The organism is Ruegeria sp. AP12 (assembly GCF_056540025.1).
The window spans coordinates 1,346,885-1,404,555 of record NZ_JBQFVZ010000001.1; the positions used below are offsets into that span (position 1 = coordinate 1,346,885).

General features: G+C 59.3%; 50 protein-coding genes (1 of these 50 cut by a window edge). 15 read left to right on the forward strand and 35 right to left on the reverse strand.

Annotated elements, in window-relative coordinates; genetic code table 11:
• The 6 genes from ACR0E6_RS06755 to ACR0E6_RS06780 all read right to left on the reverse strand — a co-directional run.
• Window positions 1-391, reverse strand: partial view of an ABC transporter permease gene (locus ACR0E6_RS06755; RefSeq protein ID WP_480581766.1) — the 5' end (the start) only. Its footprint begins 1,199 nt before the window's first position; the window shows 391 of its 1,590 coding nt (coding positions 1-391); the start codon lies at window positions 389-391; its stop codon lies beyond the left edge, outside the window.
• Window positions 384-1,421: a quaternary amine ABC transporter ATP-binding protein gene (locus ACR0E6_RS06760; protein ID WP_480581768.1), complete on the reverse strand. Its 1,038-nt coding sequence runs from the start codon at window positions 1,419-1,421 to the stop codon at window positions 384-386. Before ACR0E6_RS06760 ends, ACR0E6_RS06755 begins: the two co-directional genes overlap by 8 nt.
• Before the next feature lie 83 nt (window positions 1,422-1,504).
• Window positions 1,505-2,455: an ABC transporter substrate-binding protein gene (locus ACR0E6_RS06765; protein ID WP_170517634.1), complete on the reverse strand. Its 951-nt coding sequence runs from the start codon at window positions 2,453-2,455 to the stop codon at window positions 1,505-1,507.
• Window positions 2,456-2,827: 372 nt separating this feature from the next.
• Window positions 2,828-3,541: a hypothetical protein gene (locus tag ACR0E6_RS06770; protein WP_170451671.1), complete on the reverse strand. Its 714-nt coding sequence runs from the start codon at window positions 3,539-3,541 to the stop codon at window positions 2,828-2,830.
• A 30-nt stretch (window positions 3,542-3,571) separates the two neighbouring features.
• The gene (locus tag ACR0E6_RS06775) at window positions 3,572-4,354 is read right to left on the reverse strand and encodes a COG1470 family protein (protein WP_480581771.1); all 783 of its coding nucleotides are present in this window, start codon (window positions 4,352-4,354) and stop codon (window positions 3,572-3,574) included.
• A gap of 9 nt (window positions 4,355-4,363) precedes the next feature.
• Entirely contained in the window at window positions 4,364-4,924 is a 561-nt protein-coding gene (locus tag ACR0E6_RS06780; RefSeq protein ID WP_480581774.1) for a hypothetical protein, read from the reverse strand.
• 230 nt (window positions 4,925-5,154) lie between these two features.
• On the opposite strand from ACR0E6_RS06780, the gene ACR0E6_RS06785 reads away from it, so the two are divergent.
• The gene (locus ACR0E6_RS06785) at window positions 5,155-5,937 is read left to right on the forward strand and encodes an alpha/beta fold hydrolase (RefSeq protein WP_170451676.1); all 783 of its coding nucleotides are present in this window, start codon (window positions 5,155-5,157) and stop codon (window positions 5,935-5,937) included.
• Entirely contained in the window at window positions 5,903-11,188 is a 5,286-nt protein-coding gene (locus ACR0E6_RS06790; RefSeq protein WP_480581776.1) for a beta-ketoacyl synthase N-terminal-like domain-containing protein, read from the forward strand. Before ACR0E6_RS06785 ends, ACR0E6_RS06790 begins: the two co-directional genes overlap by 35 nt.
• On the opposite strand, the gene ACR0E6_RS06795 is transcribed toward ACR0E6_RS06790, so the two are convergent.
• On the reverse strand, window positions 11,181-11,987 hold the full coding sequence (locus ACR0E6_RS06795) for a hypothetical protein (RefSeq protein ID WP_480581780.1): 807 nt from the start codon (window positions 11,985-11,987) through the stop codon (window positions 11,181-11,183). The genes ACR0E6_RS06790 and ACR0E6_RS06795 overlap by 8 nt on opposite strands.
• 39 nt (window positions 11,988-12,026) lie before the next feature.
• Window positions 12,027-13,151 (reverse strand): radical SAM protein, encoded by a 1,125-nt coding sequence (locus tag ACR0E6_RS06800; protein WP_480581783.1) that lies wholly within the window; start codon window positions 13,149-13,151, stop codon window positions 12,027-12,029.
• Between the two features lie 167 nt (window positions 13,152-13,318).
• Here ACR0E6_RS06800 and ACR0E6_RS06805 point away from each other — a divergent pair, with 167 nt between their 5' ends.
• Window positions 13,319-14,338: a hypothetical protein gene (locus ACR0E6_RS06805; protein ID WP_480581786.1), complete on the forward strand. Its 1,020-nt coding sequence runs from the start codon at window positions 13,319-13,321 to the stop codon at window positions 14,336-14,338.
• An 81-nt stretch (window positions 14,339-14,419) separates the two neighbouring features.
• Window positions 14,420-15,496: a pyridoxal-phosphate dependent enzyme gene (locus ACR0E6_RS06810; protein ID WP_170621542.1), complete on the forward strand. Its 1,077-nt coding sequence runs from the start codon at window positions 14,420-14,422 to the stop codon at window positions 15,494-15,496.
• A 101-nt stretch (window positions 15,497-15,597) separates the two neighbouring features.
• On the opposite strand, the gene ACR0E6_RS06815 is transcribed toward ACR0E6_RS06810, so the two are convergent.
• Both ACR0E6_RS06815 and ACR0E6_RS06820 read right to left on the reverse strand, forming a co-directional pair.
• Complete coding sequence (locus ACR0E6_RS06815) at window positions 15,598-18,741, reverse strand: efflux RND transporter permease subunit (protein ID WP_480581789.1); 3,144 nt, start codon at window positions 18,739-18,741, stop codon at window positions 15,598-15,600.
• Between the two features lie 12 nt (window positions 18,742-18,753).
• Complete coding sequence (locus ACR0E6_RS06820) at window positions 18,754-19,914, reverse strand: efflux RND transporter periplasmic adaptor subunit (protein WP_480581792.1); 1,161 nt, start codon at window positions 19,912-19,914, stop codon at window positions 18,754-18,756.
• Window positions 19,915-20,001: 87 nt separating this feature from the next.
• Here ACR0E6_RS06820 and ACR0E6_RS06825 point away from each other — a divergent pair, with 87 nt between their 5' ends.
• Window positions 20,002-20,643 (forward strand): TetR/AcrR family transcriptional regulator, encoded by a 642-nt coding sequence (locus ACR0E6_RS06825; RefSeq protein ID WP_480581795.1) that lies wholly within the window; start codon window positions 20,002-20,004, stop codon window positions 20,641-20,643.
• A 23-nt stretch (window positions 20,644-20,666) separates the two neighbouring features.
• On the opposite strand, the gene ACR0E6_RS06830 is transcribed toward ACR0E6_RS06825, so the two are convergent.
• From ACR0E6_RS06830 to ACR0E6_RS06845, 4 genes are read right to left on the reverse strand one after another with little or no spacing between them, the layout of a single operon-like run.
• The gene (locus ACR0E6_RS06830; protein WP_170451695.1) at window positions 20,667-21,437 is read right to left on the reverse strand and encodes an SDR family NAD(P)-dependent oxidoreductase; all 771 of its coding nucleotides are present in this window, start codon (window positions 21,435-21,437) and stop codon (window positions 20,667-20,669) included.
• Entirely contained in the window at window positions 21,434-22,372 is a 939-nt protein-coding gene (locus ACR0E6_RS06835) for an SDR family oxidoreductase (RefSeq protein ID WP_480581797.1), read from the reverse strand. Before ACR0E6_RS06835 ends, ACR0E6_RS06830 begins: the two co-directional genes overlap by 4 nt.
• Window positions 22,369-23,271 (reverse strand): bile acid:sodium symporter family protein, encoded by a 903-nt coding sequence (locus ACR0E6_RS06840; RefSeq protein ID WP_480581798.1) that lies wholly within the window; start codon window positions 23,269-23,271, stop codon window positions 22,369-22,371. Before ACR0E6_RS06840 ends, ACR0E6_RS06835 begins: the two co-directional genes overlap by 4 nt.
• The gene (locus ACR0E6_RS06845; RefSeq protein WP_480581801.1) at window positions 23,268-24,644 is read right to left on the reverse strand and encodes a flavin-containing monooxygenase; all 1,377 of its coding nucleotides are present in this window, start codon (window positions 24,642-24,644) and stop codon (window positions 23,268-23,270) included. Before ACR0E6_RS06845 ends, ACR0E6_RS06840 begins: the two co-directional genes overlap by 4 nt.
• A gap of 47 nt (window positions 24,645-24,691) precedes the next feature.
• Here ACR0E6_RS06845 and ACR0E6_RS06850 point away from each other — a divergent pair, with 47 nt between their 5' ends.
• Window positions 24,692-25,366 (forward strand): TetR/AcrR family transcriptional regulator, encoded by a 675-nt coding sequence (locus ACR0E6_RS06850; protein WP_480581803.1) that lies wholly within the window; start codon window positions 24,692-24,694, stop codon window positions 25,364-25,366.
• 2 nt (window positions 25,367-25,368) lie between these two features.
• On the opposite strand, the gene ACR0E6_RS06855 is transcribed toward ACR0E6_RS06850, so the two are convergent.
• Both ACR0E6_RS06855 and ACR0E6_RS06860 read right to left on the reverse strand, forming a co-directional pair.
• Window positions 25,369-26,709, reverse strand: coding sequence for a serine hydrolase domain-containing protein (locus ACR0E6_RS06855; RefSeq protein WP_480581806.1), 1,341 nt, complete (start codon window positions 26,707-26,709; stop codon window positions 25,369-25,371).
• A 155-nt stretch (window positions 26,710-26,864) separates the two neighbouring features.
• Window positions 26,865-27,299: a MarR family winged helix-turn-helix transcriptional regulator gene (locus tag ACR0E6_RS06860; RefSeq protein WP_480581809.1), complete on the reverse strand. Its 435-nt coding sequence runs from the start codon at window positions 27,297-27,299 to the stop codon at window positions 26,865-26,867.
• Window positions 27,300-27,465: 166 nt separating this feature from the next.
• Here ACR0E6_RS06860 and ACR0E6_RS06865 point away from each other — a divergent pair, with 166 nt between their 5' ends.
• From ACR0E6_RS06865 to ACR0E6_RS06875, 3 genes are read left to right on the forward strand one after another with little or no spacing between them, the layout of a single operon-like run.
• On the forward strand, window positions 27,466-28,416 hold the full coding sequence (locus ACR0E6_RS06865) for an MBL fold metallo-hydrolase (protein WP_480581811.1): 951 nt from the start codon (window positions 27,466-27,468) through the stop codon (window positions 28,414-28,416).
• A 37-nt stretch (window positions 28,417-28,453) separates the two neighbouring features.
• Window positions 28,454-30,067: an FAD-dependent oxidoreductase gene (locus ACR0E6_RS06870; RefSeq protein WP_480581813.1), complete on the forward strand. Its 1,614-nt coding sequence runs from the start codon at window positions 28,454-28,456 to the stop codon at window positions 30,065-30,067.
• A 3-nt stretch (window positions 30,068-30,070) separates the two neighbouring features.
• The gene (locus tag ACR0E6_RS06875; RefSeq protein WP_170451711.1) at window positions 30,071-30,253 is read left to right on the forward strand and encodes a DUF2783 domain-containing protein; all 183 of its coding nucleotides are present in this window, start codon (window positions 30,071-30,073) and stop codon (window positions 30,251-30,253) included.
• 36 nt (window positions 30,254-30,289) lie between these two features.
• Here ACR0E6_RS06875 and ACR0E6_RS06880 read toward each other — a convergent pair whose 3' ends face one another.
• The 7 genes from ACR0E6_RS06880 to ACR0E6_RS06910 are packed head-to-tail and all read right to left on the reverse strand — an operon-like array spanning window position 30,290 to window position 37,008.
• Window positions 30,290-31,018 (reverse strand): metallophosphoesterase family protein, encoded by a 729-nt coding sequence (locus ACR0E6_RS06880; RefSeq protein WP_480581816.1) that lies wholly within the window; start codon window positions 31,016-31,018, stop codon window positions 30,290-30,292.
• 14 nt (window positions 31,019-31,032) lie between these two features.
• Window positions 31,033-31,833: a 2-oxo-hept-4-ene-1,7-dioate hydratase gene (gene hpaH, locus ACR0E6_RS06885; RefSeq protein WP_170621516.1), complete on the reverse strand. Its 801-nt coding sequence runs from the start codon at window positions 31,831-31,833 to the stop codon at window positions 31,033-31,035.
• Window positions 31,830-32,684 (reverse strand): fumarylacetoacetate hydrolase family protein, encoded by an 855-nt coding sequence (locus tag ACR0E6_RS06890; RefSeq protein ID WP_480581819.1) that lies wholly within the window; start codon window positions 32,682-32,684, stop codon window positions 31,830-31,832. Before ACR0E6_RS06890 ends, hpaH begins: the two co-directional genes overlap by 4 nt.
• Entirely contained in the window at window positions 32,681-34,078 is a 1,398-nt protein-coding gene (locus tag ACR0E6_RS06895) for a pyridoxal phosphate-dependent decarboxylase family protein (protein WP_480581820.1), read from the reverse strand. The genes ACR0E6_RS06890 and ACR0E6_RS06895 overlap by 4 nt, the downstream gene beginning before the upstream one ends.
• 10 nt (window positions 34,079-34,088) lie before the next feature.
• Window positions 34,089-35,072, reverse strand: coding sequence for a 3,4-dihydroxyphenylacetate 2,3-dioxygenase (gene hpaD, locus ACR0E6_RS06900; RefSeq protein WP_480581821.1), 984 nt, complete (start codon window positions 35,070-35,072; stop codon window positions 34,089-34,091).
• Between the two features lie 41 nt (window positions 35,073-35,113).
• The gene (gene hpaE / locus ACR0E6_RS06905) at window positions 35,114-36,622 is read right to left on the reverse strand and encodes a 5-carboxymethyl-2-hydroxymuconate semialdehyde dehydrogenase (protein WP_480581824.1); all 1,509 of its coding nucleotides are present in this window, start codon (window positions 36,620-36,622) and stop codon (window positions 35,114-35,116) included.
• Window positions 36,619-37,008 (reverse strand): 5-carboxymethyl-2-hydroxymuconate isomerase, encoded by a 390-nt coding sequence (locus tag ACR0E6_RS06910; RefSeq protein WP_170451724.1) that lies wholly within the window; start codon window positions 37,006-37,008, stop codon window positions 36,619-36,621. Before ACR0E6_RS06910 ends, hpaE begins: the two co-directional genes overlap by 4 nt.
• A gap of 109 nt (window positions 37,009-37,117) precedes the next feature.
• On the opposite strand from ACR0E6_RS06910, the gene hpaR reads away from it, so the two are divergent.
• A complete protein-coding gene (gene hpaR, locus ACR0E6_RS06915; protein WP_480581826.1) occupies window positions 37,118-37,594 on the forward strand; it encodes a homoprotocatechuate degradation operon regulator HpaR in 477 nt (158 codons plus the stop codon).
• Between the two features lie 12 nt (window positions 37,595-37,606).
• Here the strand turns inward: hpaR and ACR0E6_RS06920 are convergent, their stop codons facing one another.
• Together ACR0E6_RS06920 and ACR0E6_RS06925 are read right to left on the reverse strand one after the other, a co-directional pair.
• On the reverse strand, window positions 37,607-38,959 hold the full coding sequence (locus ACR0E6_RS06920) for an aminotransferase class III-fold pyridoxal phosphate-dependent enzyme (RefSeq protein ID WP_480581828.1): 1,353 nt from the start codon (window positions 38,957-38,959) through the stop codon (window positions 37,607-37,609).
• The gene (locus ACR0E6_RS06925; protein ID WP_480581830.1) at window positions 38,959-39,771 is read right to left on the reverse strand and encodes an IclR family transcriptional regulator; all 813 of its coding nucleotides are present in this window, start codon (window positions 39,769-39,771) and stop codon (window positions 38,959-38,961) included. The genes ACR0E6_RS06920 and ACR0E6_RS06925 overlap by 1 nt, the downstream gene beginning before the upstream one ends.
• Before the next feature lie 160 nt (window positions 39,772-39,931).
• Here ACR0E6_RS06925 and ACR0E6_RS06930 point away from each other — a divergent pair, with 160 nt between their 5' ends.
• On the forward strand, window positions 39,932-41,416 hold the full coding sequence (locus tag ACR0E6_RS06930) for an aldehyde dehydrogenase (protein ID WP_480581832.1): 1,485 nt from the start codon (window positions 39,932-39,934) through the stop codon (window positions 41,414-41,416).
• An 18-nt stretch (window positions 41,417-41,434) separates the two neighbouring features.
• A complete protein-coding gene (locus ACR0E6_RS06935; protein ID WP_480581834.1) occupies window positions 41,435-42,670 on the forward strand; it encodes a Tm-1-like ATP-binding domain-containing protein in 1,236 nt (411 codons plus the stop codon).
• A 63-nt stretch (window positions 42,671-42,733) separates the two neighbouring features.
• On the opposite strand, the gene ACR0E6_RS06940 is transcribed toward ACR0E6_RS06935, so the two are convergent.
• From ACR0E6_RS06940 to ACR0E6_RS06965, 6 genes are all read right to left on the reverse strand, one after another.
• Window positions 42,734-43,876 (reverse strand): aromatic ring-hydroxylating oxygenase subunit alpha, encoded by a 1,143-nt coding sequence (locus ACR0E6_RS06940; RefSeq protein WP_480581836.1) that lies wholly within the window; start codon window positions 43,874-43,876, stop codon window positions 42,734-42,736.
• Window positions 43,877-43,887: 11 nt separating this feature from the next.
• Window positions 43,888-44,805 carry a DMT family transporter gene (locus tag ACR0E6_RS06945; RefSeq protein WP_480582227.1) on the reverse strand — a complete coding sequence of 306 codons (918 nt, stop codon included), beginning with the start codon at window positions 44,803-44,805 and terminating at the stop codon, window positions 43,888-43,890.
• 177 nt (window positions 44,806-44,982) lie between these two features.
• A complete protein-coding gene (locus tag ACR0E6_RS06950) occupies window positions 44,983-45,447 on the reverse strand; it encodes a GNAT family N-acetyltransferase (protein WP_480581839.1) in 465 nt (154 codons plus the stop codon).
• Window positions 45,448-45,505: 58 nt separating this feature from the next.
• The gene (locus ACR0E6_RS06955; protein WP_480581842.1) at window positions 45,506-46,027 is read right to left on the reverse strand and encodes a GNAT family N-acetyltransferase; all 522 of its coding nucleotides are present in this window, start codon (window positions 46,025-46,027) and stop codon (window positions 45,506-45,508) included.
• Window positions 46,028-46,036: 9 nt separating this feature from the next.
• Window positions 46,037-46,294 carry a YjhX family toxin gene (locus tag ACR0E6_RS06960; RefSeq protein WP_480581844.1) on the reverse strand — a complete coding sequence of 86 codons (258 nt, stop codon included), beginning with the start codon at window positions 46,292-46,294 and terminating at the stop codon, window positions 46,037-46,039.
• A 196-nt stretch (window positions 46,295-46,490) separates the two neighbouring features.
• Window positions 46,491-47,444, reverse strand: a complete 954-nt coding sequence (locus ACR0E6_RS06965) for a GlxA family transcriptional regulator (protein ID WP_480581847.1) — start codon at window positions 47,442-47,444, stop codon at window positions 46,491-46,493.
• A 103-nt stretch (window positions 47,445-47,547) separates the two neighbouring features.
• On the opposite strand from ACR0E6_RS06965, the gene ACR0E6_RS06970 reads away from it, so the two are divergent.
• The 3 genes from ACR0E6_RS06970 to ACR0E6_RS06980 all read left to right on the forward strand — a co-directional run bounded on the left by ACR0E6_RS06970 (window position 47,548) and on the right by ACR0E6_RS06980 (window position 51,697).
• Entirely contained in the window at window positions 47,548-48,723 is a 1,176-nt protein-coding gene (locus tag ACR0E6_RS06970) for a TauD/TfdA family dioxygenase (RefSeq protein WP_480581850.1), read from the forward strand.
• Window positions 48,724-48,817: 94 nt separating this feature from the next.
• The gene (locus ACR0E6_RS06975; protein ID WP_480581853.1) at window positions 48,818-50,872 is read left to right on the forward strand and encodes an acetate--CoA ligase family protein; all 2,055 of its coding nucleotides are present in this window, start codon (window positions 48,818-48,820) and stop codon (window positions 50,870-50,872) included.
• A 3-nt stretch (window positions 50,873-50,875) separates the two neighbouring features.
• Window positions 50,876-51,697 carry an enoyl-CoA hydratase/isomerase family protein gene (locus tag ACR0E6_RS06980; RefSeq protein ID WP_170451755.1) on the forward strand — a complete coding sequence of 274 codons (822 nt, stop codon included), beginning with the start codon at window positions 50,876-50,878 and terminating at the stop codon, window positions 51,695-51,697.
• Between the two features lie 81 nt (window positions 51,698-51,778).
• On the opposite strand, the gene ACR0E6_RS06985 is transcribed toward ACR0E6_RS06980, so the two are convergent.
• The 4 genes from ACR0E6_RS06985 to ACR0E6_RS07000 are packed head-to-tail and all read right to left on the reverse strand — an operon-like array spanning window position 51,779 to window position 57,335.
• Window positions 51,779-54,262, reverse strand: a complete 2,484-nt coding sequence (locus tag ACR0E6_RS06985) for a CoA transferase (RefSeq protein WP_480581855.1) — start codon at window positions 54,260-54,262, stop codon at window positions 51,779-51,781.
• Entirely contained in the window at window positions 54,259-55,401 is a 1,143-nt protein-coding gene (locus tag ACR0E6_RS06990) for an aromatic ring-hydroxylating oxygenase subunit alpha (RefSeq protein ID WP_480581858.1), read from the reverse strand. Before ACR0E6_RS06990 ends, ACR0E6_RS06985 begins: the two co-directional genes overlap by 4 nt.
• Before the next feature lie 23 nt (window positions 55,402-55,424).
• The gene (locus ACR0E6_RS06995) at window positions 55,425-56,051 is read right to left on the reverse strand and encodes an HD domain-containing protein (protein ID WP_480581861.1); all 627 of its coding nucleotides are present in this window, start codon (window positions 56,049-56,051) and stop codon (window positions 55,425-55,427) included.
• 30 nt (window positions 56,052-56,081) lie between these two features.
• Window positions 56,082-57,335 (reverse strand): MFS transporter, encoded by a 1,254-nt coding sequence (locus ACR0E6_RS07000; protein WP_480581864.1) that lies wholly within the window; start codon window positions 57,333-57,335, stop codon window positions 56,082-56,084.
• Window positions 57,336-57,671 lie beyond the last annotated feature (336 nt).

Sequence of the window (57,671 nt, forward strand, 5' to 3'; positions counted from 1 at the left end):
CGATATCTGCCTGCTCGGTCGCCTCGGCAGCCCGACCCAGCAACTCGTCCGCGCGTTCCTGCTGACGCGCCGCCCGGTCGGCAAACTCCGCGCCCGGATTACCCCAGGCCCCGCGCCCGATCTGGACCCAGGCGATGATTTCAAGGATCAGGAAGGTCCAGAACATGCCCCAGATGGCGCGCGACGCCGACCAGAACGGCCCCAGCACGGCGGCCCACAGGTTGAACGTGTTCGGGATCGCGCTGGTCGCGTCGTGGATCTTGTGAAACGCGTTGACGTAATAGTCGCCGTTTGGCCCAGCGAATTCGTGAATCGAGCGATCCAGCGTCTCGCGGTCGACTTCGATATCCGAGGCGGCGGTGACCTTCATTTCCATGGCTGCATCAGTCATTTTTGCCCCCCTGAATTCCGCGCAGCAGGCGTGGCTTGGTAACGACACCCACATCCGAGCCAGCATCGGTGATGACCACCGGCATATCCGTGTTCACGGCCAGATCGATCAGCTGATCCAGATCGGCCCCTTCATCCGCGCGCGGCGCGCCATCCAGCGGGCCGGAATAGCTGGCGACCGGCTCCATGATCGAATGCGCCTTGACCAGTTTCAGTTTCGAGATGCCCTGCACAAACTCGCGCACATAGTCGTCTGCCGGGTTCATCACGATATCTTCGGGCGTGCCGATCTGAACGATCACACCGTCCTTCATGATGGCGATCCGGTGGCCGATGCGAATGGCCTCGTCCAGATCGTGGGTGATGAATAGGGTCGTTTTCTTCAACTGCGCCACAAGCGCCTTGAACTGATCCTGCAATTGCAGGCGGATCAGCGGATCCAGCGCCGAGAACGGTTCGTCCATCAACAAAATCTCAGGGTCCGAAGCCAGCGCCCGCGCAATCCCCACGCGTTGCTGCATCCCGCCTGACAGCTCTTTGGGCAGGCGGTCTTCGTAGCCGGTCAGGTCCACAAGGCCCAACGCGTGATCTGACACCGCCCAGCGTTTGGACTTCGACACTTTGCGAATTTCCAACGGATAGGCCACGTTATCGCGGACAGAGCGATGCGGCATCAGCGCCATATGCTGAAACACCATTCCGATCTGTTGCGCGCGAATGCGGCGCAGTTCTGTTTCGGAAATGGCTGATACATCCTTGCCCAGAATTTCAATCTTGCCCGCCGTGGGTTCGATCAGGCGGTTTACGTGCCGGACCAGAGTGGATTTGCCCGATCCCGAAAGGCCCATGATGCAGAAAATCTCGCCGCGCGAGACCTCGAAACTGGCGTCCTGTACGCCGACCACACAGCCAAAACGCTCCAGCACCTGCGCTTTGGTCAGACCCTCTTTCAGGACGGCTTCCATGGCTTCGGGCGCGCGGTTGCCGAAGATTTTCCAGACATGTTCAAGTTTAACGACAGATTCGTCCATTTGCCCCCCATAAGGCGCGGTTTCGCCAGGCAGATAGGAAAAGGGCCGTCGCGATCTGTCGCAACGGCCCGGGTTTCATCGGCTTAGTTGGTCAACCAGCCAATCACCGTGTCTTCGTTGTCGGCCACCCATTGCTGAGCGAAATCTGACGCTTCCATATTATCCACGGCCAACGCCTTGCCCATCGCACTCAGGTCGTCGCCCTGCATCTGATAGTTGCGGAACAAAGCGGCCACTTCGGGATAGGCCTCTTCCAGTTCTTTCGCATAGTGCAGGTGCAAGGTCGCACCGTTCCAGGCTGTTGATGCTTCGGACTTGGCCAGCCAATCAGGGTCATCGGTCGGCTGAACAATCGTCCAGGTCGCCGGATCATGGGCGGGTTCTTCCAGCACAGTCAGGTCCTGCGTCACGAAGATGTAGTGCGGGCTATAGCAGAATCCGATCCACGGATCGCCTGCCTTGGTCGCGTTGGCCAGATTGGCGTAGGCGATGGTCTCTTCGTATTCGGTCAGGTCGAAGATCTGATCATAACCATATGATTTCGCGCGTATCTTCTCGACCACGGTCGAGGCCCATCCGGGCGCGCCGATCCATACCTCAGGCGTGCCGTTACCGTCTGTGTCGAAAATGGCCATCTTGTCCGGATCGCTCAGGTCATCAATCGATGTGATGCCGTGCTGTTCCGCGATGTAGGTCGGGATACACATGCCCTGTTCGGCCTGAACCGGGTTTTCGTTCATCACGACGGTGCCGTTATCCTTGACATAGGTGTCATGCAGGTTCTGCTGGTTCGGCATCCACACTTCGGGGTGGACATGCATTGAACCGCTGTCCATCGCCTCGAACACGATGGGGTTGGTGCCGTTTTGCAGTTCGACATCCAGGCCCAGATTCTCTTCGATGACAACCTCAAGGATATGCGCCGTTGCGTTGACCGAGGCCCAGTTTGGTACGCCAATCACGATGTCGGCCGCAAAAGCCGGCAGGGCGACGACTGCAGAAGCACCACCCAGTAGCAACGATAGTTTTTTCATAAGATCTCTCCATGTTGAACGTTATGGGGCACGGTGTTTCAGCAGGTCCCACCCACCCGCGCCTGTTCTTTTTTGACAACACGTGTGTTTGCAGCTTGTTAGTCTGCACCCATTGGCGATACACGTGTTGGAAAAGTGAAACATGCGAATGTATTGCGCATCAAGCGCGACACAGCAGAAACGAAGTTTGTTCGAAATTACGAAAACCAATATTCGAGATTTTCGGAATTACTTGCCGAATTGCGTATGTCTTCGGCGAAAACCATAGGGCAAAGGCAACGCTTTCCACAATTGCTGCGGGAGAAGCGCAACGCGCCATGCACGCAAGGCACAGCTTACATTATGCAGTTGTCTGATTGCAGCGCGACCTGATCAGCAGCAATCGCATTTGCACGTCGCGACGTAGCTGTCGCAATGGTTCGGCAATACGGCGACCGCAACCAGAACGGGGCGCGAAATGCAGCCATCGGCACTGACGCGGGCATAGGCGACCTCGCACCTGTCCACGTCCACAAGGCGTTGATTATTGTCATCCTTGCGGGCCTTGGCAGCTGAACTTGCCGTACCTGCCGTGCTTGCGGGATCGTCTTTGTGGAAAACCGAACAATCGATATTTACGACAAGTTGAACCACCTTTTCCTCGCAAGGACCAAGCGTGAACTTTGTGTCCGACAGGGCCGCCGCCCAGCCAAGATCGCGCCCGCTGGCGGTTGAAAAGCTGCTCAGCGAAACGGTGACGTCGCGGGTGCGGCGCGAGTCATTTGAGAAGGTCAGCGAGATAACGCGTCGTTCAGAACAGCGCGCTTCGATCAGCACATCGCCATCGCAGATACAGCAGTCGCAGCAACTGTCGTGCCCGCACGGGTCACAGTCGCAGCCACAATCGTCGTAATAGGACCGCCGCGCATCTGGGACGCCGTACAGGCTTTGGGTATAGGCTTGTATCTGCGTATACCCCTCGCGCAGGTTACAGAGATAGTCGTCGACGGTCATCATCCGCATGCCCTGCGTCCGGTAGCAGTAGCCATAAAACACCTCGGGGTTTCTGCCCTTCCCACTACCGCGCCGTGTCATGGTTCTTTGCATTTTCTTGCCTCCTCATCACAGACAGAGCGTTCAAACCGCCAGAATGTGCACTGTCACTGTTTCAGACAAAATCCGGATGGCCGCGTTGGCCTCGACCCCTTTGGGGATCGTGCCCGGTATCGTGAATTCCCACATTTGCGAGACCGTCTGCCCCGCAGCCACCGTTACCGGATCGTTCTTGACCTTGAGTGGTGTGAAGCTTTCCAACTCGGCATCATAGCTCAGCGACATGGCCTTCATGACGTCGTCCAGAGTCCGATCCGTATCGCGCAGTTTCTTCAGCGTTTCGCGCTGCGCCCGGCAATGCAGCAGATCCAGATCCAGTTGCACGGCCCCAATGGCGGGAACATCAACCGGCACATTGCCGTGGTTTCGGAACGCCATCAGTTTCTTGACCTTGGTTCCGGCGGCGCCGACCAGAAACACCTCATCCGGGTTGATCTCGAAATCCACCACCTCGGTCACGATAACCTCGGCCGGGTGGTCAGTGCCATCAACGGGCAGCGTCATCGCGTAGATACCTGGCGGGGTCGTCGGGCTGAGCGCTACTGTAACCGGCACGGATTTGCTGGCCCCGGCCCGCAGCTTCACCCGCGGCAGATCCACGGATAGTGTCGGTTTCGCTGCTGCGGCCCGCGACCCCCGGCCCGATGTGGGTTTGACCTCTGTCAGCTTCAAATCACGCAGGGCTTTGCGTTCCGTGCTTGCGTTGCCCAGGTTCAAGGTGCCGTGCACCGCGCCGGGTGCGCCCACCAGAACAAGTGGCTCAAGAAGTGTGACATCCGGCGTCTTGGTCTTTGCAGCCCTGGCCATATCGCACCCCTATTTGATGTGAATTTTGACGCCGCCCGAGGATGGGCTGGGCTTGGCCGTTTTCGACCCACCGGACGGGGCCGAGCTTTGCGCAGGCAATTGGACCGAGGGGCGGAAGGGCAACTCTTCGTAGACCTGCTTGCTTTCGCCGCTATAGGTTACGCCGTAATATTCGACGCCCATATAAGTCACGCCGATATGGTGGTGATAGGGCTGGCGGATGATACCGGTCGGAAGCTTGCCGTAATTGACGGTCGTGCACAGATCCAGCGCCACAGGTTTCAGATCAATCGACAGCGGCTTGATCTCAAGCGTCAGGTCGGTGGTGTTTTCGCTGACGATGGGTTCCGAGATTTTCAGGTCCTGAACGCTCTCGGTCTTGATCGGATCGCCGCCTTCCAGCTTGGTCTCGGTCTTGATCGGTGTTTGACCCCCGTTCAGCGTGACACCGATATCGTCGATGCCGTTGATGGTGACATCGGCATCTGTGTCCGAGTCGATTGTGATGGGTCCGTTATTGACGTTTACGGTGCTGCGGCCACCGCCACCTTTGCCTCCGCCCCCTGGCATAGTCACCTCCAAATCCATTCCGGTGCTCGCCGCACCTGAGTAAGCGCTTGGCACGAAAACTGTGCAAAAAGTACCGCCAAGGTAGCATATTTTGGCCTCTGATTCACGGGTGAACCTGTGATCCGGCGGCTTGGACGGCGTCAAACCCCTGAATTCGTGGTATGATAGGCGCTGACCAAAACGACGTCTGCGCGACGCGAACGAGGGTATCACCAAAGGTGACAGACGCTGTGAGTGTAGAAATCGCATTGACTCCGCAGAACCCTACCCATGCCGGGCTGTCGGGTCGGTTGGTCTGTTTTCCGCATGCAGGCGGCGCGGCAGAGCGCTTTCACGACTGGATGAGCGGATTTGCGCCGGTTCTGGATGTCAGGGCCGTCACCCTGCCCGGACGCGGACGGCTTTTGGACCAACCGCCGATGGATCACTGGCCGGATCTGATCGAGTCGGTTCTGGCCGGGATTCAACCACTGACAGATCGACCCCTTGCCGTTTTCGGTCACAGCTTTGGGGCCTTGCTGGCCTATGAAATCACCCGCGCGCTTGACGATCAGGGCAAGCCGCCCGACCTGCTGGTCGTCGCCGGGTCTGCACCGCAGATGGCCCGGCGTGATCGCACAATATCCGGGCTGCCAAGGTCGAGGTTTCTGTCCGAGATTGAGGCCATCAACGGCACGCCGCCCGATGTTCTGTCCAACGCAGACTTGATGGATCGGTTTCTGCCTGCCTTGCGCTCAGATTTTGCCCTGCTCGAAACCTATGACGCGGACCGCGCCAGCAAGCACCCCCCATTAAGCTGCCCAATCCTTGCGGTCGGCTCGGACAATGACCCGCAGGTTCCGTTCCACAGCATTCTCGGCTGGCGGCACCGCACGCGCAGCCGTTTTGAATGCCGCCTGTTTGCAGGCGATCACTTCTTTCCCTTTTCCAACCCGGATTTCGCCGACACACTTTTCGACTACGTTGATGATGCCCTGAATGAACACTCAAAGGACCTCCATCGCGCCGGATGAGGCGTCGATTGCCATTATCGGCATGCAGGGGCGCTTTCCCGGCGCGGCCAGTGTGGATGAGTTGTGGCAGAACTTGCTGGCGGGGCGCGAGGCCGTCACGACGCTGAGCCCCGAACAAATGGAAGGCGCGCAGGTCCCGAAAGAGCTGTACGAGTTGCCGAACTACGTCAACAAAGCCACCCTGCTGGATGACGTGGATAAGTTCGACGCCGAGTTCTTCGGCTTCAGCCCGCGTGATGCGGAACTGACCGACCCGCAGCACCGCCTGTTTCTGGAATGCGCCTGGCACGCGCTTGAGGATGCGGGCTATGTGCCCGACCGCTACAAGGGAGACATAGGTGTCTTTGGCGGCTGTGAGTTGTCGGGCTACCTGTACCTGATCAACCGCAATCTTGACCGTCTGGGCTTTCTGGACGGCATGCAGTTGATGATCACCAACGACAAGGACTACATGGCCACACAGGTGGCCTATAAGCTGAACCTGACCGGGCCTGCGATCACGGTTCAGACGTCCTGTTCCACATCCCTTGTTGCGACCTGTCTGGCCTGTCAGAACCTGCTGGAAGAAAGCTGCGACATTGCGCTGGCCGGGGGCGTTACGGTCAAGGTCCCGCAGCGGCGCGGCTACCTGTTTGCCGCCGGGGGCATCCTGTCGCCGGACGGCCAGTGCCGCCCTTTCGATGCGGCTGCGCAAGGGACAATCGTGGGCAGCGGCGTGGGTCTTGTGGTGCTCAAACGGCTAGACAAGGCCCTTCGCGACGGTGATCGAATACGCGCCGTGATCCGGGGGTTTGGTCATAACAACGACGGATCGAACAAGGTCAGCTATGCAGCGCCCAGCGCCGAAGGTCAGGCCCGTGCAATTGAAACCGCGTTTCAGATGGCGGGCATCCCGCCCCGCTCGGTCGGCTATATCGAGGCGCACGGAACCGCGACCATGCTGGGCGACCCTATCGAGATCACAGCCCTGTCGCGCGTGTTCCGCAAATCGACCGAGGACACGCAGTTCTGCGCCATTGGCTCGGTCAAAGCGAATGTCGGACATCTGAGTTGCGCCGCCGGAGTAACAGGGCTGATCAAGGCTGCTTTGGTGGCCGAGACCGGCACGATCCCCCCCAACCCCCATTTCAACATCCCTGCCCCAGGCATCGATTTTCCGACCAGCCCGTTCTACGTCAACCGTGACGCGACCAAGGTGGCGGCAAGCGACGGGCCGCGACGGGCCGGTGTCAGTTCGTTTGGGGTTGGCGGAACCAACGCGCATATCCTGCTCGAGGAGCCTCCGAAACAGGCCCCATCCGGGCCGGGGCGCACGCAGCAATTGATCGTCATGTCCGCCCGCAACAAAGCCGCGCTGGATCGGCTATCGCTGTCACATGCACGCCGCATCATGAATGCCGCGCCCTCTGACCTGGCGGATATTGCCTACACAACCCAAACAAGCCGCGCGCGGTTTGCCCTTCGGCGCTACGTGCGCGTTGATGCCAATAACCCTGCGGGCAGCGCGTTGGCCCTGTTGGCGAATAACAGCGACAAGGTGCGCACGATCGCATCCAGTGGCGAGGATCGCCCCGTCGTTTTCATGTTCTCGGGCCAAGGCGCGCAATACCCTGACATGGGCAAGGGCCTCTATCGGTCGGAAGCGGTGTTTCGCAAAGCCTTCGACCGCTGCTGCCGCGCCTTTCGGGACAGCAGCGGGCTGGACCTGAAGCCCATCGTTTTCGCCAAAAAAGCGGACCGTGAACGCGCGGCTGAGCAATTGAAGCAGACGCAATTCACGCAGCCTGCGCTGTTTGCCGTAGAATATGCGCTGGCGCAGCTTTGGATGTCGTGGGGCGTTCGACCGCGCGCGATGATCGGGCACAGCATCGGCGAATATGTTGCGGCAACATTGGCCGGGGTAATGACATTAAAGGACGCGGCAAAACTGGTGGCCCGACGTGGAGCTCTGATGGCGTCATGCAAGCCCGGCTCGATGCTGGCAGTTCCGAAAGAGGAAGCCTATCTGCGCCCGTTGCTTCCCAACGACATCGCGGTTGCCGCTGTGAACGCCCCCGGAATGACCGTTGTGGCCGGACCGAGCCCGGCAATCAAGCGACTGGCGAAGCGGCTTGAGAACCAGAAGATCAAAGCCACTATTCTGCGAACCTCACACGCGTTCCATTCAGCGATGATGGACCCGATTCTGGACGACTTCATCGACGCGTTCGAAGGCATTCGCCTGCGCGCGCCTCAGATTGACATCTATTCCAACCTCACCGGCACCGTCCTGACCAAAACCGCCGCAACCGACCCGGCCTACTGGGCCATGCACCTGCGCAGCGCGGTGCGGTTTGCCGACTGCGTCAAAGCCGGGCTGGACCTGCCCGACGCCGTTTTCCTTGAGGTCGGCCCCGGCCGATCCCTGACCAACCTTGCCGGGCTGCAACTGAGCGGAACCGGCTCGGTCGCCCTGCCCTCGATGGACAGCAAATCCGGTCCGCAGGTCGAGGCTGACATGGCCACCGACACGCTCGGCCAGCTTTGGGCGCATGGGGCTGAAATCGACTGGCATCGCTATTATGCGGACGAGGCGCGATGCAAAGTACCCGTGCCGATCTACCCGTTCGAACGGGACAGCTATTGGGTCGGCGGTGCGGAAGATCCCAGCGTAGACGCGGCGGCAACGCGCAAAGCGATGGTCGATTGGGGGTATGTGCCCAAGTGGATAGACGCTCCGATCACGGACACGGAAGGTCTGCCCGACGATGCGCGTGTCCTGATCTTCAGCGACAAGGGTCAGGCGCCCCGAGTGTTGCAAAGGACGTTACGATCCAAGGGGGTCGGCGCAATCATTGTCACCGCATCTTCGCGGTTCATACGCCGCAAAGACAGGGCGTTCTCGGTTGATCCGAGCAATCCAGCACACTTCACCCGGCTTGCAAGCGAACTGCGGGACAACGACAAGCCGATCACACATATCGTTTATCTCTGGCCTCTCGCGCTATTGGACGCCTCGGCCAATGTCATGGCGATGCAGAGCGCGGCTTTGGCCATCGCCAAAGCCAACGGACTGGCCAAGGTTCGGATAATCTCGGTCACATCCCAGGCGCAGCCTGCCCGAGCGGACGAGACGACGGGCGTCGAGGCCTCGGCTACACTCGCCTTGGCGAAGGTGCTGGGACAGGAGGTCCCCTCGCTGCGCGTTACCTCGGTCGACATTGCGGAAAACGACCGGACCAAACCTGCCGCGGATCGCTTCGCAGGCTGGCTTTTGAACGAATTGGAAACGCCAGAGTTCGCCCCTTCGGTTGCCTATATCGACGGAAAACGGTGCCGCCTCAGCTATCAGGCGCAGCAGTTGGAACCCGTCGAAGCGTCACCGCTGTTCAAACGCAAAGGTGTCTATGTCATCACCGGCGGCTTGGGCAATATCGGGCTGGCAATGGCCGAGATGCTGGCCGAACGCTACAAGGTCAAGTTGGTCCTTTTGTCCCGTTCCGGCGGACCTGCGGAATCCGAATGGGAGGCGCTAGCCAACGGCCCCAACGAGTTCGACAAAACCGCGATGCTGGCGCGCAGGCTGCTGGACTTGTCGCGCAAAACCGAAGTTATGGTTTTGAAAGCAGATGTGTCGGACGAAAAGACGATGCGCAGCGCCATGTCCAAAGCCGTCCGAAAGCTAAGCCCTATCAATGGCGTCTTCCACATGGCCGGAAATGTTGGCAGCGGGTTTGGCAAACTCAGCGATCTGACAGCAGACGATCTGCGCAGCCAGACTGACCCAAAGATCGGTGGGGCCCGCGTGCTTGCACAGGTTTTGCAGGATCACAGCCCGGATTTCGTCATGCTGGGCTCGTCCCTGTCCGCTGTTCTTGGCGGATTGAACCTGGGATATTACGCCGTCGCGAACCAGATGCTGGACGCGTTCGCCGCCTCGCAACCCTCCGATACCCGCTGGATTTCAGTCAACTGGGACCAATGGGCTTTTGCGGACCAGTCACATGGAGAGGACGCGATCTCGCCCGCAGATGGGGTCGAGGCGCTGGATCGCCTGTCCGCGTTGGACACCAATCAGATTGTGATCTCAGCCACCCCGCTGCAGGCACGTCTGGCGGAATGGGTCGAGTTCACAGCCACGCCCAAAGCCACCGAAACCACTACCACAGGTCATAGCCGCCCCAACCTCAGCAACCCGTTCGAAGCACCGAAGACGGATATGGAGACCATCCTCGCTGGCATTTGGGAAGATCTGTTGGGCCTCAGCCCCGTTGGCATCCATGACAAGTTTTTTGAGTTGGGCGGGCATTCGCTGCTGGCCATCGAAATGACCATGCGGATTGAGGAGAGGTTTGGTTTCAACCCCGAGGTCGGCCAGATCTTTGATACGCCCACAATCGCGGGTCTGGCCCCGATCATCGAAGCGAATATCGGCAAGACCACTGACAAACCAATCCAGCCGGACATTGCAGCCCCACAGCCCGAGCCTGATCTGGACCTGGAAGGGACCAAGAAAAGCTTTCAGGACATGTATGACGGCGTGACCAACCAGCTTGATAGCTCGGCCTTCGGGGCTTTTGCGCATTTCCTGAACTACGGCTATGCGCCCAACGGTGCGCCCGAGGCGTCGGATGTCCGGCTCAGCGACACTATGATGAACCGAAACTCGGTCAAACTTGCGTTGGAGGTGATTGGAGCGCACCCAATTGACGGCACATCCGTTCTGGATGTGGGATGCGGTCGCGGCGGTACCGCGCGGACTTTGGTGGAGTTCTTTGAGCCCGCCTCTGTCACCGGGCTGGATTTATCCGGGGCCGCCATCGCGTTCTGCCGAAAGACGCATACCGATCCCCGCCTGACCTTTGTGCAAGGCGACGCCGAGAACCTGCCGTTCGAGGATGGCCAGTTCGACGCGGTCACAAATATCGAAAGCTCACACACCTATCCGGCGATCCAGAAATTCTATGCCTCGGTCCTGCGCGTCCTGAAACCCGGCGGCGCGTTTCTTTACACTGACCTGCTACCGCTCGGGAAACTGAACCAGTGCGTTGAACGTCTGAAAGACCTTGGCTTCGACATCGAAGATGAACGCGACATCACGCCGAATGTCCTGCTGTCCTGCGATGAGATTGCCGCGTCGCGCCTTGGTGCCTTCGGCGGCGATCAGGAGATGAGCAACTTCCTCGCCGCGCCCGGATCGGCGGTTTACGAGTCGATGAAATCCGGGGAATGGAGCTATCGCATCTGGCGGCTCAGGAAACCGACTAGCTGACGTTTATTTCCATGGAAATCAACTGATTGCGCGCCTGCCCTAACCCTACGATGACCAACGCTGTAGAGTAGCTATGCCCTGCGCGGTACAGTTCGGCATCGACGGGAACCATGATCTTGACCAGTTGCTTTTGACCGGGCGCCAGATTGATCAGATCGGGGATCACATCGATCATCGCGCCTTCAACTGCAACGCCGTCCTCGTCCAGAACCGGGGTGGTCGAAATCCGGGGGCTGACACTTGTGGCGGTGCTGTTCTCTACCTCGAAACTGGCCGACAAGGTGCTGCCAGCCACACCGCTTAACGAGATCGTGGCCGCCTGCGGTTGCGCGGAATGTTCTGCCGCGAGGCCATTCATGCCCCGGCTGTTCAGAAACTGGAACAGTTCGTCCGTATAGCGCTTGGACAGGACCTGAGCCGAGGCCGCATAGCGGATGGCAAGCTGCAACCCCTCCTGCGCAATCTCGGCCCCGCGTGTTTCGGTGAATTCCTTGTAGAGATCGGCCATGTCAGGGTCATAGCCCTGTTCCGACAATCGCTGATATTGCGTACCAGCATCGGTGTATTGCTGCGTGAAGGCGGTATAGATCGATTGAAGCTGGCGATAGCTTTCCTCCATCGCTGCCTGCAATTCCGCCTGTTTGCCTAATCCGTGATGCGTGGGCGGTACAGCGGCAGGCGCAACCTCGACCTCCGCCTTAACCTCAACCGGTTCCGGCTTGGGTTTGGGCTTGGGCGCCGTTTGCTTTGCTTTGGGACGCGGGCGTTTTGCGGGTTGCTTGCCGGTTGCTTTAGCCATCTCAGCCCTCTGTCTGCTGCACTCGCCAATGCGGCCAGCTTACACCAAACTGTTGAAATTCGCCAATTTCGCCTCATCCGCCCGGCGGATAGCGGCCTGATACCAGGTTCCAAGCAGGGCGATATATCCCGTCAGATTGGTCGATGTCACGGTTCCGGCGGTATCATGCGGCCCGCGCAGCCCCCGTTCGATCGCCAGTTGGCTGTAATACTCGATGACGCGCAGGATCATGGTGGGCTCGGCATAAGCCAGCGACAGATGCTCGGGCTCCCACACCGTGTTGAAATACAAAACCGCGCCCAGATCGTCGGTGAAATCCATCAGTTCGGAAAGCTCCTGCCAGTTCACCGTCATGATACAGGCTGAGATACCGATGGGCCGGTTGTGATGGTGCGAATAGTCAGCCAGCCAGCGGGTGTTTTGGATCACCTCATCAAAATCCGCGTTGCGCCGGATCGAGCCATAGGTGTCACGCCGGACCGTATCGAGGGAGATACCGATATGTACGTTACCCCGCTCCAGCACGGACAAGGCCTGATCCGGCAGCAGGGTTGCGTTGGTCTGAATGGTAATCTCGCAATCCGGGTTCAGAGTGATCATCTTCTCCCAAATCCGGTAGTAAAGCCGCATCAGGAACGGCTCACCACCATAGAAGGTCGTGCCTTCGAGGTACGGGATAAAATCCTCCAACTCCTCGACAAAACCATCGCCATAAGCTTGCTGCATGGGCGCACGCAGTTCCCTGTAGCGGCGAATGCGCGAGGACAGCTCGCCATTGCACATGATGCATTCAAGATTGCAGGCATTGTGCAACTCGAAGGAAAACGAGGTTGGGTGATCCGGATCAACGCTCCAACGATCAAAATGCTGCGCGACGACCGCGCCGTAGTTCCCGAATTCAATCTGCGATCCGCATCCGTTGCACCCTCCGCCAAGTTCGCCTTTTGCCACGCGCTGGCACAATGTCTGACGCGGACGCCCCTGCCAGATTTCGTGGATGGACTGATCCGGGTACCGGCCCAGCGGCTCGCGATTGTAGCAACAGCTTGAGACATTGCCGTCCGTGCCGAAATACAGGCTGGTCGACGGGCTGTAACACAGGATGGGCCGGGGTCCGGCGCGGCGCTGTTGATTGTAGTGATAGTTCTGAATCGGGTTGATCATGGCCCCACCAAAACTTGCTCGGGCTTGATCATAACACACCGTGGCCAAGCCATGGCCGAAAACTGCCGACATGCGTGGCCCGTGGGCAGAACCTCAGAAACGATGAAGCTGCTTCAAATCCGTGATATGCTTTGTTTTGTCATGATTTTTCACGCAGGGGGTCTGGCGTGCGCAAACGTCGAGTTGAACTGGTTTACTTTTCCATTGTCGCGCTGCCTATTTGCGTCTTTGCGGTCCATGAACTGATCCAGACCCATATGCTGTCCAAGGATCTGGACCTTTCCCCTGACATTCTGGTGCAGGACAAGGACTGGTTGGAGACGGTCGGCAGATACAGGTTTCTTGCCGCCGCCTGGTTCTTTGCCGCGCTGGCCATTCTGCCCGTCGCAGTGCTGGCCCGCAACCTGATGCGCCCGACCGAACGGAATACAAGGGTTGCGGCGGTTCTGACCGTTCTGGTCGTATTTTTGCTGGCCATGATCCCGGTGATCCAACAGCACCTGACGGGAACGCCGCCGCAAATTTACCGGCAGGTGGGAAAAGAAGTGTTCGAGATGACCTTGTCCAAAGGAACCCTGCCCGGCTGCCAGAGCGTCGGCGATCGCTGGCTGATGGGCACATGCGGGGAAATTCCGGTGTTCTCGCTGTTCCGTCGCGTGATGGACATCATAACCGGGCTGGCAGGTCTTGCGGTCGGGGCTTTGATTGCGGGAATGATCCTGTGTCTGGCAACCGGTGAGAACGGCGATATCGAAGACACCGCTGTCCGATTGGCTCGCAACATACGCCAGATGAAGCAACAGCTTTACCTGTCCAGCCTGATCCTGACTTTCGGCATGTTCTTCGCCTCAAGCTGGATGTACTGGCCCTTGCCCGTGATCGCCGAGTCGGAAAAGTCCGCATTCACATCCCTGGTCACCGCATCGGCCTTGCTGACCGGCACCTATTTCTGCCTGCTGATGCTCAGCTTTTTCCTGCCTGTGGCTGTAATTCTGGACGGCCGCGTCACAAATCTGGCAATCGCCGCCCGCCAGAATGAAGACGGTGAGGACGATTTTGACGTTCAGGACTGGCGCAAGGAACACGGGCTGTCAGATGGGCCCGGCGATTTCATGCGCGCAGGTTTTGCGCTGGCCGCCCCCATTTTGGCGGCTTTCGCGGGCGGCATCTCTCCGATCAGCGTCTGACCCCGCAGAACAACCAAGTGACGTATCAATCTGAGCCGACCTGTGGCACGGTTCGCAAACAAAGGAAACTGGGAGGACCTCATGGCTATTCGCAAAACTAAGGGGCGTGGACGCCTGTTCGACAGTGTTTTGGACACGGTAGGTGACACGCCCTGCATCCGTATCGGCAGGATCGCACCGGCGCATGTGTCCGTCTATGTCAAGTTCGAAGCGTTCAATCCTGCCGGATCTGTCAAGGATCGTCTGGCCCTCAACATCATCGAAGCAGCCGAGCGCGACGGTCGCCTGAAGCCGGGTCAAACGGTTGTCGAGGCGACCTCGGGCAATACCGGGATCGGACTGGCGATGGTCTGCGCGGCCAAAGGATACCCGCTTGTCGTGACGATGGCAGACAGCTTCTCGGTCGAACGGCGCAAGCTGATGCGGTTTCTGGGTGCAAAGGTTGTTCTGACGCCACGGGCGCAGAAAGGTTTTGGGATGTATACCAAGGCCAAGGAACTGGCCGAGCAAAACGGGTGGTTCCTGGCCAGCCAGTTCGAGACCGCCGCCAACGCGGATATCCACGAAAACACAACCGCGCAGGAAATCCTTGGCGATTTCGGTAGCGGACGGCTGGATTACTGGATCACGGGGTATGGAACGGGCGGAACGGTGTCCGGCGTTGCACGCGTGCTGCGCAAAGAGCGCCCCGACACCAAGATCATCCTGACCGAGCCTGCGAATGCGGCCCTTGTCGGATCGGGCTACGTAAACACCCGCAATGCGGATCATCAGCCAACGGAAAGCCACCCCGAGTTTGAGCCGCATCCGATTCAGGGCTGGACGCCGGATTTCATCCCGTGGGTTCTGCAGGAAGCAATCGATCAGTCTTACTATGACCAGTTGATCCCGGTTCCGGGCAGCGAAGGCATCGCATGGTCGCGCCGCCTTGCCGCCGAAGAAGGTATCTTTACCGGGATCTCCGGTGGTTCGACTTTTGCAGTGGCGATGAAGGTGGCCGAAGATGCCCCCGAAGGTTCGGTGATTTTGGTCATGCTGCCGGATACGGGCGAACGCTATCTCTCGACACCTTTGTTTGAAGGGATCGAAGACGAGATGACGGACGAGGAACAGGCAATTTCGATGTCCACGCCGTCTGCGCAAATGGTGGCCGAGTAGGTCTCTGCTTTTATTGGCGCGTATTGAGACGATCTGTTCCTGATCGTCTCAAAATACGTTGGCGAAACCGAAAAGAACCCTGCCCTCAGGCGCCAGAACTCTTATTCGGCGGCAAGCGGGACTACGGCATTGCCAGGCTCGGATTTCCGGCTGGCAGGTAAGCATATCGCGCCAGACCGTCTTCGGTACAACATCGCAAAGACGGGCGGCGTGAAGTAAAAGGACACCACGGTCGACAGCAAAACACCTCCGGCGATTGCCACGGCAAAGGGCGGCCAGAATGCGCCCCCGCCAAGGATCAGGGGAAGAAACCCGCCGAACGTGGTGATGGTTGTTGAGATAATGTGGCGGCTTGACCCTGACACAACCCGCGCCATGGCGTGCAGATCGCCCTGACTTGCATCCGGGTCCTTTTGCAATCCGGTCAGAATGATGATCGCCGCGTTGATCGACACGCCGATTGACCCAATCACGCCAATGATCGCGGTGATCCCGAATGGGAATTGCATGACGGCCAGTGACAGCATCGACAGTCCGGCGGACAGAATGCACACGACCAGCGTTACAACGGTCAGACGGAAGGAATTGAAGGTCAGCACAATAGTCGCAATCGACAAGGTGACAATCAGCCCGACAGATGCCAGCAGATTGCCCACCGTGTTGGACCGCGCATCGCTGTCCCCGCCCAAAGACATCGAGTAGCCTTGCGGCAGGACAAATCCGGATGCGTCCAGCGCTTCCAGCACGTCCTGCAACGCCTCTTCCGGCAATACGCCCGGCACGATGAACGCCTGAATGGTGTTTTCGCGCACGCCATCTGTCCGGGTGATGGTGCTTTCGGCAGGTTCCAGAACGGGCCGCGCCAGTTCTGACAACGGCACTGCCGGGAACACTCCGGTGGCCGAAACTGCAGGGGCATTCGGCAACAGGATCGGCATGCTGACAATCGCGCTCAGGTCCGAGCGGACTTCGTCGCCCAGCCGTACGCGCACAGGCAATTGCTCGGTGCCTTCGATCAGCGACCCGCCGGTAATGCCCACCAGTGCCGTATCCAACTGACTGGCAATATCGGCCACGTCCAGTCCCAGCAGGCGGGCCTTGACCTCATCAATCTCGAACCGGATCTGAGGGTTGCCGCCGTTGACGCTGGCCCGTGCCTGCGTCACCAGATCAAGGTTCGCCATGATCGAGCGAACTTCGTCGCCCAGATTGCGCAGAACAGTGATGTCCTGCCCCTGAATTTTGACCTCGACCGGGGCGTCAACCGGCGGGCCTTGCACCAGATTGCGTACGATGATCTGAGCATCGGGGAAATCGGTATCCAGACGGCTTTGAAGCGCCCCAACAAGGCGGGCTGCGTCATCGGCGGTGTCGGTCGTGATCATGGCCTGCGTAAACCCCGGTTCGCGTGAGCGGTTGCCGACGATGTTGTAGTAAAAGGCCGGGCCGGACTCACCCACGGTCCAATAGACGCTTTTGACGCCTTTGTCGGCCAGCAGCATGGCGTCGATCTGCCGCGCTGTTGCTTCGGTGGTGGCAATGGATGTGCCGCCTGGCATGTCGATCTCGATATAGAACTGGTTGCGGTCGACACCCGGAAAGAACTGCGCGGTCAGCGTCGGGAAGGCCGCGAACCCAAGCACGGGCAGAACCAGCGCCAGTGCGATGGACCGAACCGGGTTGGCCACCGACAGGCGGATCGAGGCTTCGAACAGGCGGGCAAGCGGCGGGATGCTGATGCCCCGGCTCAGCATTCCGGCATCCGGGCGGTCGGACAAAACCCAGCCCGCAATCGCCGGCGTCACGGTCAGGGCAACGACCAGAGACCACACCAGCATCAAAACCACCGCAATGGCGATGGCGCCGACAAAATCCCCGGCGGGCCCGGGCAGCAGGATCATGGGTGTAAAGGCCAGCGCCGTGGTGACCGTCGATGCCAGCAACGGCGCGGCCAACCGGCGAACGGCGTCCTGCACGGCGGCAATACGGGCCATCCCGTCTTGCAAGCGTCGTCGGATTTCGTCTGTCATGACAATGGCCGCGTCCACCAGCAGACCCAAGGCCACAATCAGGCCGGTGACAGACATCTGATGGATCGGCAGCCCGATCATATTCATCGTGGCCAAGGTCGCCAATGAGACGACAGGCAGCACCAAGGCCACAATGGCCGCAGCGCGAACACCAAGTGTGATGAACAAAACGGCCACAACCAGCGCGACGCCAATGGCCATATTGATCCCGACCTCGGTCAGACGGTCCGTTGTATACTGGCTTTGATCGAACAGCAGCACTTCCTGAACGCCCAACGGGACCGACGGCGCACCTGCCGCAAGCTCGTCCCGCAGGAAACCGGTCCAGCGGTCGATCTGCACGCCGTCTTGTGCAAGCACGCCCACCAGCACGGCGGGCTTGCCATTGGCAAAGGCGATTGAGGATTGCGGATTGCGCGCACCGCGATCCACGCTGGCGATATCGCCCAGCTGCACCACCGCCCCTTCTTCACTTTCCCGCAGGACGATGCTGCGAATGCGGTCCAGCGTTTCGATTTCACCGCTGATGTTGATTGTCAAATCCACGTCGGATTGCAGTCGGCCCGACTGGACCTTGCCATCCGCCTCGGCAATGCGCTGCGAGATCTCGGCGGCGCTTAGCCCCAGGGCCGCTGCCCTGTCCATATCCACACTGACCAGCACTTCCTCATCTGGCTGACCAAAATACTCAACGGCGCGTGTTGCAGGGATCGCGCGCAAACGATCCCCCAAGGCCTCGGCATGGCGCGACAACAATGTGACCGGGAAATCCGGGCTATCCGCAGCGACTGCGATAACCGCTGAATAGGCCGAAATGCCCTCGGCATCGAAATCCGGGGGCAGCACACCTGCCGGGAAGGTCTGACGGGCATCTTCGACGGCATCGCGCGCCTCGGCCCAAACCTGTTCTATGGTGGCTTCGTCCAGTGTTTCCAGCAATTCGACCGAGACCACCGAAACGCCCGAGCGGGACACGGAACTGATCTCATCCACCTCGGCGATTTTTCGCAGTTCTTCCTCGATCTCTGCCGTAACCAGCGCTTCGACCCGCTCGGGGTCAGCACCCGGAAACTGTGTGGTCACTGTTGCAAAAAGGTTGGTGATCGTAGGGTCTTCCTGACGTCCCAGCGACAGGAAGGATGACAGGCCCGCTGAGACCAGAACCAGAATAATCAGGGCGACAAGGCGGGGGTGGCGAAAGGTCAGGGTTTCCATGGGACCGCTCCGTTACTCGCCGGCGCCGAAGGCGACACGCTGACCAACAGTGACACGTTGTGGCCCCTGATCGATCAGGACGGTCCCGTCCGGAAACTGCCCGCGCACAAAGACCCGGTCATCCTCGGCATGCAGTACTTCGACGGTCGCAAGCCGCACGGTCTTTTGCGCATCGGCAACCAGCAGCGTCCACTGCCCCCGCGTCCCTTCCTTTAGGGATGTCGTGGGCACCCATGTCCCGGCACTTTCCACCGGATCAAGGACATGCACGCGTGCAGTCTGCCCGAACGCAACATCCGGCCCGTTTTTCAGATCGAACAGTGCCGTCCGCGTACGGGTCACCGGATCAATATCGGGGCGCAGGGTTGCAAGTTCTGCCAGGTAGCTCTGACCCGCGATTTCGATCTCAACATCCGCCAGCAGCGCCGGATCGACATCCAGCGGGATTCCGATCCGAACCTGAGGCGAGACAAGCTCGACCATGCCCAACACCAACTCACCGGACCGGAGCGTTTCCCCGCCATCCACGTGCCGCGAGGTGATTTGACCCGCAAACGGGGCCTCGATGCTGGATTTCTCGATTCGCACCGTCACATCCCGCAAACCAGCGTCAAGCTCACCAATCCGGGACAACAGTTCATCCTGCTGCGCGACGGCCTCGTCCAGACGGGCCTGGCTGGTAAAGCCCTGCCCGATGAGTTTTGCGTTTCGCTCGACTGTTTTCTTTGCAAAGGCAAGCTGCGCGGCAATGGCATCTCGTGACGCGGTCAGGCGATCGCGTTCCACCTCCAGCAGCGCAATGTCCAAGGTCGCAAGAAGCTGCCCCTTGGCCACTGCATCGCCCTCATCCACAAGAATCTGATCCAGCCTGCCATTCAGTTCGAACGAAACATCAGCCGAGCGTTGAGGTTCGACCTGCCCGATGAAGACCCGATCCACCGTATAGGCGTTTTCAGAGATGATCGGAGTGACGGATACCGGGGTCACTGCGGCGGCGTCTGGTGCAGGCACAGCATCCGCCCTGCGCGTCAGTTCCGCGGTTCCGACGTAAACAGCGGCGGCTGCAACGGCGATCACGCTGACGGTCAATCCAAGCCGCACCGTGCCGCGCAACACGCGCGAAAACAGACCTTGCTTGGCAGGTTCAGAGGGGGATGTCGCAGGATTCGGCATTTGGGGACCTCATCAAGTTAGCCTCTCTAACATATGTTAGAACTTCTTACTTTGACAAGGGGTACGCGATCTGGCAGATGTTGGATCATGACGAGCACAGAAAAAATCCTCGCGCCAACCAGGGGCGCTGACCGCCAGGCCGTGGGCAAGAAAGCCTATCATCACGGTGATTTACGGGCCGCCCTGATCGAAGCGACCCGGCAATTGGTGGAAGAAAAAGGCCCCGACAGTTTTTCCGTATCCGAAGCCTGCAGGCTGGCCGGAGTATCCACCGCTGCGCCTTACAAACACTTCAAGGACAAGACGGAAATGCTTGTCGCCACCGTTCTCGAAGGGATGGTCCGGCATCGCGAAAACATGCTGGCGGCGCTCGAGGGCATCCCCGAAGGCTCGCCCGAACGCATCACCGCAATCGGCATGGAATACATTGCCTTCGCGCTGAACGAGCCGGGGATTTTCCGGCTGAAATTCGGCGGATTCACGGACCGCATCGCCGACCAGCGCCTTGAAGAAGGTGGGCAGCAGAGCTTTGGGATTCTCTTGGCCGAAGTGGCGAAATGTCTGGGTGAATCGGAAATCACAGAAGAGGTCCGCCGCCGAGGCTTTCTGTTGTGGAGTTTCGTTCACGGGTTGTCCTTCATCCTGAAAGACCATGCGCTTGCAGAGAAAGGCCAGGATTTCGATTTGCACGATCTTCTGGAAGACGTCTCGCAAAGAATGCTGAGTTGACCCTGCACCAGCCTATGGGCGCTTCAACCCTTTCCAATCCTTCGTATCATCTGGCGCAGGTAAAGCGTTGGGGACACGCGGTTCAAAATGTTCGAAAGCGTGGCCACACGCCCAACGGGAACAAAATCCTGCTGCTTTTGCACACCGCGAAGAATGATCCGTGCTGCGTCCTGAGGCGCAATGTACTCGATACCATCAGCCGCAGAGCCCGGACGCACAAAATCCGATTGGTTGGCATGCGGTCGCCCGATATTGGTCGCGACAAAAGACGGGGCCGCGATGACCACGTTTACCCCATGAGGCAATTCCTCGGCCCGTAGCGATTTGAAAAACCCCTCCATCGCGTGTTTGCTGGCGGCGTAGGCGGTGCGGTGCAGCAACGGCGCAAACCCGGCGACCGAGGATATTGCCAGATGGGTTCCTTTGGCCAAGCGGACGGGTTCTAGAAAGTGTTTTGCACACTCGACGGCTGCAAAATAGTTGATTTCGAACAGTTTCCTGTGTGCCTGCATGTCGCTGTCGACAAAGGTCGCTATTTGCGAAACGCCCGCGTTGTAGATGACCAGATCGACCGAGGGTCTGTCACCAATGATCTCGGCGCAGGTCGCCGCACAATGATCTGGCTTGGTCAGATCGCAGGCGTAGACGCTGACATTTTCCAAAGCCGCCAGTGCATCAAGTTCAGGGCCGGGAAGGTCGATCAACGCCGTATGCCAACCCTGATCCCGCAGCGCCTTGGCAAGGGCCTGCCCTAGCCCGCCTGCCCCTCCGGTTATGACGGCGGTCTTTGTCATGTCCTGCTCTCCCACCAGCGCTGGAACGTTTCGGCGCTGGAAAGGCTGGGGTGATAGCCAAAGTCGGATTTCAGGGATGCGTTGTCCAGCACGGGCCGATACTGCAAGAACCTGACCTGCTCGGGTCCGTAACGGCTCAGACCCAAGGGCCGGGCCACGGTCAAGGCCAGTTTGATCAGCCTCGGCGGCAGCCATCGCACGGTTTTACCCATTGCATTGGCGATTTCGGACAGTGTCAAAGCGCCATCACCCGAAACGTTAAAAACACCCGCTGGCCCGTCGGTTGCAGCCCGCAGCAAAATCTCGGCAAGGTCCTGATCCCAGATGAAAACAAAGGGGCTGTCCGACCCCCTTAACCCGAGCAATCGCGGTTTATGGAACAGGGACGTGATCTGGTTCTCGACACCTTCGCCCAGCACCGTACCCACGCGCAGAACGACCTGTTGCAGATCGGGGGCGTTTTCTCTGGCCTCGGCCAACATCTCTTCGACCAAGCGCTTGTGCCAGGAATAGGCAAACTCCCGATTGCCCCGGATCGCGTCCGTTTCACACAGCGGTACAGGGTTGTCGGCGTGATAGCCATAAGCCGCGCCCGAGGACGTGACCACCAAACGCCGCACCCCGGCTGCAATGGCCGCGTTCAGCACATTCCGGGTGCCTTCGACATCGACCTGATATTCGATCTCTCGCGTTGACTCGGGGCCCGGAGTTACAATCGATGCCAGATGCACAACGGTATCGGGGCGTTCTGCAAGGATGATGTTCTGCGGGTCGTCGCCTGTCACGTCCATCGTCAGAAAACGCGCGTTGGGCGGCAAGTCCTCAGGCTTGCGAATGTCGGTCGCAACCACATCCAGTTCCGGGCGTTCACCAAGGCGCCGCAAAAGCGCGGCCCCCACCGCCCCGGCTGCGCCAGTGATCAATATCCGGGTCATGCCGGAACCGCTCGCCGTGCGAAATAGCGCGCCAGTGCGATCCCCGAGATCGCGTGCCATATGCCCCAAAGGGCCGCTGCAACGGCCATCCCGCCCAGCCCCCCAAAGAAGGCAAAGATCAGGATCAGCCCAAGGCCCGAGTTCTGAATGCCGGTCTCGATGGTCACGGACCGGCGATCCCGTTCGGACAGCCCCGCCACGGTCGCGGTGACATACCCGCCTAAAAAGGCCAGCGCGTTGTGGATTATGACAAGGCCGATGATCGCCCCGGCAAAGCTTAGGAAATGGGCCCAGTTCGCGGCCAGCGCCAATGCGATGAAGGCCACGAAAATGCCCATCGACACCCACTGCATTGGTCGGCGAATACGGTCGGCAAATGCAGTGAACCGCGCGTTCACGACCATTCCCAGGATCAGCGGCAGGATCAGCATGAACCCAACCGTTATCGCGACCGAGACCGGATCGATTTCCGTACGCTGCAAAATCTCGCGCGTCGGGCCATAAAGATTGCCCCAGAACGCAATGTTTATCGGTGTGATGACAATCGCCCCGACCGTCGCAAAGGCCGTCATGGAAACGGACAGCGCGACATTGCCCTGCGCCCGATGGGTCATGAAGTTCGAGATATTCCCGCCGGGACAGGCCGCAACCAGAATAAGGCCCATCGCAACAGATGGCATGGGCCGAAGCACAAGGATCATCAGAAATGTCAGCGCAGGCAGGATCAGAAACTGCGACGCCAGCCCGACAATCAGTGGCTTGGGTCCGCGCACAACGCGGCGAAAATCGTCAATCCGCAAATCCAGCGCAATCGAGAACATGATGATCGCCAGAACCGCATTCAGAACCCTGAGGTTTCCGGCATCAAAGTTCAGCGCAACCTGATCGATACCGTTCATCGCTCAGCCGCCCGCAGCGCCGCAATCTGACCGGTGACTTCTTTGCGATAGGTTGCCTTGTCGACGTAATACGCCATGCGCGGAAGGTCGATATAGTTCATGCCCCCCGTCGCCCGCTCATACCCTTTGGATTTGGTGGCACGGATCGCCTTGGCTGCCGCGTTGCCCGAGCGCAGACCAGCGATATACCGCGCAACCATCTCGGCCTGCTCATGGCGACCCTGCCAGCCCAACCCCGACGCCTCGACCATGCCAAGGACGAACAGGTCATCCCGGTCCGGGTGCATGCAATTGAGGTACAGGTCCGGGGCGTCGCCCTTCCAGTTCAGCAAGTCCTTTTCGATGAAAGGATAGTGCAGCGAATACCCGGTGGCTGTCAGGATCATGTCATAGTCGGCTGAACTGCCATCACGGAAATGAACCGTCTTACCCTCGAACCGTTCCACATCCGGGCGCACCTTCAGGTCCCCGTGCCCGGCATGGAACAGGATCAGCGAGTTCACAACAGGATGGGATTCATAAAGCGCATAGTCCGGTTTCGGAAACCCGTATTTCTGCGGATCACCGACGAACCATTTCAGGATTGCCCCGTCAACTTTGCGCTTCAACCACATGGGTAGGCGGATCTTGCCGCCCATCGTGTCCGCCGGAACGCCAAACACGTATTTCGGCACAAAGTAATACCCGCGGCGCATCGACAGATCGCAGGACAGCCCGTGGTGGATGGCATCCACCGCAATGTCGCACCCGGAATTCCCCGCGCCGATGACCAGAACACGCTTACCGGCGAATTGGGTCGGATACCGGTATTCGGACGCGTGGATCAGTTCACCTGTGAACTCGCCCTTGAACTTGGGCATGTTGGGTTCCGACAAGGTGCCATTTGCAATCAGAATACCGGCAAAGGTCTGGGTCTGTTCGACCCCGGCCCTATCGCGCCAGGTCACATCCCATCCGCCATCCTGCAAAGGCTTGGCGCTTAGAACTTCTGCACCGAAGTGAAAGTGCCGATACAGATCGAAGGCGTTCGCGAATTCCTGAAAATAACGCTTCATCTCGCGATGCGACGGGTATTCTGCCGTGTCCTCCTGCATGGGGAAGTCAGTGAATTCCGTCATCCGCTTGGAGGATATGAGGTGGGCGGTCTCGTACATCGTGGACCGGGGTGCATCGATATTCCAAAGACCACCCACATCATCTGCCAGTTCAAATCCCTGAAACGGCACCCCCTGCTCGATCAGTGTCTTGGCCATTGCAAGACCCATGGGCCCGGCTCCGATCAGTGCAAAACACTCTTGGGGGCGGGCTTTTACCTCAACCGGTTGACCCGCCTTTACCTGCCCCTGTTCCATCCGCGCCTCCTCCTGCGACATCTATTATCTTGAACGAACGTTCGAAATAAGGCAAACTGGTTTTTGAGATGGCCCAACATGCTGTAAAAGAAAGAAAAAGAGCACCCTCGCAGCGATCGCTTGCCGCGAGGGACCGAATCCTGGACGCCGCCGAGCTGGTTTTTGCAGAACGGGGATTCGAAGGGGCATCGATCCGGGACATTGCCGAACGGGCGCGGGTTCAAAAGGCCAGCGTGAACTTTCACGGTGGCCCGAAAGACGAGTTGTTCGAGCGTATCGTGGCGCGTCGGGCCGCCGAGTTGTCGGAAGAACGCCTTGCGTCTATCAGAGCGCTTGAGGCTCAGCAGGACTGGAGCATTGGCGACCTGATGTCAGCCTTCATGCTGCCACTTGTGACCCGCGCCTTTGGCGGCGATCCTCAGTGGCTGGCCTATGCGCGCATTGTGGCAATCGTTTCAGCTGACACCCGTTGGCGCGCGCTGGCCAATACGCATTTCGATCCGGTGGCCACACGTGTCGTGCAGTTGCTTTGCGCGCGCTTCCCCGGCGCGGACCCGGCGCGCGTCGCTGGCGCGCTGGTGTTCGCGGTGTCGTCCATGCTGGCGCTCTGCACCTCTGACTGGCGGATTGCCGCGCTCGGCGGCATGGGTGACGAACCGCAGTCTGACGACTTGATCCAAAATCTGCTGAGATTCTGTGAGGCTGGCATTCTCAGCAGCGTGGATCAGAACCTCCCCCTATAAAGTTAGTTTTCTGCAAAGGCCGCAATCAGTTCCTGCGCCAAAGGCAGCGAGGAATACCCCAGTTTCGAAGGCGTCAGGCCCAGCCGGACAACGACCATGTCATGGGACGGGAAAATGCCGATGGTTTGTCCGTCGTGGCCTTGCAACCAGACCGAATCTTCGAAGGACGGCACGCCACCCGGTGCCTCGATCCAAATGTGCCCTTTGGCATAGGCACCATTCGACGCGGCCACCGGCTCAAACATCCAATCCGTAAATCCCTCGGGCAGTATCTGCTGCCTGTCCCAGACGCCCTTTTGCAGCAAAAACTGCCCAAACCGCGCCCAATCCCGCGCCGTAGCGTACATATAGCTGGACCCGACAAACGTATCCGCAGCATCTGTTTCCATCACGACCGAGGTCATGCCCAATGGCTCAAACAATGCCTCCTTTGGATAGCTTAGCGCCTCGTCCCCAACCGCGTCTTGCCACACGCGGGACAATGCGGTGGATGTTCCGGAAGAATAGTTGAAGTCGGTACCAATTTCGCTCTCTGCTGGACGACCGGCCGCAAATCCGGCCATGTCATCACGCAGATAGAGCATTCTGGTGACGTCAGAAACATCCCCATATTCTTCGTTCCACTCCAGTCCGCTTGTCATCGACAACATATACGCGACAGTGATGTCCCTGCGGCTGTCACCGGCCCATTCGGGGAAACTGTCGATCAGTTTATCATCCAACGCCATCTGGCCGGACTGTATCAACGTACCAATTAGGCCCGCCGTCACGGTCTTGGTCATGGACCATCCCAGCAGTGGGGTGTTTTCGTCGAAACCCGGCGCATAGCTTTCCCCAACGATGCGACCATCTCGCACGACAACGACAGCGCGATACCCTTCGCCAAGCAAGGTCTCGTCGGACAGAATGCGTTCTATTTCAGCATCTTGAGACGGGTGTACGCGGTTTCCCTGCGGCCAGATGCCGTCCGGCAATGACGGCGACGCAGCAAGGGCTTTGTCGCTGAGTTCGGATGTGTGCAGGTTCGTACACCCCAACCCCTCGCGGTATTGAGAAGTTGCAGGCGCAAAGAACCGGAAAATCCGTGCCTCGACGCTTTGCGCTTCGCGGTCCACTTTGATCGAGACTTGCCGCAGCAATGGATGCCCGGGGGCTTGCACGTCAACCGACAGAACCTCATCCGGATCGCGCCCCGCGATGAACACGTTGGAACAGACGATCTTGGCCGAGTAGTTCGTGCCGACCTTCAGCAAATCGGGTGGCGCAATCAAAAGATACCCTGTCAGACCGAGTGCGCCGACGACTGCCGCGCCCGCGAAGATCTTTGCCGCCTTTACCAACATCGCCCCTATCAGCCGGTGTGCCCGGCGCTCCTCTGAACCCGATACCTGGTTTGACTAGAGTATAAGAGCACGCAACTGGCCACAGTTCCGTTGCGTTTTTCCCGGGGCGCGGCCACGTCCTTCCTGCCGCGTTGCGCCAAAAAGGCCAACGGCCTTCAATCCACCAACCTATCCAGCGCGGAAAAAAGCGCATCTTTTTCCGCCCCAAGCTTGCGCTCCAGATCTGCCTGAAAGGCCGAGGCGATCGGGATCAGTTTACCAAGGACCAAGGCCCCCTCTTCGGTCAATTCAAGCTTCACCAGACGCCGGTCCTTGGTGTCGACCGTCTTGGAAACAAGCCCGCGCGCCTCTAACCGCGCCGCTGCCCGGCTGACCATCGATTTTTCCAAACTGACCCGTTTTTCGATGTCCCGAACCGATAAGTTCTCTGCGTATCCGATATTTACAAGAACCCGCCACTCGGGAATCGAAATGCCAAACTCACTTTTATACTGCTGCGCCATGTCCATACTCAGACGCGCAGCCAGGACCGTCAGGCGGTACGGCAGGTATTTCTCCAGATCGAACTCGGGCAAAGTGTTTGGCGTCATCCGGCAACGTCCTCTTTTCCGTATGGAGGCTAAATATTCATTGCAAATGCAACAAAAATATTGACACCGTTGCAAATGCAACGATTATCTGAGGCAATTTCCTATACACTCGGACCAGAAGCGCCCCGGGGCCTTCTTCGTCAAAACAGCAAAAGGACCGATCCTCGTGGCCAAGGCATTTGCATCGCAAGGCGATCTGACCGAAAAGACAATCACTTTTGATGAGATTGGCGAAGGACTCTACGCGTTTACCGCCGAGGGCGACCCGAATTCTGGCGTCATCATCGGTGATGACAGCGTCATGATTGTCGAGGCGCAGGCCACCCCACGCCTAGCCAACAAAGTGATCGAATGCGTCCGGACCGTGACCGACAAACCGATCACCCACGTTGTGCTGACTCACTATCATGCCGTTCGGGTGCTGGGCGCGTCGGCCTTTAATGCGCAGCAAATCATCATGTCCGATGTCGCCCGCTCGATGGTTGTCGAACGCGGGCAAGAGGATTGGGATAGCGAATTCCAGCGCTTCCCGCGCCTGTTCGAAGGACACGAAAGCATCCCCGGCCTGACATGGCCCACAACGACCTTCAGCGAAAGCATGACCGTCCATCTGGGCAATCGCCGCGTGGACATCAAACAGATCGGCCGGGCCCATACGGCAGGTGACGCGGTGATCCATGTGCCCGACCAGAATGTGATGTTCACCGGCGATATCGTCGAAGATCATTCGGCCTGTTATTGCGGCGACGGGCATTTCGCGGATTGGGGCGGAACGCTCGACGCGATCAAGGCCTATGACGTGGACGCAATCGCGCCGGGTCGTGGTGCGGCATTGGTGGGCAATGAGGCGGTGGAGCGCGCCATCGAAAGCACGCGGGATTTTGTGAATTCGACCTACACCCCGGCCCAGCGCGTGGCGATGAAGGGCGGAACGCTCAAAGACGCGTGGGACGCCGTTCGCGACGCCTGCGACCCCAAGTTCAAGGACTACGCCATCTACGAACACTGCCTGCCCTTCAACGTCAGCCGCGCCTATGACGAAGCCCGGGGCATCGCGCATCCCCGTATCTGGACCGACAAACGCGATCTGGAGATGTGGGAGCAGTTGCAAGGCTGATCCGATTACACCCCAATTCGGCACGTCAGGTATTCAGATGCTTCAGGACAGATATTCGCTCGCGTTCCGGCTTTATCCCTATCGGAAATCCGCTGATCAGAACGCACCACATGCCAGGCGCCATCCGGTTGTTATCGTCGGCGGCGGTCCGATCGGGCTGGCCATGGCGCTGGATCTGGGACGGCAAGGCATTCCCGCGCTGGTTCTGGACGATCACGAAGGGATCGGCATGGGCAGCCGCGCGATCTGCTTTGCCAAGCGAACGCTGGAGATCACAGACCGCTACGGGTGCGGCGCACCGATGCTGGATAAGGGCGTGGTCTGGAACGTCGGCAAGGTGTTTCAGGACGACCATCAGGTCTATGAGTTCAACCTTCTGCCCGAAAGCGGCCACCGCAACCCGGCGTTCATCAACCTGCAACAGCCCTATTTCGAGAAGTTCATCTTCGAGGCCATCTGTGCCGAACAGGAGCGCGGAGCGCCCATCGAAATCCGCGGCAAGAACCGGGTTGAAGCGATTGATACCAAAGACGACCACGTGACCCTTTCCGTAGAAACCCCGGATGGCCTTTACCAGATCGAGGCGGATTGGCTAATCGCCTGCGACGGCGCGGGGTCCCCGACGCGGGACATGCTTGATCTGGTGTTCGAGGGGCACGTGTTTCAGGACAGCTTCCTGATCGCCGATATCAGGATGAAAACCGCCGAGTTCCCGACAGAACGCTGGTTCTGGTTCGAGCCTTACTTCAAATCCGGTGCCTCGACCCTGCTGCACAAACAGCCCGATGATGTCTGGCGCGTGGATTTTCAGATCGGCTGGGACGTGGACCGCAAAGAGGAGCTGAAAGAGGAAAACATCCGCAAGCGGCTGGATGCGATGCTGGGCGACGACGTCGAATATGAACTAGTCTGGTCGTCAATCTACACCTTCCAGTGCCGCCGCATGCAGAACTTCCGCCATGGCCGGGTGATCTTTGCAGGAGATTCAGCGCATCAGGTGTCCCCGTTCGGGGCGCGCGGGGCCAATTCGGGGATGCAGGATGTGGACAATCTGGGCTGGAAGCTTGGCCTTGTGATTGCGGGCAAGGCTCCGGACAGCCTGCTGGACAGCTATGATCAGGAACGGGTGTTTGCGGCGGATGAGAATATCCTCAACTCGACCCGTTCGACCGATTTCATCACCCCGAAGTCCAAAACCAGCAAAAGGTTTCGCGATGCAGTCTTGAAGCTGGCCGAAACGCACAGCTTTGCCCGGCCACTGGTCAATTCGGGGCGGTTGTCCGTGCCTTGCACCTATGATCATTCATCCCTGAACGGCGAGGATGCCCTGCCCGACGGCCCAAGTGGAACGCGCGTCGGTGCGACCTGTGTTGACGCGCCCTTGGGCGATGGCTTCCTGCTCGACCGGCTTGGGGATGAATTTGTTCTTCTGGCGATCAACACGGATGCACCGGCACAACTGGACGTGGATGGGATCGCCGTGCGCACGGTCTTTGTCGAGGCGACCGATACCCTGACCGCCCGCTATCTGGGATCGAACCAACAGGCCGTTTATCTGATCCGCCCAGATCAGCATGTAGCGGCCCGTTGGGTGGCGTTTGATGAGGCGGCGACGCGCGCGGCCGTTCGCAAAGCCTGCGGAAAGGAATAGCAGATGCCGTTGATTACCGAGCCAAACCTGCCATCACCGGATGATTTCTACGCCGATCTGATCGCGGCCCATGACGGGCTGTCGGATGAGGATAGCGAAGCGCTGAACGCCCGACTGATCCTTGTGCTGGCCAATCATATTGGGGATCACGAAACGCTCAGGCAGGCCCTGCAAGCCGCTGCTTGAAAAGCGTCAGACCCGGCGACAGATCCGAAATACAGCTTAGGGCACCAGTCGATTGCGGCCCTGAGCTTCGAGCACCCAACAGTCCGTGCCTTCGAACACCACCGCAGTCAGCGGGTGGCCATAGCCTGCACCGGTGTCGATATTGATCCGATTACCCCGGTGATCCGGCGCAGACACGTGGCTGTGGCCGTGTACCACCAGCCACGGATGCTGGCTTTCGTGATCCAGAAACTCATCGCGGATCCAGATCAGGTCGTCGGGGTCCTGCTGCTTTAATGGCACACCGGGTCGAATGCCTGCATGGACAAACAGCACATCGGTGGTCAGGTGGTAGGGTTGCAACTGATTCATAAAGTCGATATGCGCCTGTGGCACCGCCTGTTTCGCCTGAGCGTGAACCTGATAGATGCGATCTCCGTCCTCTACCCCTAGCCCGTAAGACTGCAATGTCTCGGCACCTCCGATCCGGGGATGCAGCCAATGATACCCGACCAGCAGACGGGCATCGTTGCGCGGATAATCCTCCAAGAACATCGCATACATCTGGTCGTGATTGCCGCGCAGGAACGTCCAGTTCCTGCCCTCGGCCTGCCCTTTGATCAGTAAATCCAGAACCTCACGGCTTTGTGGCCCCCGGTCGGTGTAATCGCCAATGAACACCACTTTGGCATCGGGGCCGCCGTCGCGTTCGATCCGCGCCAGGGCGTCCTCCAGCATCCCAAATTGACCGTGAATGTCGCCTATTGCGTAGATCGGATCGGGCATCTGTTACGCTCCGTTCAGGCGAAAGAAATATCGACCGAGCCAAACGCGCCGAAATCGGCGTGGATGTCGGCGCCTGACGGGCATTCGACAGGTCGGATGAAGCTGCCGGACAAGATGACCTGACCCGGTTCGATGCTTTGGCCGAACTGCGCCATACGGCGGGCTAGCCAGACAACGCTTTCGATAGGATCGTTCAAGACACCAGCCCCCAACCCTGTTTCCTCAATCTCGCCATTGCGGAAAGTCATTGCGCCCACCCAACGCAAATCAAACGCACCAATTGCATGGCGTTCATCGCCCAACACGACGCCTGCATTTGCCGCGTTGTCGCTGATCGTGTCAAACACCGTGCGCGCCTTGCCGGTCTCGGGATCCACCCGCTGAATACGGGTGTCGAGGATTTCGATGGACGGTACGACGTAATCCGTGGCGGCGATGATGTCCTCACGAGAAACGTCCTCGCCCCCCACGGCGGAATGCATGACAAAGGCAATCTCGGCCTCGATCCGGGGTTGGATGAAACGTCCTGCCGGGACAGTGCTGCCATTTTCGAACGCCATATCATCGAACAAAATCCCGCTGTCGGGGATGTCGATATTTAACGCATATTGCATCGCTTTCGAGGTCAGCCCGATCTTCCAGCCAATCACCCTGCGCCCTTCGGCCAGTTTCTGACGGTAGATCGCCTTTTGCACCTCATAGGCGTCGTCCATGCCCATCTCGGGGTGGCGCAGGCTCAGCAACCCGATCTGTTCGCGCGTCCGTTCAGCCTGCAACAAGTCGGCAGCGGCGCGGTCGTGATCTTCGGGGGTCATACCTGTTCATCCTCGACCGTGTTGCGCAGGGTGCCGATGCCGTCGACCGACACCTCTATGACGTCGCCGGGCACCAGGTATCTTGGCGGATCGAACCGCGCGCCCGCGCCGGTGGGGGTGCCGGTGACGATGATATCGCCGGGCTGCAAGGTCATGAAGGTCGAAATATATTCGATCTCGCGCCGGATCGGGAACATCATGCGGTTCAGCGTATCATCCTGCCGTAGCTCACCATTCACGCGGGTCTGGATGCGGGCGTCATCCAGTTGCGCCGCATCTGTGAAGGGTACCAGCCACGGGCCGATTGCCCCCGATTTATCCCAGTTCTTGCCTTGCGTGACATTGAACTTGGCATGCCGCACCCAATCCCGGATCGTGCCTTCATTGCACAGGGTCAACGCCGCGATATGGTCATAAGCGTCTTGCTGAACGATCCTGCGCCCTCCCTTGCCGATCACAATTGCAACCTCGCCTTCATAATCCAGCGTGTGGTTTTCGGGCGGTCGGATCAATGGACGGTCATGGCCGGTAAAGCCGCTGGCAAAGCGCGGAAACAACGACATGTATTTGGGCTGCGCGCTGCCGTCCTTGTATTCCGCATTTCGGTCCGGAAAGTTCACCCCAACACATAGGATACGGCGCGCATCCGGCATCACCATCTCATAGGTGAACTCGGTATGGGTGACGGGCTTGCCCTCGGCAGCTTTGGCCAACTGCCCGAATGCACCCGAGGCGATCACCTCATACAGACTGGCGCAGTCCGGGAACGCATCGTTCAGAGCGATAGCGCCGTTGTCGGTTATGGGCCCAAAAAACGTCCTGTTATCTGCTGTGTAGGTGGCAAACTTCATGTAATCTTTCCCCAGACGTCACGGATGACGTCTGCCGCCATCAGCACGTCTTCGCGCGTTGTATCGAATTGCCCCACCTGAAAGCGGATGATCTTGCGACCGTCGAACAGACCTTGGGTCAGGTAAATCCGGCCATCATCGTTCAGCGCATCCACCAATCGCTGCTGTATCTCATCATCGCCGGGACAACGGAAGGAAAACAGGCTGAGGATCGGGCCCGTCGTCACCTCAAACCCCTCCATCGCGCCAATTACCTCGGCAAGTTCAGCAGCCCAGGCGACATGGTTACGGATGCGGGTGCGCAACCCCTCCAACCCGTATGAGCGCAACAGGAACCAGATCTTCAGCGCCCGGAACCTGCGCCCCAAGGGGATCGTCCATTCCGAGTAATTCGTGACCTCTGCCCCCGTGGTTTTGAGGTATTCGGGCTCAATCTTCAGTGTATTGAGTTGCGGTGTGGCGTCCTTCAGGAACTGGATCGCACAATCGAACTGCGCGCCCAGCCATTTATGGGGGTTGAAAACGATGCTGTCATAGCGGTCGGCCCCGGACCAAAACGCCTGACGAAATTCAGGGCAGATCATGGCCGACCCTGCCCATGCCGCATCCAGATGGGTGTAGAGGTCGTGTTTCTGCGCCACATCGGCAACCGCATTGAGATCATCGCATGCCCCCACCCCGGTGCCCCCGGTGATGGCAATGATCCCGGCGGGCATATGACCGGCGGCGATGTCGCGCTGGATTGCGGCCTCCAGCGCATCTGGATCAATCGCAAAGGTGGGGCCATGCGCGGGCAGTTTGACCAGATTGTCCTGACCGATGCCTGCAACCCAACAGGCCCGGTCAATCGACGAATGCACCTGATCCGAGCAATAAATCCGCAGCGCGCCCTTGGTGTTCAACCCGTCACGATTGCCGGTAAAGCCCGTGGCCCGTTCGCGCATGGTCAGCACCGCCGACAAGGTGGCCGAGGACGCGCTGTCCTGAATGACCCCGGTCATGCCTTCTGGCAAGCCCAGCGCCTGCCGGAGCCAGTCAACCATAACCCCTTCGACCTCGGTCGCGGCCGGAGAGGTCTGCCACAACATGCACTGCGCCGCGATTGTGGTCACCAGCATCTCGGCCAGCATCGACGGCGGCGCGGCATTGGCCGGGAAATAGGCAAAGAAACGCGGGTGCTGCCAATGGGTCATTCCCGGCATCACGATCCGCTCGAAATCGGCCATGATGGTGTCCATGGCCTGCGCATGCTCGGGCGGCTGCTGGGGCAGTTGCGCGGCAATCTCACCCGGTGCGGTTTGTGCCCTCACCGGCAGGTCGGGCAAAGTCTTGTGATAATCCGCGGCCCAGTCGGATATGCGTTTGCCCCAGTGGCTAAACTCGTCCCAGTCCATTCCCGCCTCCTCAGGGTGCGATAATCGGGGTGGCGTTCAGATCCGCCTTGGCCACGTCAACGCCTGTGAACCGTGACCCATGTTCGAACCAGCTGCGCGGTGCGGGCGCACCCCAAAGGGTTTGCCGCTGCGGGTCTTTCAGATCCCATTTCAGCGGTTCATGATCGGGGTCCAGTGTCTGATAATCCGAGCTGTAGATTTCGATCCGGTGCCCATCCGGGTCAAGGATATACAGAAAGAACGCGTTGGAAATACCGTGCCGTCCCGGCCCGCGTTCAATGTTTTCGACATAACCCGTGGTCGACATGACATCCAGAAGATCGATGATGTGCATCGGGTTGGCGACCCAGAACGCCACATGGTGCATGCGAGGCCCGGTGCCGTTGGTAAAGGCCATGTCATGTACACCGCCTTTGCGATGCAACCACGCTGCCCACAACCGCTTGCTGTCTTCGTCTTCGGTGTACTCCGTGACCCGGAACCCCATGTCGCTGTAGAAGGCGACGCTGTGATCGACGTTTGGGCTGAAACAGTTGAAATGGTCAATCCGCAAGGGACGCACGCCATGATACCGGGCATAGTCCTGATGGATCGTCGGCAGCCTGTCCATCCTGTTATAGAATTCCAACGGGATACCGATATTGTCCGAGGTCAGCAGGGTGCGCCCCTGAAACGGGCGTTCGATCCACTCCGTCGGGCGACCCTTGGCCTGAAACCAGGCTTCGGCGCGATCAAGATCAGCCTCATCAAAGACTTTTAACCCCATGACATCGACCGTACCGGGCGCGTCGGATTTCTGCAGAACCACGCTGTGATGCCCACGCTCTTCCAGCGCGCGCAGGTAGATGTGAGTGTCGGATTCATGCGCCACCTGCAGGCCGAACATGTCAACATAAAACGCCCTGGATACCGCCAGATCCTTAACGTTCAGGCAAACATGGCTCAGGCGGATCGTGTTGAAATCCGGGTAGAGGTTCGGAGCGGGTACAGGCATTTCAAACTCCTAAGTGCTTTGGATTGTCAGGGCGACGCGTGTCAGGTCCCAAGGCGGGTGATCTTGTGCTGACCGGTGGCAAAGCCGATGTGCTTTTGTTCCATGTAGAACTCAAAGCTCCAATCGCCGCCGTCCCGACCGATGCCCGAGGCTTTGACACCACCGAACGGCGTCGGCAGATGGCGGACGTTTTCCGAGTTCACCCAGATCATCCCGGCCTCAAGCTTGTCGGTGAAACGCAAGGCGCGGGTCAGGTCGTTGGTCCAGACATAGCCCGTCAGACCATAGGGCGTGTCGTTGGCGATTTGCAGCGCCTCATCCTCGGTCGAGAATGGAATGGCGGTCAGAACGGGGCCAAAGATTTCCTCGCGCGCGATGCGCATCTGGTTGTTTGCGTTGGTGAAAAGGGTCGGTCGTACAAAATAGCCGGTCTCCCCGACTGTCGTTCCGCCCGCGGCGATGGTCGCCCCATCCTCTTTCGCGATCTCAAAGTAACTGGTGACCTTGTTGAAATGTTCCTCGGTCACCAGCGGTCCGATCTCGGTCGCCGGGTCCAGCGGGTGGCCGACCTTGATCTTGTTCACGCGCTCAACAAGCTTGGCCTCAAAGGCATCCTTGATCGTATCCTGCACCAGCAAACGCGAGGAGGAGGTGCAGCGCTCGCCGTTGATCGAATAGATCATGAAGATCACCGCATCCAGCGCGCGGTCCAGATCGGCATCGTCAAACACGATAACCGGGTTCTTGCCGCCCAGCTCCAGATGGTTGCGTTTGAGCGTGTCTGCCCCCTGTTTGGTGATCAGGCTGCCCGTGCGGCTTTCGCCCACAAAGGCGATGGCGCGAATTTTCGGATGTTCGCACAGCGCCTTTCCCGCCTCTTCGCCAAAACCGTTCACCGTGTTCAAAACGCCTTTTGGCAGACCGGCCTCTTCCGCGATTTCGACCAACAGCCTTGCCGTCAGCGGGCTGGCCTCGGCCGGTTTGTGAACCACTGTGCACCCGGCCGCCAGCGCCGGTGCGATTTTCCACGTGGACAGCATGAAGGGCGTGTTCCAGGGCGTGATCACACCGACCGGGCCAATCGGGACGCGCGTGGTGATGTTCATCAGCGTCGGCGATTTCAGATGCTGACCATCCCGCGCCTGCACAACCTGATCCGCAAAATAGCGAAAGTTCTCGGCCCCGCGCAGTGCGGCCTTCGACATGAATTTCAACGCCTGTCCGGTGTCCCAGCATTCGCACAAGGCGATCTCCTCAGCGCGCGCCCCAATGCCTTCGGCCACACGGATCAGGATTTCGCGTCGTTCGGTTGCGGGCATGTCACGCCATTGGGGAAAGGCATCTACCGCAGCATTGGCCGCAGCGTCGATATCGTCCGCATTGCCCTGGGCAACCTCGCAAATCACGCTTTTGTCGACCGGAGACGTGGTTTGGAACCTGCCTGCGGACCCGTCCCGATCCTCGCCCGCAATCCGGTTCCTGATCCCATTCTTCCGGAACCGCGCCAGCAACCCGTTCAGCTTTTCCAGGTTCTGCTCCAAACTGCTCATTTCGGATCCTCCAGATGGTCGCGGATCGTGCCGAATTTGGGCGATAGACCAGCGTCGATGTCCCGCAATTCAGACGACAAAGCGATTGAATGCGTGTCCATTGCGGGTTTCAGAAAGACCCGCGCGGTGTCGAAAATCTGCTTGATGACGTTCTGCTTGACCTCATCCGCCCGTCCTTCGCGCAGGCGGACCGATATGTCGACAAACCCGTGTTTGGGATCGCCATCCGCGATGGAATAATGATCGACGCGGATCGCCCGCACACGCAAACCGGGCATGGGCAAGGCGTCGATCCGGGCCGCAGATTGCCTTAACGCATCACACAGCCCGGCCATATCCACGACCTGTTCCAGGTTTGCGGAATATTCGATGTGGATATGCGGCACGTCTCAATCCATTTTATTTGATATGTTAAGTAATATTATACCTATCGAACGTTGCGGTCTCGAGTCAAACAATTTATTTAACATGTGATGTAATTTTGGGATCGGACAATTGCCAGACACATCGCGAACCAAAAAACCCACCGCCCTGCCCCCGACGGCGCAGTCACTTCCGGTGTCGCTGATCCGCGCGCGTGAGGCCGTAATGGCCCCGATCCGCAAGATGTTGGCCAAGGCGGGCATCACCGAACAGCAATGGCGCGTTCTGCGCGTGCTCAGCGAGGGCGGAAAGATGGACGCCGGCATGTTGGCCAATCGCGCGGCGCTGATGTCGCCAAGCCTCAGCCGGATTGTGCATTCGATGGAGAAAGCCGGGCTCGTATCCCGTGAGGCCGACGCGACAGACCGCCGTCGCCAGCACATTGCGATCACGGCTGCAGGGCAAGCGATCATTGATGATCATATGGCCGAGGCCTCGGACATCGCCTCCCATTACCGAAGCATCCTTGGGGATAACGATCACGACACCCTGTTGGCGCTGCTGCGAAAGCTTGCCGTTGCGATTGAAGATCAGGATTCAACCCCTTGAAAGGCCGGGGCATCAAACTGCCCCCAGCCCTTTGCCCAACGCCGAAATCAAAGTGTTCACGTCCTCTTCGCCCAGCACCAGCGGCGGGGACAGAATGATGTTGTTTCCCGACACACGCACCATGGCCCCGGCCTCATAGGCCGTTTTTTGCACCTTGCCGATCGTGGCCTTGTCGATGGGCGTTTTGGTGGTTCTGTCCGAAACCAGCTCTAACGCGCACATCAGGCCATACCCCCCGCGCACATCGCCGATCAGGTCGTATGTCTCGCCCAGCGCCTGAAGGCCCGCATGCAATTGCGCCCCACGCTGCGCGGCGTTGTCCTTGACGTTCAGACGTTCGGTTTCCTTCAGGCACGCAATCGCGGCAGCCGCACCCACGGGATGGCCGGAATAGGTATACCCCGACCCGATTGCCGCCTTGCCCGAGCGGTCACCTTCGAACACGTCAGCCACCGCATCGCTAATCATCACGGCACCGAACGGGAAATACCCATTGGTTATGGCCTTCGCCGTGACCGCCATGTCGGGCTTGACGCCAAAGCGGCGCGATCCGCTCCACGCCCCCGTCCGGCCATAGGCTGTGATCACTTCATCCGCGATCAGCAGGATACCGTATTTCGAGCAGATCTCGCGCACGCCGGGCATAAAGGTTTCATGCGGCGGGATCACCCCACCCGCCCCAAGAACCGGTTCCATGATCATTGCGGTTATGGTTGAAGGGTCCTGAAACCTGATCTCATCCTCAAGCGCCGCAAGGCACAGTTGCGCCAGGTTTTCCGGATCGGTTTCGCCAAACGGATTGCGATAGGTATAGGGCGATGGAATGTGATGGCAGCCGGGCATCAGCGGTTCGTACTGCGTTCGGAAATTCGGGTTACCGTTCACCGATGCGCCCAACGTATGGGTGCCATGATAGCCTTTCTTGAGGCTCAGGAATTTGACGCGCCCGGCCTCGCCACGCACCTTATGATATTGCCGTGCAAGGCGCAGCGCGATTTCAACGCCATCCGACCCGCCGGATGTAAAGAAGGCGCGCGACAGCCCGTCCGGGGCAAAGAATTCGCGCAGCATCCAGCTGAGTTCTATGACCAGATCATTGGTAGTGCCCCGGAAAATCGAATAATAGGGCAGCCTGTCCAGCTGTTGGGAAATTGCATCTTTCACCGGCTGGCACGAATACCCAAGGTTTACGTTCCATAGCCCCCCGACCCCATCGACAACCGTATTCCCATCCACATCTGTGATGCGCACACCGTCACCGCCGACGATAATGTCAGGCGGTTTTGCAAGGCTGTCCGCCGGATGCGCCATCGGGTGCCACAGGTGGCGCGCGTTGTTTTCTTTCAGGAAATTGCTGTCCTTCATCACATCACCTGTTGTGTCTTGGTTTCATCGCCCCAGCCCGGCGGCAGGGCTTCGAACCCTTGTGGAAACGCACCGCCCAGCGCAGTCGAGGCGCGGTCGGCCTCATTCAAAAGCATTTGGGCAATGTCGCGCAGTTTCTCCGGCCTGGCCCGCACGCTTGGGACGGCAACGGCCAAAGCGCCCAGAACGCGCCCACCTTCGCCGAAGACGGGGCATCCGACCGACGTGACCCCTTCATCAAACCCACCGGTGACTGACGCCACGCCGAACCGCCGGACGCGGTCGATCATGCCTTTCAGGTCCGCCGGGTCCGAGATCGTTTGGTCGGTATATTTCGACAAGGGCCGTGCCATGACGCGGGCTTGCCAATCCTCGGGGCAAAAAGCCAGGGCCGCGATGCCGGACGATGTCGCGTGCAGGGGCAACATCTCGGCAATGTCAAAGTTCACCTGAATGCCGTGCAGGGCGGGGTCAGCGTGGGCGACCGACGACAGCGCATCACCCTGCAGCAGGCTGGCATGGGCCAGTTCGCCAACGGCTTCGGACAATTCGGACACGATGGGCTGCAACAGCTTTCGCACCGGGAACGCCGCCTCACGCAATGCCGACAGGCGCAGCAGCGCCGGACCAAGCCGATAGGCGCGCGTGTCAGAGTGTTGCTCCAGATAGCCGTTTTCCGCAAGCTCGGTCAGGTGGCGATGAACCGTCGCCTTGTCGCGACCGGTAAGGCGCACAAACTCACCCAGACCGATTTCCACGCGGTCGCGCGCGAACAGGGACAGTAAGTCCAAAGCTTTTGTGATCGTTCCCATCTGCTGCCTTTTGATCGGTTTAATATTTGAACCAATGGTATCAGATATTTTTGTCTGGTTTCCACGTCAGTCAATAGAAAATCAATATTGACAAGTGTCGGTATTTGATCAGACACTTTTTGATACCCATGGTTCACTATTTAAACCAGTGAGGCGTGATTTGGACAGAGCGATAATTGACCAACTCCGGTCCCAAAGCGTGCCGCCCGCCCGCCATGTGATCGACGGCGCGCGGTGTGATGCCTCGGACGGTGGCGCGCTTGATGTTGTGTCACCCATCGACGGATCGACCCTGACGACCATGCCAAAAGGCACGCGGGATGATGCCCGGTTGGCAATCCGTTCGGCGCGCGCAGCTTTTGACGACGGACGATGGTCTGGCCTCGCCCCTGCTGCACGCAAGACAATCATGCTGAAATGGGCGGATCTTATCGAAGCGCAGGCGGCAGAACTTGCCGTATTGGGCGTGCGAAACAACGGAACCGAGATCGGAATGGCCTACAAGGCCGAACCACTCAGCGCTGCCGGGACGATCCGGTATTTTGCCGAAGCCATCGACAAGATATATGGCGAGATCGCCCCAACCGCCCCCGGCGCGCTGGGGCTGGTGCATAAACAGCCGATAGGTGTTGTGGGCGCGATCGTGCCGTGGAACTTCCCCCTGATGATCGGCAGCTGGAAGCTGGGCCCGGCCCTTGCCGCCGGTTGCACCGTGGTATTGAAACCGGCCGAGACCGCCTCACTAACCCTGATCCGCCTTGCTGAGTTGGCGCTGGAGGCCGGTCTTCCCCCCGGCGTTTTCAACGTCGTGACCGGCGAAGGCGCGGTTGTCGGGGCTGAGATTGCCGAGTCTCACGACGTGGATGTTCTGGTATTCACCGGATCTGGGGCAACGGGGCGTCGGCTGATGGAGGCATCGGCGCGATCGAACCTCAAACGTGTTTACCTCGAACTTGGTGGTAAATCCCCAAATATCGTGTTTGCTGACGCCCCCGATCTGGCAGAGGCCGCCAAAGTTTCGGCCGCGGGGATTTTCCGAAACTCGGGTCAGGTCTGCGTTGCCGGATCGCGACTGCTGGTGCAACGCGAAATCCATGACGATTTCGTCGCAATGCTGGTCAAAAACGCCGAAGCCATGCGGGTCGGCGACCCGCTGGACCCTGATACCGATGCCGGTGCGGTGAATTCGGAACGACAACTGGCGCAGAACCTTGCCTTTGTGGACGAGGCCCGCGCCGCCGGGCGCACCATTGCCACCGGGGGCAAGCGGATACTTCAGGATACCGGCGGCACCTATATGGCGCCAACAATCATAACCGGCGTGCAACCCAACGACCGCGTTGTCTGCGAAGAGGTGTTTGGCCCGGTTCTGACCGTTCAGTCCTTTGATACCGAAGAGGAAGCCATCGCCCTTGCCAACTCCACCGAGTTCGGATTGGCCGCTGGCGTGTGGACTGCAGACCTGTCGCGCGCGCATCGGATGATCGCGAAAATTCAGGCCGGAGTCGTGCATGTCAACACGTATGGCGGGGCGGACATCACTGTGCCCTTGGGTGGCGTAAAACAATCCGGAAACGGGCATGACAAGTCACTGCATGCGTTCGACAAATACCTTGACCTGAAGACCGCGTGGATCAAGCTCTGAACCGACAGGAGGATGCCAATGACCCGAAAAACGATCCTGTTGATTGGCACATACGACACAAAAGAGCCCGAGATGCGCTTTATCGAAGGCGTGGTCCGGGCGCAGGGGGCCGACGTGCTGACCATGGATGTCTCGGTACTGGGTGATCCGGAAAACGCGACCGATATCAGCAAGCACGAGATTGCAGCCGCCGGGGGCATGACCATTGATCAGGTCATCGCGCAAGGCGACGAAAACAAGGCCTTCCGCGTGATGTCTGCGGGGGCCGCAAACGTCGTCGCCGAAGCACATGCCAGGGGGCGCTTTCACGGGATGCTCGCAATTGGCGGCACGATGGGCACTGATCTTGCGCTGGACTGCGCACAGGAGTTGCCGATGGGCGTTCCGAAATACATCGTTTCAACCGTCAGCTTCTCACCCCTGATTCCGCCGCACCGGCTGGCCCCGGACATTCAGATGATCCTGTGGGCGGGCGGTCTGTATGGTATGAACGCGATCTGCCGATCCTCGCTCAGCCAGGCTGCCGGGGCCGTGGTTGGGGCGACCAACGCGGCCATCGAGGTTGGTCGCAGCAAGCCGTTGATCGGGATGACCAGCCTCGGCTCATCCTGTCTGCGCTATATGAAAACCCTGAAACCTGCGCTGGAAAGCCGTGGTTTCGAAGTGGCCGTGTTCCACTCGACCGGCATGGGCGGCATGGCGTTCGAGAAGCTGGCAGGCGAAGGCGCTTTTGTCTGCGTGATGGACTTCTGCATGCAGGAATTCGGAAATCTGATGGCGGGCTCAGTGGTCTCCAGCGGCGAGGATCGCGTGACCAATGCAGGCCGAGCAGGCACCCCGCAGATGGTAGCCCCCGGCGCGTTGGACCTGCTGGATTTCGCGGGCTGGCAGGACATTCCGGACCAATACGCGGACCGCCCGTTTCATGAACACAACCGCCTCATCAAAAGTTCGGTCTTCACGGGTGAAGAACGCCGCGCCTGGGTGCGAGAGCTTGCCAACCGGCTGGAAGCTGCAACCGGACCGGTTCACTTTTTCCTTCCTGTTCAGGGGGTCGAGGCCTGGGACAAGGAAGGCGAAGAAGCATACGACCCCGAAGCGTTGGCCGAAATGGTGGACGAAGCGCGCACCACCATGTCCGGTCGCATCCCGATGACCGAGTTGGACGCCCATATCAACGACCCCGCTTTTTGCGACGCGGTTTTGGCACAGTTTGATGCCTGGGTTCAGGATGGAACGGTATCTGCCCAGTGAACGGCGTGTATTTACCCTCGGCCCGCTGTCCGAACTAAAGGCCCAAAAGGTCGACCAGCTGAGCTAGCCTGACAAACCCGTCCACTTGCTGCTGTACCAGCGTGCAAAGGCGGCCACGTTGGGTTCCAGATCCGGTTGAAACCGGCCGGGCCGCGCGTCCGGACAAGCCAGCCCGCGTTGTTGATTTTCCAGCGCCTCGATATCCTCATCCAGTGCCGCATCCATGCGCCGGAGATACGCCTGAGATTTTTCGGCGAAATCCGGCAATGCGATGGTCTCTGACGGAAAGCACGAGGTTTGAACCACCCGACATCTGGATGCGCCAACCGGATAAGCCTCGTAACACCAAAGCGCGTCGCGGTTCGCGGCGAAAGTCATATTTGGGAAGATCCATGTATAACGCGCACCCTCGCGCGCCTTGCCTTTCAGGCCGGGAATTTCGGGAAGAGATTTGTCCTGATCGCTTTCCAGCAGTCCTCCGGTCCCTTCGGTCGCGCCGAATTGGCTAGCAAAGGCGCCCTTTACGGCATCGGCTGCATCCGGTCTGTCATAGACACTGTCGATCGATTCCGCATGCACAAACGGCAGATGGTAGTATTCGTTGAACACTTCGAGGAAGATCTTCCAGTTGCAATTCACTTCGACCTCTTGCCTGCGGACCGACACAAGGCGGTCCATGGGCCAAGGGCTATGGAGTTCGGCAATATCCCCCAGATGGGCATCAATATCGGGCGCGTCCCGAGACAGACAGACAAAGGCAAAGCCCAACCGCTCGGCCACCTGATAGGACACAAGGCCATAGTCCGCCTTGTCGAAGCCCTGCGCCCGCTCCATATGCGGTGCGGCGACAAGCTTGCCGTCCAGACCGTAGAACCACGAATGAAACGGACAACGCAGTCCCTTGCACCTGCCCTGCCCGTCTACCAAGCGGGCCCCGCGATGACGGCAGGTGTTTGCGTATGCGCGCAACTGACCCGTCCTATCGCGCAGAAGGATGATGTTCTGCCCGGCCACATCCATCGTGATGAAATCACCCGGATTGGCAACGACATCGGCCCGACCAACGCCGATCCAGCCTTGGCGGAACACCAGATCCATTTCGGCCAGGGCGTGACTGCCCGAGGTGTAACAGACCGGCGGAATGGAAAAGGCCGCCTCGACTGGACGGGCGCAATCGGCCAGAGCGGGGTCATAGGCTGAGTTCATCGCTGTACTCCTTACGGGGCGGTAATCGGCGGTGGCTTACGACGCTGCCCGGTCAGGGCATTTCCGGCAATTGCGGCAAGCAGGATCGCCCCGCCGATCAGAGTATTGACGGTCGCTGTTTCACCCAGAAACAGCCATACCCAGACCGGGCCAAGCAGAACCTCGGCCAGTGAAAGCAACGTCAATTCGGCGGCGGGCAGGCTTCTTGATCCGATTGTATAAAGGATCAACCCGGCCCCCACCTGAAAGACACCCATGCCCATCGCCACACCACCGTCATTCAGGCTGAGGACCAGTGAGAGGCCCTGTAGCTGACAGATCGAAAACGTGATCGCGACGCCAAACAGCCCGGACAGAAAGACCGATGGCAACATCTCGGACGTGCGCCCCCACCGCAGCGCGACGGTAAAGACCGCAAAGCCCAATGCCGATCCAAGCGCGGCCAGACTGCCCTTCAGCGCCACGCCCCCGGACTTGTCCGCAACCATGACGGCAATGCCGATCAGGGCGATCCCGATGGCAACCCAGGTGGCCCGGCGCACAGGCTCGCGCAGGACGACCCAACCCAGAACAGCGGTCAAAAACGGAGCCGTCGCAAACAGCAGCATGGCATTCGCGACCGACGTGTTCTGGATCGCGTAGATCGCACCGGAATACGCCGCCAACAGCGACAGCGCGGCGACAACGGCAGGAAAGCCAGAGCGGCGCAGCTGTACAAACGGGTTTTCCCGCGACCGAATTCGTATGACCGCGTACAGAAAAAGCGACATCGCAACCGACCGGTACAGCAGTATTTGCCAAACGCCAGCCTCTTCTATCAGCCGGATGCCAAGCCCGACCGTTGACCACAGAACGCCAGCCGCAAATACAAAGAAAACGCCGTATCTGTGGGCGTCTTGTGAACTGGGTATGTTGGCTGTCGTCGTGATGGCGCTGTCCTTCAAATCTCGGGACAGTGTAGGTGCGCGACATCAGGCCCGCAGGCCCGTTTGCGACAAGGCTGACGTTTCAAGGCACAACGCGCGGATTTGGTCCGCGCACAGGTCCGGCTTTTCCCATCAACAAGTGCGCCCCTCGCCAAGTCACTGGCGAAGGGCAAAGGTCGGTTAGAGAGCCTTCCGGAAGATCACCTTGTCATCCCCAGCCGCCCAGAAATCGCGAATACGCGCTTCTTCCTCATAGCCGTTGCGCGCGTAAAATCTGCGCGTCAGTGCAAAGTCCTCGGTCCCGGATGTATCAACGATCAGCAACCGCTGACCTTCGGCTTTCAGACGTTGCTCCGCAGCTTCGACCAGAGCGGTTCCCAGTTTCTGCCCCTGAAGATCAGGTCGCACGGCAAGCGCAAGCATATTCCACGTTCCCTGCGCCAGTTCCTCGGGAATGGAATAACACAGCCCGACGGCCACGCCGTCCAGATGGCAGGTCAGCCACATCGCCTCGGCCTTATGATCAAGCGCGGGCTGCAGCATCTCGGGCAGCATTTCACTGGGAAACAACTGCGTTTGATCCAGCACGGTTTGCAACGCTGGAATATCACCCTTGGTGGTTTGCTTAACTATTGGTGTTTTCATCGGGTATTCTCATTCAGTGTCGCGTTTCAGGACAGGTTCTTGCGGGGCGCGTGTGATTTCAGCCATATGCAGACGTGTCCCAATACTCGGGCCGCATGATCGGCGCGACGGCAGTGGTTTTGCCGCCCAGCGCCTTGGCGGACCCGGGTTTCAGCTCAAGCTCCATCCAGGATTCCGGCATAGTCAAAAGGTCCGGATAGGGCGTTTGCTTATCCGTCGGAACAAATCCGTATTTCGGATAGAAGCTGGGCACGCCCAAGACATACACAGCATCAGCACTGACCGAGGTAAGATGCGCGATGCTCGTCTCCATCAATTCCTTGCCGACACCCTGCCCCTGATAGTCGGGCACCACCCCGCAAGGGGCCAGGAGAAAACACTTGGCCTGCGGGTGATCCTGAAACAGGAACGGAGTGAACAGCACATTCCCCGCGATCTTTCCATCGCGCGTCACGCTGATCGAAATTGTGTCCGCAAGCGCCAGAAAGCCTCTGGCAAGCTGTGCAACCTCAGGGCCTTCGTCTTTGCCGAACGCGTCAAGGTGAACGCGTGTTATGGCTTCGATATCTTTATGGTTCATTGTTCTTTCCTATCTTTGGTTCAATTGCGCGCGCACGGATTTGATGCCCAACGCAGAGGCGCGGTAGGGGCTGCCATTCTTTGACCGTATGAAACGACGTTTCAGCAGGCGTTTGAAGACGCCCATGGTGCAGTCGGTCAGAATGAACCCGTCGCGCGTGTAACAGGTGACGTCATGGATTTTACCGTTCTCCAGACGTTGATGATGGATCGACCCGCCAAGGGCGAGTTCGTGCAAAACACGTTGTTCGTGCTTTGAGATATTCATTGGGATGTCTCGATTTTACGAAAGCACAGAAACAGGTTCACTCAGCATCGCGCGTGAGTGTCCCTATCAATGTTGGTGTTCCTGTATTTGGGTCGCCAGGAACGGGCGTTAGGCCCGGGTCTCTTTCATAAAATCTCCGTTGCACGAGGCTGACTGCCTCAGGCGTGATCGGAAGTATTCATCTATCCTCGATGAGTCAAGACGCATCGGCATTATGTACTAGCCCTGCCCTGTCTTCGGATGCGGTCAGACCGAATTGTCGCCTGTAGGCTCGGGCAAAGCTTTCTGGGTTTTCAAAGCCGCATAAGGCCGAGACGTCACTGACACGCAAACTGGAATTGCGAATAAGATTGCGGGCCTCAACAAGGCGCAAGCCACGATAGTAGGCGGCGGGCGAGCATTTCAGATAGTGCTTGAACAACCGTCCAAGGGTCCAGATCGGCACCCCAACCCGGTCGGCAATTTCCGAGATTGGCAAGGGTTGATCCAAAGTCGCCAGCATCAGGTCCACCGCCCGCGCAAGGGTTCGGTCAAGTCGGGCAAGCGAAGTATCCGTCAGCAGTTTCTGCTGCGGCCCCTCATGCACTGTCGGGCGATAGGTCAGAATCTCCGCCACTCGTTTTGCCAGACCCTGTCCGTTGAACCGCTCGATCAGTCCCAGCGTCATATCGAACGTCGCCACCCCGCCCGCGCTGGAATAGCGATTGCCGGTGATGGTGAACAGCCGGTCCACAAACATCTCATCGGCAAACTGTTCGCGATACCCGCGCAGGGCTTCAAAATGCACCGCTGCCGGCGCGCGTGACAACAGTCCGGCTTCGGCAAAAATCAGGGCGCCTGTATCGACGCAGCCCATCACCGCTCCGGCCCGGGCGCGGCGTTTCAACCAAGTCAGCAGCCTCGGCACCAGCGACGCCTCGGGGTGATATGAGGACAGCAGCAGAACAACGTCGGCGACCTTGTCGTCCAACGGCTCGGTGTTCACCTGCATCCCGCTGGAACTGAGCATCACGCCCCCTTCGATGGACAAGAAGCGCCAACGCCACAAAGGCTCGGTGCTTTCCCGGTTTGCCACGCGCAGGGGTTCCGTCACCAGTGTCAGCGACAGGATCGGAAAGTTCTCGGTCAGTACGATGTCTACACTGGGCAAGGCTGGGCCTTCTCAATTTGCAAGAAATCATCAAGAAATTGCTAATTCAGATCAAGAGGAATTGCGGGACAGGCAGTACCGTTTGAGTAACGGAGGACACCCCATGACCGAATTGCCCTGGACACCGGATTTCGACACCTGGCCCATTCTCCATTCCGCGATGGCTGTGACGCATAACAAGGACGTTCTCAGCATCACCTGGTCGGACGGGGCCACCAGCCAGTACCACGCGCTGCTTTTGCGGGAAAACAGCCCCGACCCCGAGACAATCCATCCCAAGGCGCGCGAAATGTGCGTGTCGCCCAGCGCGATAGATGGCGATCTGGGTATACGAAGCGCACGGGTCGACGCAGGCGGCGCGGTCTCCGTCGATTTTACAGACAGCAAAACCAGCCGGTTCCATCCCGGCTGGCTGCGCGGGATCGCGTGGTTCGGCGCAGATGACACGCCGCAACCCATCCTTTGGCGAGGCGAGGATCAGCCAGAACCGCCCAGCTTTGACGGCCCCGAGGCGCTGAGCAATCCGCGGGTGTTTCTGCAATGGCTAGAGGCCTTGCGCGACTACGGCGTGGCCCGCCTGCGCGGATTGCCCCAGCAGGACGGCCTGCTGGAACAGATCGTCACCCGCATCGGTCCGATCCGCGAAAGCAATTTCGGGCGGCAGTATACGTTAGAGATCAAGGATGATCCTGACAGTCAGGCCTTCACCTCGGACATGCTGTTGCAGCATATCGACCTGCCAACGCGGGAAACGCCGTTTGGCCTTCAGTTTCTCTATACCCGCGACAACACGACGACGGGTGGCGAAGGGATTTACGTCGATGCATACCGCATTGCCGAAGACCTGCGGGTCGACGAGCCCGCGCATTTCCACTCGCTGACCACGGATACCTGGGAATACAGCAACCGGGCGCGCGGCTCGGATTATCGCGGTTGGGGGCCTGTGGTTGAGACCGATGAGACCGGAGGCATCACCGGCGTTCGGTACAACACCTTCCTGCGCGCGCCACTGCGGGCTCCGGTCCATATCCAGCGCCGCGCCTATCAGGCGTACCGGGCGTTCTGCGAACGGGCCCAGGACCCGCGCTATATGATGGTTTTCCGGTACGAGCCGGGCGATCTGCTGGCCTTTGACAACCGTCGCGCCCTGCATGGCCGCGCCGGGTACGAGGCCAAAGGCGGCACACGGTTCATCGAAGGTATCTATTCCGACCGCGACGAACTGCTTTCCCGCATCCGCACGCTGCAACGCCAGTTCCGGGCTGAGGCGCAGTCATGATCTTCAAACGAATGGCTGCGATACAACTGACCGAGCGGACCCGGAAAGTCATCAGCACCTCAAATTTTGGCAATCAGGTCACGGAGTACAGCCTGTGACAAAAGCGGATCGTCTGAAACGAATGCTGTCGCCCGCGCGCGTCGCGTGGATTGGCGGCGGGGGTATTGCGCCCGCGATTGAGTACATGCAGGCGGGCGGATTTTCCGGTGATGCCGTAGCCGTGAACCCGAAACGGGCCACGATCGCGGGCGTTCCCTGTGTTGCGTCGGTTTCTGAACTGCCATGGGTGCCGGATGTCGCAATTCTGGTGATCCCCAAGGACGCGGTGATCGAAACCGTGCGCGCGCTGTCGGCGCAAGGATGTGGTGGCGTTGTCTGCATTACTTCGGGCTTTTCCGAAAGCGTCAATGGCGCAGCCCGGCAGGCGGATCTGATCGACGCCGCCGGTGACATGCCGGTGATCGGCCCCAACTGTCCCGGTATCGCCAATTTCCTGGATGGCAATGCCTTTATGATGGATCACTTCGGCACTCATGCACCCGGCAAGGGCGTAGCGGTGATCTCAAACGGTGGCGCATACCTCAGCGACCTTGGCTGTGCCGACCGCTCGCAACCCATCGCCTATTTGATCGGGTTGGGCAATCAGGCGATGGTCACGGTTGCCGACATGCTGGATGTAGTATTGGACGACCCACGTGTGACGGCGGCGAATATTTATTTCGAAGGCATTACCGATGCGGCAAAGCTAAGCCGAGCCGCCGCCAAGGCCGCCCGCAAGGGCATCCCTGTTGTGGCCATCAAAGGCGGTCGCAGTCAGGCAGGCACCCGAGCCGCACAGTCACACACGGCGTCGTTGTCGGGGGATGCGGCCGTCGCCTCAGCCCTGTTCCGCCGCTTCGGCTGGATCGAAGTGACAACACCGTCCGAGGCTATTGAAACCGTCAAGATGTTAAGCTTCACGCCTGTCCCAAAAGGCTTGAAAACCGGCTTCATCACGTCCTCTGGATCCTACGCGGTGATAGGAGGCGACATTGCCGAAAAAGCGGGCCTTCGGATGGAACCACCTTCAACCGACGCCGCGCCTGCCATTGATGCCGCGCTGCCGCCTTATGTCGGCCCTGCCAATCCGCTGGACATCTCGGACGCGCATGGTTGGCCGCAGGCGGATCAACTGCCAATTTACCAAGCCTTCGCGCGGGATGAGTATGATCTTTTTGCGCAAGTCATGTGCTACCCGCCCGAAGGCGGTTGGGACATGACGACATGGGACGCAACCATCGGGGCGCTGGCACAGGCCAAGGGGGATCGTCCGGCGGCCTTTGTCAACACTCTGGCCGAGTCCCTGCCGAAAGAGGCGCGGGACCGGATGATCTCCAATGGAATGGCCCCGTTGCAAGGGCTCGAAGACGGCCTGCGCGCGGTCGCCCACGCGGCGCGATACGGCGCGAGCCGAAACGGCCTTGACGCCGACGCCATGGTTTTGAGCACCGACAGTGGTGAGCTGGTGACAGCGGGCCGAACCCTCAGCGAAGCCGAGGCAAAACTGAAATTGCAAGGGCACGGTTTGGACATTCCCCACCAATGGGTCGTTTCGGGCGCACATGACCTGTCGGACATCCGCTGCACCTGCGCGCTGAAGGCCGTTGTTCCGGGATTGCTGCACAAGACGGAAATGGGCGCTGTGACGCTAAATCTCGCGCCGCCGGATCTTTCGACTGCGATCCGCGCCATGTCAGATCGCCTTGCGGAACACGGCCTGAAGGTTGACGCGTACCTGATCGAAGAGATGATCCAAAACCCGGTTGGCGAGTTACTGGTCGGCATCCGCCGCGTGCCAGAGATCGGCTTGGTTCTGACGCTGGCCATCGGCGGAGTTGCGGTGGAACTGATGCAAGACAGCGCAACCGTGATCCTGCCCGCACCGCGCCGCGACATAGAGGCCGCGCTAAAGGGGTTGAAACTGGCCCCCCTGATCCTTGGCTATCGCGGTCGTCCGGCGGCAGACATGACCGTCACGCTGAACGCTGTCGAGGCGCTGTGCGCCTTTGCCACCGCCACCCCCAGCATCGCAGAGATGGAAGTGAACCCTCTGCTGCTCACCCAAACCCGCGCGGTGGTTGCCGATGCGGTTCTGACCCTGAAAGGCTGAGACATGACCGAATACACTCATCTGATCTACGACGTGGACGCCGACCACATCTGCTGGCTGACCCTGAACCGGCCCGAAAAGCTGAACGCGATGAACCTGAAACTGATCGCCGAACTGCAGGCGGGGCTGGAACGCGCAGATGCGGATGATGATGTGAACGTGATCGTCATTCAGGGTGCAGGTCGCGGGTTTTGTGCCGGGCACGATCTAGATGAGGACGCCGAGGAGGATCGGACCTCGATCTACGAATACCGCGCGCATTATTTCAAACAGTTCGATGAGTTCACGACCCCTTGGCGGATCACCAAGCCGGTGATCGCGTCGGTCAACTCCATCGCCATCGGCAAGGGGTTCGAACTGTCCCTTTTCTGCGACATCACCATCGCCAGCGATGATACCCGCATCGGGTATAACGAGGTGCGCTATGGCATTTCGGGCCACTGCATGTTCCTGCCCTGGCTGGTCAATATGAAAACCGCCAAGGACCTGCTGCTGACCGGGCGTGAGTTGACGGCGACAGAGGCAAAGGAAATGGGCCTGATTACCGAGGTTGTGCCGCTGGACAGGCTAAAAGAGGCAACCCACAAAAAGGCCCTGCTGATGGCACGCATGCCGCGTGAAATGCAGCGGATGCACAAGATGTATCTGAACCGGGTCTACGAGATGCAGGGCCTGCGTACCGCAACGGATTATTATCTGGAACAGGTCGCGATCATGGGCGCGCAACCGGTTCCGGAATATGAGGCGTTTTCAAGATCGACCCTTGAAAAGGGCCTCAAGGCAACCCTGACCGATGCCAATGCCCGATATGCGGGGCTGGATTAGTCCCTTTTCAGGCAAACGGGACACTTGCCTTCTTAGACACTTTGGCGAGGCCATTGAAGGCCCCGCCTGCATCCGCCTGTCCTACTCGGGCAGGTAGCGCGCCGCCCAGCTTGTTGCAGCAGATTGCTGCGCCAGCATCTCTTGCACCTCGTCATCCGAGTACCCAAGCCTTCCAAGGATTTGCAGTGTGCTGTCGCCAAATTTGGGCGCCGGACCGGGGATGGTGATGCTTGCATTCAAGGCGCGTACCGCATTCGGGGCGGCCAGATCGCACCAACGGCCCATTGGGTGCGTATCGTGACGAACCGCGCGAAAGGTGGCTATGTCAATGTCCACCGGACCGTCGCTTTCAACCTGCAGCGCCTGATCCCGCGTTTCCAGCATGGATGCCAAAGGCACAACAGCGCTCGCGCCCTGCGTCAGGCATTGAGACCAATGAGAAAGGGGGCGGGATTTGAAACGCGCGATTAGCTCTTCCTGCACTGTGTTATCGGGTTGCGAAACCAGATCGGAAAGCTCTGCCACCTTGCCAAGCACGTCGCGTCCATCGGTCGGCGCAGCCCAAATGAACCACCCGTCCGACGCTTCGTAGCAGTGATAAAACGGCCCCTGCCCCAGCGCATCGCGACCCGAAGGCTCATCAAAAGGTGCGCGTCCGGCATAGTCATACATGAATTGCGCCTGTATCATGCCCCCCGCCGCGGCCAGAGACGACCGCGCGATGTCAGCCTTGCCGGTTGCCTGTTTCCAGAGCAGCGCACCGCCCAGCGAAACGCAGGCCGTCAGCCCGGCCAGAACGTCAATCGTACCTGCATGGGCGTGTTCTTCAGGTGTGTCCATACCGCCGCCAAAGCGGATCATGATCCCCGTGGCCGCCTGCGCCAGATCATCATAGCCAAGATGATCCGATTTCGGCCCACGCATCGGCCCGCCAAAGGCATCCAGTTGCACCAGAATGGCATCGGGATTGATGTGAGAGATTTCCTCTGGCGACAGGCCCAACCCGTCGCGCTGTTCGTTTGTGGCGTTCAGGGTGATCACATCCGCTTGTCGGATCAACCGGTTCAGCGCATCACGCCCGGCCTCATCACGCAGGTTCAGCAGAACGCTTTCCTTGCCGCGATTGGCCTGCAAGCCGAACACCACCGTATTCCACGGATCGACCGAAGGTGTAACGGGTTGGACATGGGTCACCTCGGCCCCAAACCGTGCCAGAGTCGAGGCGATGGTCGGTCCGGCAATTACGTTGGTCAGGTCCAGCACCCTGACCCCGTCCAGCCAGCCTGTCTGTTGCGTGGGTTCAACATGCGGACGGGTGGGTCCGGCCAGTATTTGCGCCACGTGTTTTCTGGCCGCTTCTCCGGTTGCAGCCGGTTTTTTCTCGACCGCCGCATGATCTCCGGCCAGCCACGCCACGTTGCCCATCTGCTGCATCGAGCCGTGTTTCGGGTCATCCACGCTCAGGATCAGGCCTGACGCGGTGGCGTGCGGATCGTGCAGCCATTCCCTGGTTGTACGCTGCGCCGTTGCCGGGGCCTTGGCCGCACCAAACAGGACGTCCCATTCATGCGCGGGCTTGGTCAGAAACGCGGCCTTCATGGCCGAGGACACCCGCGCGCGATCCCGCGCACCGACCGGGTAGTTGCTGAGCGTCCATTCATCCGGCCAATCCTGTGTGTCCAGATAAGGGTCGAACAAAGGAAGCTCATCCAGCAGATCGCCCAGACCAAGCGTCCTCAGAACGCGTGCCGGATGGGTGGCAACACTGCCTGCCACCACGTAAAACCCACGCCCATCCTGACAGGTATAGGTGCGGTAGAACGGATCAAGAAATTCGGACAATTCAGCAAAGTCCAGATCGCAGGGCTCGCCCGTTCTTGCGCGGCGATCCAGTTCCAGTTCGCGCGGGGATTTGTAGCGGTCGGGATAGCCTTCGATCTGTTCGTGGTTATAGGCCAGACCTTCAAACAGGGATGAGGCCAGCGGCACTTCGATATAGTCTCCACCGGTTTTGACCCGCGACTGCAGGGCAAACAGAACCGACATTGCCCCGTAACTGGCCGCATAGGCCGATGCGAGGTTGAGCGGCGAAAACGACGCCTTGATCCCCATCAGACGCCGGTTCAGCCCCATATCGGTGAATTGCCCCGTGCGGGCGGCAACAATCGCCTCCCACGCGGCCAGATCGGCCAGTTCCGGATCGGTCGAGGCAAAGCCGGGCATAGCCAGGTAGATCAGCCCCGGATTGGCTTTTCGCAGAACCTCCGCGCCGACGCCCAGTCGATCCATGACGCCGGGCCGAAAATTCTCGATCACGATATCCGAGCGTTTGGCCAATTCAATCGCCTGCGCCCGTCCGGCATCCGATTTCAGATCGAGCTCCAAAACGTGCTTGCCTCGCGACAGCATATCAAATGCCGGATCGGTCCAACGCGGCCCGCCGGGCGGAGCGATGCGCAGCACATCCGCGCCCATGTCGGCCAGCATCATGCCGACCAGCGGCCCGGCCAGATACTGCCCGAAATCCAGAACCCGCACCCCGGCCAGCGGTCTTGCCCCGCTCATTCCGCGGCCTGCGCGGTGGCTGGGGATGTGCGTCCCATATGTTCCAGATAGGTATTGTGGAAATGGCGCATCATGGCCTCGGAAAACTCGATATTTTCCCAATCAACGATGTACCAACCCTGATCAAAGCACCGCTGGCTCATGCCTTCCTGAACCGACAAAAGGAACGAGATATCTTCGGGTTGCAACACGTCCCGGCCCCAGATTGCCCGCTTTTCCTGACGTTCGCGCATACCCGGATCAGTGGGTTCGGGCGGCTCCAGATTGATGCTCCACCGCAGTCCGCGATCGGTGCCGATCGGGTTCCATTGGAACAGGGTCAGATTGCCCGGACCGGCAAATTGCGAGATGCCGATATTGGGGAACAGAAACCAGAAATGCAGATCGGTTTCGTCATGGTCCAAATCCAGCGGATAGGCCAGATTGTCCGCCTTCTTGTTGCCGGGAATGAAGTTATAGGCCGCGTTTCTGGTCAGCTCATAGGTCTGATTGTTGATATCCAGCATGTCCGAGAACGAGATGTGCCCGTGGCGGCAATGCTGGCATTCCAGATAGTTGTCGATCTGAATCTTCCAGTTGGCGGCCACGTCGACCTCGTGAATGGCGGCGGCGGTTTCGCCTAAGACGTAGCTGTCCACGTTGGGACATTTCTCGCGCACCTGCGCCTCGATACCCGGCCAGAACTCGGCAATTGGCAGGGCGTCGGGGTCGAGATTGACAAAGATGAAATCCAGCAGGCGATCCACCCGCACCGTGTTCAGGCAAACCTCTTTCTGCTCGGGCACCGAACTGGTGTCCCGTTTGCGCATGTGCCGCAGCGGCCCGTCCAGAGAAAAGCTCCAATGGTGATAAGGGCAAACGATGGCGCGGGTCTGCCCGGACCCTTCCACCAGCTTGTGGCCGCGATGAGGGCAGATATTGTTGAAGGCGCGGATTTCGTGGTCCTGATCGCGCACGACAAACACGTTCTGGCCTTGAATACTGGTGGCGACGTAATCGCCGGGCTCGGCCAGTTCGCTGATGTGGCAGGCATATTGCCAGGATCTGAAAAACAGTTTCTCACGCTCTTCGGCAAAAACCTCGGGGCTGATGTAGTAGTCGGCGGCGAGGGCGCGCAGGTTTTCATCTGTTGGGGTCATCTTATCCTCCTCCGGATCCGCACTCAGGCGGCGGCGCGTTCCTTGGCGATCTCTGGCACGACAAGGGGTTCACGTTCGCCTGCGCGCACAACGTCCTCGGCATAGGGGGTACGGGCGAAAACCTCTTCAACCATGGGGGCGAAAAACTCTAACGGCAGGGTGTCATAGTCGGGGTCAAAGCTGGCCTGATCCCATCGTTCGCAGAATTCGGCATTGTCATCAAAGCAGGGATGCCCGCGATGTCGCTCGCGCTTGTGCTGATCGAACCCGTCCAGATGGTGACCGTAATAGAGCATCTGGAAATCGCCATGGGTCTGCACCACCCAGGCGCATTGTTCCCGCACGAACGGGCGCAGGATCGTTGCGGCGTATTCGTCGTGATTGTAGGGCGCGAAAATGTCCCCGATATCATGCAACAGCGCCGAGACGACCCAATCGATATCAGCCCCGTCGCGCCAGGCCCGTGTGGCAGATTGTACCGAATGCCCCAATCGCGTGATCTGATAACCGGCCATCTCATCATCAAGTTCGACCAGCGCCCTGACCAGCCGTCCGGCGGTGTGACGGGCATCATCCACGGCCTGCGCGGTCAGGAACTCATACTTTTCTTTGCTGCCGTCTTTCATCTGGGTGAAACTGACTTTTTTCATCCTCGCCTTCCCTGTTAAGTGAATTGCGGTTTAGGACGCGTTTTCTTGTTGATGTGCATCCTCCTCCTGAACCCAGCTTTCGGCCTGCAGAACGCCGGGCTGGCCGGTGCCGATCACGCCGACAACCTGCACTTCGCCGGTTTCTGCCGGGGCCTCGACCTGATAGCGCCGGATCAACGCGACCACGGCCACGGAAATGCCGATCGCTGCAAGCAGGAACTGCAACCCCCTGCCCCCCAGCAAGGTGATCGAGTTTGGCCCCAGTATCGTTCCGACCAACAAACCGATGTTCAGCAACAGAACCATGGTGCCGCTGGCGGGCACGATCTGAGACAGTTTCAACTGGTCATTCGCATGCGCAGTCAGGATCGAATATGCAGGATAGAGCCCGATTGCGACCAGAACAAAGCCGATGACAATATTCGACGGTGACGTATCGATGGCCATCCACAGACTGGCCAACGCCGCGACAACGCCCAGGCCGATGATCACATAGCGTCTGTCGGTATGATCGGAAATCCAGCCAACCGGGTATTGCACGACGGCCCCGGCAATCAACGCCGCCACCAACGCGCCCGACGCCTGCGCAGCCGTGAACCCTTGCTGCAAAGCGTAAAGGGGCAGCGTGATATACGAGGCAGAGACCCCGATGCTGACGATGACAATTCCGATCACTGCAATGGGTGAGACCTTGTAAAGCCGGGTCACAGGCATACGCTCGGGCGCGGTGTAATCTGGCGCTTTGTTGCCGGACAGCAAAAGCGGCACGATTGACAGTGAGATCAGGATCGAGACGACGCCGAACAGAAGGTTCCCGGTCGGGTCGGGAAATCCGACAAGCGCCGTTCCCAACGCGGGCCCGGCAAGCTGAATGATGAAATACAGCGACAGAACCTGCGCGCGTATGCTGTTGTCGGACTTTGCGTTCAGCCAGCTTTCGGTGATCACGTAAAGGCCGGGATAGCAGAACCCGCCCAGAAAGCGCATCACACTCCAACTGACCGCATCGCTGGTCAGAAGGTGAACAATCGCAGCGATTGAGACCAGCGACGCAAGCGCGGAAAACGCCCGGATGTGTCCCACGTTTTCGACCAGCCTTGGGGCCAGCGCCGTGCCCGCCAGCGCGCCAAGCGGATAGCTGGCCTGCATGATCGAGATCGTGAAATCGCTGAACCCCAGGCTGGCCCCCCGAATGGTCAGCAATGTCGCCAAAAGACCGTTTGCGACCATCAGCATCAGCATGCCAAGGAACAGGGCCCAGTTTTCGTTCAAAGCACGTAGCATAGGCTACGGCTAAATCGGCTTGCTGCCCCAAGTATACCAAACCCGCGACATTGCGATGTCGCGGGATAGAAAAAGTCCGGCGCGGTACGGCGACTTTTTTAGAAGTACGTCAAGGTGCATACGTCTTCTGTCCTCAAACTCGGTCCCGAAAAGGTGCCGCATCTGTTGATGCGCTAGTGTCAACTTGACAGCTTACCAACATGCCGCTCTGATAAAGACGGAGAGAATTGGGGGCAAAGCTGATCATGCGCGACACTAACGGCGTTTTTTCATGCGCATGCGGGCTGTTAGGTCGAACCTGCCCCGAGGAACGCGTGTCCCATTTGCCTGACAACT

Bases quoted from the DNA above. Each gene is read 5' to 3' on its own strand.
- ACR0E6_RS06820 (WP_480581792.1), bottom strand. From the start codon at position 19,914: ATGCCGAATCCTGCGACATCCCCCTCTGAACCTGCCAAGCAAGGTCTG.
- ACR0E6_RS06850 (WP_480581803.1), top strand. From the start codon at position 24,692: ATGGCCCAACATGCTGTAAAAGAAAGAAAAAGAGCACCCTCGCAGCGA.
- ACR0E6_RS06855 (WP_480581806.1), bottom strand. From the start codon at position 26,709: ATGTTGGTAAAGGCGGCAAAGATCTTCGCGGGCGCGGCAGTCGTCGGC.
- ACR0E6_RS06950 (WP_480581839.1), bottom strand. From the start codon at position 45,447: ATGAAAACACCAATAGTTAAGCAAACCACCAAGGGTGATATTCCAGCG.
- ACR0E6_RS06985 (WP_480581855.1), bottom strand. From the start codon at position 54,262: ATGAGCGGGGCAAGACCGCTGGCCGGGGTGCGGGTTCTGGATTTCGGG.
- ACR0E6_RS06870 (WP_480581813.1), top strand. From the start codon at position 28,454: ATGCTTCAGGACAGATATTCGCTCGCGTTCCGGCTTTATCCCTATCGG.
- ACR0E6_RS06860 (WP_480581809.1), bottom strand. From the start codon at position 27,299: ATGACGCCAAACACTTTGCCCGAGTTCGATCTGGAGAAATACCTGCCG.
- ACR0E6_RS06935 (WP_480581834.1), top strand. From the start codon at position 41,435: ATGACCCGAAAAACGATCCTGTTGATTGGCACATACGACACAAAAGAG.
- ACR0E6_RS06920 (WP_480581828.1), bottom strand. From the start codon at position 38,959: ATGAAGGACAGCAATTTCCTGAAAGAAAACAACGCGCGCCACCTGTGG.
- hpaE (WP_480581824.1), bottom strand. From the start codon at position 36,622: ATGAGCAGTTTGGAGCAGAACCTGGAAAAGCTGAACGGGTTGCTGGCG.
- ACR0E6_RS06780 (WP_480581774.1), bottom strand. From the start codon at position 4,924: ATGCCAGGGGGCGGAGGCAAAGGTGGCGGTGGCCGCAGCACCGTAAAC.
- ACR0E6_RS06810 (WP_170621542.1), top strand. From the start codon at position 14,420: ATGGCTATTCGCAAAACTAAGGGGCGTGGACGCCTGTTCGACAGTGTT.
- ACR0E6_RS06955 (WP_480581842.1), bottom strand. From the start codon at position 46,027: ATGAACCATAAAGATATCGAAGCCATAACACGCGTTCACCTTGACGCG.
- ACR0E6_RS06875 (WP_170451711.1), top strand. From the start codon at position 30,071: ATGCCGTTGATTACCGAGCCAAACCTGCCATCACCGGATGATTTCTAC.
- hpaD (WP_480581821.1), bottom strand. From the start codon at position 35,072: ATGCCTGTACCCGCTCCGAACCTCTACCCGGATTTCAACACGATCCGC.
- ACR0E6_RS06970 (WP_480581850.1), top strand. From the start codon at position 47,548: ATGACCGAATTGCCCTGGACACCGGATTTCGACACCTGGCCCATTCTC.
- ACR0E6_RS06840 (WP_480581798.1), bottom strand. From the start codon at position 23,271: ATGAACGGTATCGATCAGGTTGCGCTGAACTTTGATGCCGGAAACCTC.
- ACR0E6_RS06800 (WP_480581783.1), bottom strand. From the start codon at position 13,151: ATGATCAACCCGATTCAGAACTATCACTACAATCAACAGCGCCGCGCC.
- ACR0E6_RS06980 (WP_170451755.1), top strand. From the start codon at position 50,876: ATGACCGAATACACTCATCTGATCTACGACGTGGACGCCGACCACATC.
- ACR0E6_RS06770 (WP_170451671.1), bottom strand. From the start codon at position 3,541: ATGCAAAGAACCATGACACGGCGCGGTAGTGGGAAGGGCAGAAACCCC.
- ACR0E6_RS06880 (WP_480581816.1), bottom strand. From the start codon at position 31,018: ATGCCCGATCCGATCTACGCAATAGGCGACATTCACGGTCAATTTGGG.
- ACR0E6_RS06795 (WP_480581780.1), bottom strand. From the start codon at position 11,987: ATGGCTAAAGCAACCGGCAAGCAACCCGCAAAACGCCCGCGTCCCAAA.
- ACR0E6_RS06835 (WP_480581797.1), bottom strand. From the start codon at position 22,372: ATGACCCGGATATTGATCACTGGCGCAGCCGGGGCGGTGGGGGCCGCG.
- ACR0E6_RS06765 (WP_170517634.1), bottom strand. From the start codon at position 2,455: ATGAAAAAACTATCGTTGCTACTGGGTGGTGCTTCTGCAGTCGTCGCC.
- ACR0E6_RS06845 (WP_480581801.1), bottom strand. From the start codon at position 24,644: ATGTCGCAGGAGGAGGCGCGGATGGAACAGGGGCAGGTAAAGGCGGGT.
- ACR0E6_RS06760 (WP_480581768.1), bottom strand. From the start codon at position 1,421: ATGGACGAATCTGTCGTTAAACTTGAACATGTCTGGAAAATCTTCGGC.
- ACR0E6_RS06995 (WP_480581861.1), bottom strand. From the start codon at position 56,051: ATGAAAAAAGTCAGTTTCACCCAGATGAAAGACGGCAGCAAAGAAAAG.
- hpaH (WP_170621516.1), bottom strand. From the start codon at position 31,833: ATGACCCCCGAAGATCACGACCGCGCCGCTGCCGACTTGTTGCAGGCT.
- ACR0E6_RS06775 (WP_480581771.1), bottom strand. From the start codon at position 4,354: ATGGCCAGGGCTGCAAAGACCAAGACGCCGGATGTCACACTTCTTGAG.
- ACR0E6_RS06815 (WP_480581789.1), bottom strand. From the start codon at position 18,741: ATGGAAACCCTGACCTTTCGCCACCCCCGCCTTGTCGCCCTGATTATT.
- ACR0E6_RS07000 (WP_480581864.1), bottom strand. From the start codon at position 57,335: ATGCTACGTGCTTTGAACGAAAACTGGGCCCTGTTCCTTGGCATGCTG.
- ACR0E6_RS06790 (WP_480581776.1), top strand. From the start codon at position 5,903: ATGAACACTCAAAGGACCTCCATCGCGCCGGATGAGGCGTCGATTGCC.
- ACR0E6_RS06990 (WP_480581858.1), bottom strand. From the start codon at position 55,401: ATGACCCCAACAGATGAAAACCTGCGCGCCCTCGCCGCCGACTACTAC.
- ACR0E6_RS06960 (WP_480581844.1), bottom strand. From the start codon at position 46,294: ATGAATATCTCAAAGCACGAACAACGTGTTTTGCACGAACTCGCCCTT.
- ACR0E6_RS06895 (WP_480581820.1), bottom strand. From the start codon at position 34,078: ATGGACTGGGACGAGTTTAGCCACTGGGGCAAACGCATATCCGACTGG.
- ACR0E6_RS06830 (WP_170451695.1), bottom strand. From the start codon at position 21,437: ATGACAAAGACCGCCGTCATAACCGGAGGGGCAGGCGGGCTAGGGCAG.
- ACR0E6_RS06825 (WP_480581795.1), top strand. From the start codon at position 20,002: ATGACGAGCACAGAAAAAATCCTCGCGCCAACCAGGGGCGCTGACCGC.
- ACR0E6_RS06940 (WP_480581836.1), bottom strand. From the start codon at position 43,876: ATGAACTCAGCCTATGACCCCGCTCTGGCCGATTGCGCCCGTCCAGTC.
- ACR0E6_RS06925 (WP_480581830.1), bottom strand. From the start codon at position 39,771: ATGGGAACGATCACAAAAGCTTTGGACTTACTGTCCCTGTTCGCGCGC.
- ACR0E6_RS06890 (WP_480581819.1), bottom strand. From the start codon at position 32,684: ATGAAGTTTGCCACCTACACAGCAGATAACAGGACGTTTTTTGGGCCC.